Below are 53,795 nucleotides of genomic sequence, written 5' to 3' on the forward strand. Positions count from 1 at the left end.
CCACCAGATCGCGGTCGTCAACTGCGAGGTCGCCTGGGAGATGGTTCAGCGGTACGGGACGGGGATACCTACCCACTGAACGGCCCCACGGGCACCCCCACCACACCTCGCCAAACCGTGCCTGGCACGTTTTCCGGGGAGGGGTCGGGGGTTGGTAAGGGGTACCGGCGAAGCCCGTGTTTTAACCGCGGATCACTGGGAGGCGCCGGTCCAGGAACGTCCGCGTTTCGGCGTCGAGGTCCCAGAGCGGCGCGAACAACACCGGATACGTGGCGAGGTCGAGCGTCGGCGCTTGGCGCTCCATGACGCTCTGCAACGGCTCGCCCCGATCCGTCAGGCCCAGGATGGCGCCCTCGAATCGGCCTTGGTTGAAACTCCAGACGATGTGCCGAAGACGTCCCGCCCTGCGGCCCTGCGACTGCGGCGTGCTCTGCGTGCAGAGCGGCAGGTTCGGGATGACCTGCTGCTCCGGTATCCACAGGGGCAGGTGCTCTGTGGCGAAGGTCTGGCTCGGAGCCAGAGCCAGATCGAGCGGAACGAAGATGGCGTACGGCCCCTTGATGATGCGATCGCCGAGGGGAGACGTGCAGTCTCGCGACGACGCGACCACCCACTCGGCGAACGTCGCGAGCCGTTCCTGCGCCAGCGTCACGTCAGACCTCCACGCGCTTGTTGGCCTGGTTCGCCATCTCCGGGTTGTAGAAGAAGAGCGTGACCTTGCTGATCGCCTTGTCGTACTTCGGCGCCAGCTCGTCGAGATCGTGAGCGGCGCTGATCATCCCGTAGATCGCTGGACGACGCGCCTCCAGAGCATCGAGGCGGAGCGTCTCGTGCGTGGACTTCGGCAGGCCCGTAAGGAACGTCGGCGAGTGATAAACCACCGATGCGAGATCATCGTTCTCCGCCATCGCCTTGCGGATCGTCTCCAGCCCGTCCGGCTGCCTCGCTTGCTCTCGCAGCCAGGTGCGGACCTCAGTGTGGAGACCGGCACGGTCCGGCTTCGGCCCGAACTCGCATTCGGCGGCGCGGAGTGCATCGGCCCTGAGCTGATTCGCGCGGGCTTCGATGGCGGACTTGGCCTTGCGCAGCTTGTCGGTCACCTCACCGGCAACCTTCTTCGCGGCCTCGTGCTTCGCCACATCGGTACGCGTCGGGTCGGCCACGAGCGCGGCCACCTTCCGCGCACCTTCGCGCAGCGCCATGTGGGCGTGAACGATCTCCGGTCCCACCGCCGAACCGATCTTCGTCGGATCGCCGAGCATCGCCTTGGTACCCGACTCGAGAACTGCGAGGTCGATGAAGTGCTCCGCATCCGGGCTGCCAACGAGGTACTTCGCCATGACCGTCACTCCTTTGCTTGTGCCTTCAGTAGGTGCTGCGCAGGTGACGCCGCCTCTTCCCACTCGTTCATCGTTCCGATCGGAACCACCATGACCCCGCCGCCGAGCGCGCCGGACGCGCCGGCCCGCTTCAAGGCCTCGATCTGCTCCTGTCGCTGCTCGGCGAGCACCTTCGTGGCGGCGATACGGGCGGCGCTCTCGATCATGCCGACCACGTCCTTGCCCTCCTCGGGCGTGAGCTCGCCCTCGAGCACCGCGCGGAGCAGGGCGTCCATCGACGATTCGTTGGACCGGCGGGCCAGCCCATGCAGCGGACGGCCCTTCCGCACGGGCGCGATACGGTCCATGACCAGCTTCAGCGCAGTGGGATCGCCGGCCTTCGCGAGCGCGATGCAACGGCGGCCAATCTGCTCGGCCTCCCCCTCGAACATGGCTTCGATGGCCACAGTGGCCTTGTTCTTCGAGCCTTTCGGACGGCCGCCCCCGCCCTTCACGAACCGACCCGTCGCCGGATCATGCGTGGGCTTCGCGCGTTCCTCGCCAGAAGGACCAGCAGCAGGAGACACCGGCACCGGAGGAGATTCGGCACCTCCTGCTGCTGGTGACGCCCCAGACGACCCGAGCCAGGGCGGCGTGATTGGTAGCGGAGCCATAAACACGGTGAGTGTCACACCGTGAAAACGTAGACGCCTAACGGTCACCCGATCCTTGTTGATCCCCAGGGATCGGTCCGGGATCACGCTCGGTGAGCTAGGCTAGAGGACCCAAGAATTGGCACGCGGACATGCCGCGCCCCCCGGGGGTCGAATGGAGGGGTGCACCCCCCGGTCCGGGTCGCCGAGTGACTGATAGTTAATCAGTGTGCCCGACGGCGAAGGGCGTGTGCCGTCAACGACTTGGGCAGCCGCGGCAGCGCTGGGGTGGCTTGTCGGGGTGACGTACAGGCACGACACTACGGTCGTGGACCGACCCGTCGAACCGCTCGACCGGCTCGCGAGAGCATCTCGTGCCACCCCAGCTACGGCGACGCCGATTGGTGTCCACAGATTGGGCTGACGTCGGGCACCGCGAACTTGAGCTAGGGGCCAACAGTACGCGTTCGGTGCGCTTGCTGGCACGAGGTCTGGGCGTCCGGCACCTGTCTCCTGGACCACTTCAGTCCGCGCTGAACCCGATCTAACGGGCTCTTCATCACGCCGAGTAGGTAGGAACCTCAACCGCTCTTCCTACCTAGCTTCCCTACCCACTCGAAGATGACTCACCCCTAATGAATACAGTAGTTTATGTATAGAGTAGGTAGGAAGGTAGGAAGGGTAGGTAGTACCAGTATGGCTTTTGTTTGATCTACTTGCGTCTAGACCGCGCTATCTGTTTACCCTACCCACCCTTCCTACCTGCCTACCCAGAGCGCAGATAACCCACCACGGCTACACGGGAATCTACCATTCCCCGAGGTCCCTACCCGCCACCCACCCGGTCCCTACCTAATCCTCCCTGCGAAACTCACAGCGCAATCATCGGACCCGAGATCGCCTTACGACAACAGGAGCCAAAGAACACGAGTGGCGTGACACTACGGTCAACGGTTGAGGAGGAATGGCCCTCCCAGCCGGACCGGAGTAGCGCGCAATGTCCCGTGTGGACTTCAAGTCGGGTGACACGCAGGTCGGGACGTTCGACGAGTTCTCCGGCGACTTCGATTTCGACTCGATGGATGAGGTGGAGGCCATCGGGGCGCTCGAGGTCGGGCAGTCCTTCACGGCGTGGGACCAGTACGCGCAACCTGGACCCGCATCTCGTAGCGGAGGCTCACATGACGACGAAGACCTACGAACTCAGGGCATCGGCGGTTCGCGCGGCGAAGAAGGCTGGACACAAGGAGGGCGATTACGAAGTAGTCCAGGTCTGGGAGAGCGCGGGCAAGAGCCACTGGGAGTGGACGCCGAAGGAGCCGCCTGCGACGTCACCTTTGGACAACGCTCCCGCAAGCGCGGCGACCCCGCCGGCCGAGGCGCCCAAGCTCGTTGTCCAGGACTACGCCGACCAGCCGAAGTCGCCACCTGTGGCCACCACGCCCGCGGCGACCCCGCCCGCCTCCCCTGCCCCAGCAAAGCCCGAGGTTGCCAAGCCCAGCAAGTCCACGGTCGAGAAGCCGACCAAGGCGGTATGGGCCATGGCAGACGAGATGCGGAAGGCTAACCCGCAGGCCACGCGCAAGGAGATCGTGGACGAGTGCATCCGGCGCGGGATCGCCTTCTACACGGCGCGGACGCAGTACCAGCGATGGGCGAAGAGCAAGAAGCCTACGAACGCTTAGACAAGCCCTGCTGTCCGGGCCCTGCCGATGAGGTAGCTCACGAACGAAGCGCAGGTACCGAACATGAACTGCGCATCGGCAAGGTCCGCGTTTGCCTCATTCCCGAGCTGGGCATGGCGAATCCCCTTCTCGTCGTTCGTATAGCTGTAGAGCTTTTCCAAGGCGGTCGCGAAGGCCGGATGCATCGGGATCTTGGTCTTCAAGCGACCGAGCGCAGAGGTCAACGTCGCATTGGGCGACTCCGCAAGAACCTTACAGACGGACTCTACCGCGTGAATACTCTCGCGGATGCTGCCCGCTTCCTTCCCGGGTTGGCCAAGGTAGACGCCGGCGTCGTGGAGGTGTTTCCTCGCCCCTGCGAACCTATCGCTGCCAAGATCCAAGAAAGCCTGCCTGACGACTTGCCCCTCTTCCTCCGTCGCCATCGGGATCACGCTGGGCCCGGGATCAACCAACCGATACGGAACCGAATACGCTTCGAATACGCTGTTGAACTCATCCGCCAGCGAAGGATCGATCAGGAAGTCCTCACGGGAAAAGAACTCTATGAGCGAGAGCACCCTGTCGAACTGCGCGTTGAAGCATGTGCTCTTAATGTCGGCTATGACGTCTGACCAAGAAGGCTCAAATTCATCCGCGGGCCTCTGGTAGAAGTGCACATGCTGCTTCCGCAGGATCGATAGCCATGGGTCCCGAAGCCTTCGTCGGACGGCCCCGGACGTCAGGTACGTCACTGTCGTTGACGAAGTCAGATGCTCAACCAGGACCGCAAAGAGCGCATTTCGAACCGCCTGTGGCAGCTCGCCAAGGCGCAGTGGCGCTGGCAGCGGCTCATGCCCATATGCCTGAGAGAACGTCAATCTTTCGCGGGGAGGACTCGCCATTAGCTAGTTGGACCGGTCATCTTCAGGGCGGGAACGCCTACGTTGATCATCGACATACCCCCGGAGTCAACTCCGTCTCCCTTGGCGAACCCCGTGGACTGGGAATCGAAGATGCACTCAGCCGCCTTCGTCAGGATGATGTCACTATTCGCACCTGCACTCGCGGCCTTGACTAGCGCACCATAAGTGACAAGCCCGTTCTGACGATGCTTGTTGACCACAGCGTTGTGACGATGCGCCGTGTAGTTGCGCGCGGCCAGAACCAGCAGGAAGGCAATGGTCACGAACACCAAGGCCTTGCTGACCGCGAGTTGGGCCGTTTCGTAGACCCCCTGGGGCGCGAGCCACGGAATCTTGTGGATGAAGAACGTGGACACGGCGTACCCGAGCAACACGATCGTGAGTCCGACAGTGCGGTTCAACCACGTTGTCGCCAACTTGTCGTGAGCCTCCGCCTCATCTTTGAAGTAAATCGCCTGCTGCGACACACCGTGTTCGCCAGCGACCTTCCGAATCTCTTTGAGGGTTTCGTCCGCGTCAGCCTTCCGCTTCGCCATCTCGGCCTCGAGTTCCGCGACGCGATCCTTCATGCTTTGGATCGTCGCACGCGCCTCGCGCTCGAGTCGATCGAAGTCTGATGAGCGACGAAGCGAGTACGCGATCACGGGGTTCAGCGCCGTCCAGGCGTGGTCGTAGGCCGTCCGGACCTGCGCTACGAACTGGTCCCGGGCCTGCTTCGGACTCCCTACCTCAAGGGTGAACTTCAGGATTTGATCGAAGTAGCTAAAGATCGAATCAGCTTGGCTCCTGACCGCATTCGCATGTGCGATGGGCAGGTCGTCGATCGCGTCGAGCGAGATCAGCGACACCAAGTTGATCAGGCGCTGCGCCGGGGCAACCACATCCTGGAAATTGAGGCTTCCCAGTTCGCCCGCTCGCGTCAGTGTCGATGCGTCGAACGACTGAAGGCGCTCAACGGACTTTCGTGCTTCGACGATCTCGGCCAGTCGCGGGAGGTCAGCCATGCCGGGCATCGTCCCACACAGGTCTGACACGCTGGGTCTGGGGTCCGGGAACTCGGCTTCTGGTCGCCCACATCGCGGAGTGACTCTTCTCCTTAAGAACTTCGAGTGCTTGCATCGCTCGCCCGTAAGTCCGCGTGAACTGAGGGTGATCCCGCGAGTTCGCTCCAGCCTGAACGTGCGGCACGTACGGCAATGTCAGACCCCTGGCGCACAACCAAGCGCGAAAGGAGGCCACTCATGGCCAGGAGCGGCAAGGGCGGTACGAGCGGCGCGGTCCACACCGTGCCGAGCGGTTCGGGTTGGGCGAACAAGCAGAACGGGAAGGTCCTCAGCGAGCACCACAAGAAGGCGAACGCTGAAGAGGCTGGGCGGAAGCAGGCGATCCAGCGCGAGACCGAGCACGTCATCCACAAGAAGGACGGTGAGATCGGCGAGCGGAACAGCTACGGGAACGACCCGCCGGAGCGGAAGGGCTAGCGCGATGGCCGCTGTCGTCACGTACGACGTCGACGCGAGGCACGTCGAGGTCAAGAACGCGATGAAGGAGAAGGGCTACTCCGACTTCTGGACGCACAACGGGCAATCCTACAACCTGCCCAACACCACGCTCTACAAGCCGACAGCGACCGCCGCTACCGCACTCGCCGACATCAAGGCGGTCGCGGCAGCGTACCGGGTTCGCTTGGAACGGGCACTCGCCCTCGACGTGGGCAACTGGGACGCGATCCCTGGCGACCCGCACGCGCGGTAGCGGCGGTATGGCGGGGGCCCCCCGGCCGCGCCTGACTGCGAATTCCGCGCTTTGGTGGGTTTTCGGGAGGGGGTACGTGTCCCAGGTACCCCCACCGTGAAGCCGTGGCTGTCCGTGCCGCCGTTACACTGAGGCATCCGCGGTCTGGACGACCTCGAGCCCGGTCGTCAGCCGCGCGACGTGCGCCGCCCACTTCTGAACCGCCTCCATCGCCTCCGCGTCGTACATGAAGCGGTTGTAGACGGAGCTCGTCACGTCCGACTTCTGCGGCACGTGCGCGAGGATGCGATCGATGACCTCGCGGCGGTAGCCCAGCATCGCGACGCCTGTGGCCATCGTCCGACGCAGGTCGTGGAACCGCCATTCGGCCACGCGTTCGCGGAGTTCCTCGGACATGAGCTTGTCTAGGCGCTCCTTGGCCTTCCCCCACCCCGAGATCGGCGTCTTCCCATTCGTGGTGAACACGTAGACGCCGAGCTTCGGCATGGAGTCGACGATCGCCTTGGCGGCGGCGGAAAGCGGCGCCCGGAAGTCGCGCCCGTTCTTCATCCGCGAGCCGGGCATGGCGGCCCAGTTGCCGTCCAACTCGTCCCACCGCAGGAACCCCGCCTCGTTCCGGCGTACACCCGTCAGCAGCAGGAACCGCGTGGCGGGGCCGAACGGGAACCCGAGCCGCAGGGTCGCTTTCCACAGGGCTACCAGTTCGGCGTCGGACAGGATGCGCTCGCGCGGGTGGAGGTCCACAGGCGGCGGGATGCCCGTGACTGGGTTGGCATCCACGACCTCGCGGACGAGGAGCCAGCTGAACATCTTGGAGAGATGGAGCCGCAACTGGTTCGCCTGGAAAGGCGTATCGCTTGCCACGTCCTCGATGAGTTCCACCACGTCTCGCCGCCGGATCTCCTTCACCGGCCGATCGCCCCAGACCGGAACCGCGAGCCGGTCGAGCACGCGCTCCGTCTCCTTCCACGTCTTGTTCTTCGGCTTCGCATACTTCTCGATGAAGTCCTTTTTGCAGGCGGTGAACCCGTTGAGCGCCTGCTCCCTCTCCGCTTCCTTCCGGTCGGAGACCGGGTCCTCGCCACGCTGGACCGCCGCCCTCGCGTCGCGGGCGCGCTCTCTCGCGAGCTTGAGCGTGACGCCCGGGAAGGCGCCGAGCGTCAGCCGACGAGGATCGCCCTTGACGCGGTACGTGAACGACCAACTCTTCACGCCGGAAGCGGACACCCGGAGGACGAGGCCGGGCACCTCGGCGTCGTAGACCTCGAGGCGGCCGGTTGCGGGGGTGGCGAGTTTCTCAACGGCGACGGCCGTCAGGCGGATGGATGGCATCGGCGCTCCCTTGCTGGCGCCGGACGGTAGCAACATTGTGCACGCTCGCACAATGAAGCCGAATCCGGTCACCACTATACAGCGCACCCACAAAGTAGCCGTACGACCGCCGGCTGCGCTTAGGCGCCGACGGCATCGTGACGACTCCTGGGGGTGTGTATAGGGGTGAAATCATGGCTGTTCTTGTGTGTTGTCTTGTTACACACAATGTACGCCGCCGGTTAGTGGTTCACCAAAGATTTCAATGGGTCGGCCGTTGCGTATGTGATGCCGTGTTATTTGGCGATAACCATTGGCGTACAATTCGTAATCAGCAGGTCCCCAGTTCAAGTCTGGGTGTCGGCTCTCAGCATTTGCTGAGCAGATCCAGCCAGTTAAGGGCCCGTTCGACCGAACGTCGAGCGGGCCTTCTTCTAATTACGGTACGCACCGAAGGGCACCCAGCCGGCTCTGGCGCCCGGCGGCCGCGACGGTCGTCCGACTCTGCAGAGAGCGACGAGTCACGACTTCAAGACGTCGCGGCCTGCCGAAGGTGGGCCGGCGCGGAGTCACCGCCCCGAAATCGTGCGATCACGCTCTGCGGCAGCGGAACCGGACCGCAACGCACTCGTCGCGAACCTCCAGGTGCTCGGACTGCTCGGCATGCAGACCTGCCCCGCGGATGCCGCAGAGCAACGAGAGGCGGTCGAGCGCGCGTTCCGTGAGATCCAAGCGATCACTGAGCGTGCGGATGCGGCGAACGCCCGCGTCGGCGCAATGATGTGCGCCGACCTCGACGCTCTCGGAGTGGTGAACGTGGTCGTGCCGAAGAACGACGGCCACGCCAACCGGCTCCTTCTGCCTCCGGCTCCCCCGCCGAACGGCTCCGTGTGACCGGCGACCTAGAACAACGCGCCGACGACGACCGGAATCACGATCCCGAGCACGACCGCCACCACGAACATCCTCCGGCGGTACGCAGCGACGTTCTTGGGCTTTGCGAGCCCCTCGACCCGAGCGATCAGCTCGTAGCAGACGTTCGCGATGAGCCCGTAGAACGCGATGACGAGCAAGTAGACGCCGGCCCCGCCCCCGCGAAGGCCGATCCGATCGCCACACCCGAGCCCGGCCTCGAAGACGACGACCAGGAGCGCGTAGATGGCGATGACCAGCAATGTGAACCGAGGTTGCCGATCGTTCCACCACGTGCTTCCGGAGTCCGCTCCCCGCTCTTCCATCGCCGAAGTGTACCGGAGTGCTTTCCGCGAAGTCAGAGCTCGAACCGTGCAGCAGTCGTCCCGACGGGACCGCGGTACACCCTTACGCGGACCCGCGGCTGCTCGCGCCTCGCCTCAGTCTGGCGCCAGGCACGAAGCGCTGCTGCCCCGCCGCCCGGGCGGCGACCGCTTCACGAACCGTTGAACGGCGCCTGCAACTCCGCCCCTATCCCCTGCCCAACCCCTCCCTCGCCTCCGCCACGACCGCCCGCGTGAGCCGCTCCAGAGCCGGCGGCGCGAGCCGCGCGTGCTGCCAGTGCAGCGGAACGTCGATCGACGTTCCCGGGACCAGCTCCACCAGCCGCCCCGCCGCGAGGTGCGGCAGCGCGAGGTGCTCCGGGTTCATTCCCCAGGCCAGGCCGGTGAGCGTGGCGTCGAGGAAGGCCTGCGTCGCGGGGAGCACGTGCGCGGGCGGGTCGAGCTCGCGGCGGCAGACCTTCCGGATCCAGCGGCGCTGCAGCGCGTCCTTGGGGCCGAAGCGGAGCGTGGGGGCGCGCGCCAACGTGGACGCATCGACGCCCGCGCGCAGGTGCCGGGCGACGAAGGCGGGGCTCGCGGTCGCGACGTAGCGCAGCCGCCCGAGCGCCACGCTCCGGCACCCGGGCACGGGCTCGGCCCGCGCGGCGACGGCCGCCAGCACCTGGCCGGTGCGGAGCCACTCGGCGGTGTGCGCCTCGTCGTCGAGAGCGACGTCGAGGAGCGTCCCGTCCTCCGCCGCGAAGCGGGCCATGACCGCGGGGAACCACGTCGCCAGGCTGTCGGCGTTGACGGCGACCCGCAGCACCGCCGCGGCCCCGGGCTCGTCCCCGGCGGCGACGCCGGGCAACACGCCGCGCAGCTCGCGCTCGAGGAGCCCCACCTGCTCCACGTGGCGGCAGAGGCGGCGGCCGGTCGGCGTGGCCGCGCAGGGACGGCCGCGCACGACGAGCGTCGAGCCGACCCGCTCCTCCAGCAGCTTCACACGCTGCGACACGGCGGACGGCGTGAGGTGCAGCGCCCTCGCGGCGCCCTCGAAGCTGCCCTCGCGGTCCACCGCGGCGATCGCCTCGAGCAACGGGTAGTCCAGCACGGGAGCCTCCTCGCTGCGCACGGCGTGGCCGGCCCGGCCTTAGCGACGCTTAACCATCTGCAGCACTCTTCACTGTACCTGAATCCACTCGCGCCGCATGTTGCCGCGCATGAACGCCTCTCTGCTGGCGGGCTTCGGCCTCCAGGCCTCCCTCATCGTCGCGGTCGGCCCGCAGAACGCGTTCGTGCTGCGACAGGGGCTCCGCCGCGAGCACGTCTGGCCAGTGGTGCTGCTCTGCACGGCCGCCGACGCGCTGCTCATGATCTCCGGCGTGGCCGGCGTGAGCGCCGCGGTGCAGGCTCACCCCGCGGCCGTCGCGCTCGTCACCTGGGGCGGCGTGGCCGCGCTGGCGCTCTATGGCCTCCGCGCGCTTCGCCGGGCCACGCGCCGGGACGCGCTCGCGCCCGCCGGCGGCGCGCCGCTCTCCCGGCGCGCGGCGCTCGCCCAGGGCGCCTCCTTCACCTTCCTCAACCCGCACGTCTACCTCGACACGGTCCTGCTCGTGGGCACACAGGCGGTGGCCCAGCCGGCGGGCGGGACGCCGTGGTTCCTCGGCGGCGCCGCGGCGGCGAGCGCGGCGTGGTTCGGCGGGCTGGGGCTCGCGGCCCACGCGCTCGCGCCACTCCTGGCCCGCCCCGTCGCATGGCGGGCCCTCGACCTCGCCACAGGCCTCACCCTGTGCGCGTTCGCGGCGCGGCTGGCGCTCTGGGCGGGCTGACGGCAGTGATCGATTGGCCCGCGGACGTTTGCCCCTCGACCGGCTCCGCCGCCCTCACCGCGCGAACGCCTCCCGGTGCGCACGGCAGTGTCGTTCCATGAGCTCGGCGAGCGGCTCGGGGTACGCGTAGAACTCGGTATCGAGCGCGTCCAGCGTCGCTTCGACCTCGGGCTCCCACCTGTCCATCTGCTCCCAGCGCGCCGCTCGCGACGGCGCGGGGCCCTGACGACCGAAGACCGCCAGCGCCCGCCGCACGATGGCGGCCGTCTTGCCGGCGCCGATCAGCTCCAGGCCCGCCAGCGCACCGCGGGCCCGGTCGCCCGACGAGTTGAAGAAGTACTGATCGAAGCCACCGTTGTTCACCTCGGCCTCGAGCGCCCAGACGTCGAGGAGCGCTGCCTCGCTCGGGCTCAGCTCGTCGAATCCGACGCGGTCTGCGCTCAGGGACGTTCGCTCCGCCAGGGCGCCGAGGAAGTCTTCACCTCGAAGTCGGAAGATGTCGTCCAGCGACCTGGGCGGCGGCCGCGCCGCTTTCGAGCCCTTCGCGGTCGCGGCGCGAGCCCGGTCGCCGCCGAGCGGTGCTCGACCATGCCCAGCAACCCGACCCCGAACGCAATCGCGAGCACGACCCCAGCTGTCCGGCGCATGCGGCCTCCCGCACCGAGCGTGTTGGGTCGGGACGCCCGCGTCAAGCTCGCCCGCGGTGGGAGCGGGGCCGCGTCCGGCTCAGCGTCCCTTCCGCTCCAGCTCCTCGACGAGCGCCTTCATCTCGCCGATCTCGCGCCGCTGCGACTCGATGATCTCATCCGCGAGCTTCCGGACGCGCGGGTCGGTGATCCGCGCGCGCTCGCTCGTCAGGATCGCGATCGAGTGGTGCGGGATCATGGCCTTCACCCAGGAGACGTCCTCGACGGTCGCCTGGGAGCGGACGAGGTAGAGCGCGAGGCCGAACACGGCGACGGCGAACGCCACGATCGCCGCGTTCCACGCCGTCTTCCCGTACATGCCCCTCATGAACGCGAGCATCACGACCGCCATCGCCGCGCCCATGATCAGCGCCATGTAGGTGCGGGTCTCGCTGAAGTAGACGTGGTCCGGCTCGTACGTGTTCAGGTACATGAGCGCCAGCATGACCACCGTCGAGGTGGCGATCATGGCGGCGAACCTGCCATAGCTCCCCTTCATCCACGCTCCCCCGCGAACCCCTGCCGCAGTCGCCCCGACGCGGCCGCTGCCCGCGCCTCGCTTCAGTCTGGACACGGGGTGAGTTGCGCTGCCTGCCCCGCCGCCGGGGCGGCGCCTGGTTCACGGCCTGTCGATCCGTCCTCCTCGCGGCACATGGCGGTCATCGGCGGATCGACGCGGCGTCATCCCGCCGCCGGCCTTCGGGCCACCCCGCACGACCGGGCCCCCTGCCCGCTCGCGACCCCACCGTGCCGGCCCCGCGGCGCGAGACTGGCGCGGGAGGGGACCACCATGGATCGCCCGAAGGTGCTCGTCGCCTACTACTCGCGCTCGGGGCACACCCGGCGGATCGCGCGCGCGATCGCGGCCGCGCTGGAGGCGGACCTCGAGCCGCTGCACGATCCGACCGACCGGGCCGGCGTGCTCGGGTTCCTCCGCAGCGGCGCGGAGGCGCTCTCGGGCGTGCTCGTGCCGCTCCAGCATCCGCGCCACGACCCGGCGACCTACGACGCGGTGGTGGTCGCGACGCCGGTCTGGGCCTACTCGGTGAGCTCGCCGGTGCGGACGTACCTCTGGCTCGAGCGGGAGCGGCTTCCCCCGGTGGCGTTCGCGGCCACGATGGGCGGCCACGGGGCGGACCGCGCCTTCGCGCAGATGGCTTCGGTCGCGGGCCGGGCGCCGATCGCCACGCTCGCGGTCACCGAGCGCGTCGCCGCCGGCGCCGCGCCGCGACAGGAGATCGCCCGCCTCGCGACCGCGGTCCTGGTGCGGGCGCGCAGGCCCTCCCGCCGCCGCAGGGCGCGTGCCGCCTGACGCGCCAGCGCCGGAGCGGTGCGCGCGGCGCCCCGAGGTCGAGGCGGCCGCGAGCGCGCCGCCCGGGCGCCCGGGCGCTGCGCCGGAGCCCGCCTGGCGCGGCGCCATCTGGCGCGATATATCTGCCACATGGCAGAGGGCGAGGCGAAGGCGATCGAGATCCTGGGCGGCCGGGCGCTCCTGCGAGGGCGTGCGCCGACGGCGCGGAAGGCGGGCGCGGCGCGCTCCACCGCGCCCGCGAAGGGCTCCCGCCCGGCCGCGAAGGGCGCGGCGAAGGCGCGGCTCGCGCCCGGCGACCTCCGCTGGACCGGCCTCATCCGCGCCGGCCTGCCGGCCCGCTCGACCCAGACGCTCGCGTCGTCGCTCGACATGTCGGTGAAGGACCTCGCCGTGAGCCTGCGCCTCCCGGTGCGGACGGTGCACCGGCGCCTCGAGAAGGGCGAGCCGCTCACGCCCGAGGAGAGCGAGCGCGCGGTCCGGGCGGCGCGGGTGCTCGCGAAGGCCGAGGACCTGCTCGGCGAGGTGCACGGCCGCGGCTGGGTGCGCGCGCCCTGCCGCGCCCTCGGCGGCGAGATCCCCATCACCCTGCTCGACACCGCCGACGGCTTCACCGCGGTGATGGACGAGCTGGGCCGCCTCGAGCACGGCGTCCTCTCCTGACGTGGACGCCTGGCGCATCACCTTCGCGCGCCACGCGCCGGACGGCCGGCGCGCCTTCTCCGGCGAGGGCGCGCGCCTGTACGGCGGCCGCTGGAACTCGAAGGGCGTGGCCGTGTCGTACGCGAGCGCGACGCTCTCCCTCGCCGCGCTCGAGCTGCTCACCCACGCCGACCAGCGCCTCCTCGCCGGCGCGCCGCTCGCCGCCTGCCGGGCGACCTGGCCGGACGACCTCGCGGTCGAGACCGCCCCGCCCTCGGTCTACGTCCGCGGCTGGCGCCACAGCCCGGCGCCGGCGGCGCTCGCGACGTTCGGCGACCGCTGGATCGCGGAGCGGCGCACGGCGATCCTGCTGGTGCGCTCGGCGGTGATCCCCTCCGAGCGGAACGTGCTGCTCAACCCCGCCCACCCCGACGCGGCGCGGGTCGCCTACGGCGCGCCCGAGCCGTTCTCGTTCGATCCCAGGCTCGTCCGGTAGGGGCCGGCAACCGCTCGACTCCCGCGCCGCACCCACACCGGCTCGATGCCGGCGCGGCGCGCGGTCGTCGCCGCGGTTAGGTCCTGCCTCCGCCCTGCGTCGCCGGGCAGGCACGGACCGCTGCGTCCGCGGCCGACGGCGAGCGCCTCACATCGATGGAGGAACGTTCATGCACGAACCCAACGGCCGGTCACGCGACACGGAGCCGCGACGCCCGGCCGTGGCGGAGCGCGCCTCGCCCGTCATCCACGAGCTCTCGACCCCCGGCGGCCGGCCGCTCTGCGGCGCGGACGCCGTCGTCGCGCCGCCCGACCGGCCGCTGCGCGTCACGTGCACCTCCTGCCTGCGGCTGCTCGCGGACGACACGCGACGTGCCGCGCACGCGGGCAGCCCGCGCGCGGACGAGTCCGAGGACTGACATCGCGCCCCGCGTCGTCGTGCTCCGCGACGGCTAGCGCGCCGGCCCGGCGTCGTGCGCCGGAGCGGCGGGCTGCAGGTACGGGAGCCCGTCCATCTGCTCGATCGCGAAGAGCCCGTGCCGGGCGCCCCACGTCGCCCACGCCAGCTCCGACCCCCGAACCCAGACGACCCTTCCGCCCGAGCCGACCAGGGCGCGCTGCTGGCGGATGCACCAGACGAGCCGCCCCCACCCGCGCCACTCCGGCACGAGCAGAGAAAGCCGCTCCCGGAGCACGTCCATCCAGCGTCCCTTGCCCATCGTCTCGACTCCTGTGCGTGCGAGGTCGTCACCCCGCGCAGAGGCGGAATGACCGCGAGCGCCCACCGACGGTGGACGCGCGTTCGTTCGTTGCGGACGGGGACCAAGCAGCCGCTGCGCCACTGCTGCGGGGCGGAGCGCCGGAGACTCGTACCGCCCTGACATCTATCACGCCCGCGACCCGAGCGCCGCCCGCCCTGGGACGAGACCCCGAGCGCCCGTGCAGGCGCCAGCGGCCGCCGCCAGCTTCCCCGCCTCACTCCTTCGTGATCGTCCCGTAGTATCGGCCGGAGCACCCGACCACGCGCTCGCCCATGGGGTCGCGCCGGAAGTCGATCGCGAAGGTGATGCGTGTGGCGGACTCCTGGTGGAACTCCTCGACCAGGTGGAGCGTGACGTCGCCGCCGCCGGTGAGGCACTGCCGGCTGATGTTCTTCTGGCAGCGGTCGGACGAGACCACGTTCGAGAGCGTCTGACATTCCGTGTAGGGCGAGGTGTCGATCGGCCCCGACGGCCAGAACGACGTCCCGGGGGCCATGTTGCTCGAGAAGTCCGTGCCCGGGCCGCAGTCCCCCTCGAACCGGGTGAAGTGGTAGAGCCACTCGCCGTGCCCGCCCTCCTCGAGGAAGCACGCGGTCGGCTGCGGCTGGGGCTGCGGCTCCGGCTGAGGTGGCGGCTCCGGCTGAGGCTGCGGCGTCGGCGTCGGTTGCGGTTGCGGTTGCGGTTGCGGCGCAGGCTGCGGCGCCGGGGGCTGCGGCTGCGGCGCCGGGGGCTGCGGATCGGGCTGCGGCTGAGGCTGGGGCTCGGGCGCCGGCGACGGATCGCCTCCCCCGCACCCGAGCATCACGACGAGCGCCAACGCGAGCGAACCCCTCATGGCTTCCTCCCAGGGCGAGGACCGGCTCGTGTATGCATGGGCCCGGTTTCACGGAACGCGTAGGCGGGAACATGGGGAAGCGAGCGCCCCGGATGGCGCTTGCCCGGGCGCCGGGCTGCCGTGACGAATCGGTCGAGGAGGCGACGCCATGCTCCCTTCGAACGAGGCGACGACCGGCGGCCCCGAGCTGCGCCGCGGCGCCTACGAGCTCAGCACGCGCCGGGACCGCCTCGACCTGGACCTCGTCCACCGGTTCCTCTCCACCGAGTTCTGGGACACGCTCGGCATGCGGCGCGAGGTGCTGGAGCGCGCCGTGGAGCGCTCGCTCTGCTTCGGCGTGTACGACGGCGACCGGCAGGTCGGGTTCGCGCGCGTGGTCACCGACGGCGCGACGTTCGCGTTCGTCACCGACGACTTCATCCTGCCGGCGCACCGTGGCCAGGGCCTGGGCTCCTGGATGATGCGCTGCATCCTCGCGCACCCGACGTTGCAGGGCCTGCACCGCGTGCTGCTCGTGACCCACGACCCGCGGCTCTATGTCAAGTCCGGGTTCACTCCCCTGAGCGACCCCGAGAGCTACATGGAGCTCTCCGACCCCGGCGCGTGAGCGCCCGCCGCGGCGCGGCCGCGGCGCCGCGGTCAAGTATGGCGGACGCGCGCGCAAGGTTCCGGGTTGCACGCGCCCGTAAACGACTCCTCGGCCGGCGAGGCCGGCAAAGGAGCATGGCCATGGCGACGTCCCTGTACGAGCGGCTCGGCGGCGAGGAGAAGATCGCGCAGATCGTGAACGAGGTGTTCGACCTCCACCTGAAGAACCCCATCATCGGCACGCGCTTCCGGCTCGCGCTCGCGCGCGGGGCCCAGGCGTCCGGCGGCGACGAGGCGGCGGCCGCGGCGCGCCTGAAGCGCGTGACGGTGGAGTTCTTCGCGTCCGGGAGCGGCGGTCCCCAGACGTACACCGGCCGGAACCTGCGCGAGGCGCACACCGGCATGAACGTGAACGAGCAGGAGCTCGTCGCCGCGATCGACGACATCGTGCTCGCCCTGGAGCGGAACGGGATCGGCGCTCCCGAGCGCAACGAGGTGGTGGCGATCCTGTACTCGCTGAAGGGCGAGGTGCTGCGGATCTGAGCGTCGAGACGAAAAGAGGGCGCCTGGACCATTCCAGGCGCCCTCCCCCGCTCCGAGGCCCCACCTCTCGGCGGAACAGGCGGTGCTGCCGGACCGGGGACGACCGCTCGCGCCGCTAGAACGCGTACCGCAGGCCGGCCGAGACGCCGTCCACCCCGCCCGCCTTCGCGATGGCGTCGGTGATGTCGAACGTCTTGGTGCCGTTCCGCTCGTTCTCGATGTGCGCGAACACGAGGTACACGTCGGTCTTCTTCGCCAGCGGACGGATGTAGCCGAGCGCGCACTTCGAGGCGCCGGCGTCGTCGGCGGCGTCCTCCCACATCTGCGAGTAGGACGCGCGGACGCTGCCGCCGAGCACCGGCACGGGCACCGTCAGGCCGGCGAGCGCGCTGGTCTGCTGCACGGTGTCGTCGCTCAGCCGGTAGAAGCCGCCGGAGGCGTGCAGCTTCACCACCCCGAGGTCCCAGGTCGCGCCGGCGTTGCCGATGCGGGTGATGACGTCGGTGACCTTGCTCTTGTCCTGGTAGTACGCGGCCGCGGCGAACACCGGGCCGTGGCGCCAGCGCAGTCCGGTGGAGAAGCCGGGGGTGTCGTCGCCGTTCCCCTCGCTCTCGGGGCCGGCGCGGTTCTGGGCCCACAGCGCGGTCAGCTCCAGGCCGGCGAAGGTGGGCGTGACGTACTGGACGGAGTTGTCGGTGCGCGACTGCCGCTTGAGCAGGTTCTCGATGTTGCCGACGGTGCCGATCTCGAACGGATCGACGTCGCACTGCACGTAGTAGCCGGGGGTCTGGTGGCGGCCCACGGTGACCTTGCCCCAGGCGCCGGACAGGCCGGCGTAGGCCTGGCGGCCCCAGAACTGCGCGCTGGTGGACGTGCCGGTGTCGAGGCTGACGCCGGTCTCCACCAGGAACAGGGCGGTGACGCCGTTGCCCAGGTCCTCGGTGGCCTTGAAACCGAGCCGGCTGCCCGAGAGCTGGCCGGACTCGACCAGGTCGGTGGGGGTCTGGTGCGGGACGGCGCCGTTCGCGCCCTGCACGTGGGCGTAGCCGACGTCCATCTTGCCGTAGATGGTGATGGCGGGCGGCTCCGCGACGGCGGGGCGGGCGGCGACGAGGCAGGCGAAGAGCGCTGCCGAGACGAGCGGTCTCATGGCTTCCTCTCTCTCTCTGATGTCGGTGCGGGGTGCGGGTCAGTACATGAAGCGGACGATGACGAGCCCGGTGGCGATCGCGACCACGGTCGAGATCAGGCCCGGGACCATGAAGCTGTGGTTCAGCACCCACCTGCCGATGCGCGTCGTCCCGGTGCGGTCGAAGTTGATCGCCGCGACGATGGTCGGGTAGTTGGGGATGAAGAAGTACCCGTTCACCGCGGGGAACATCGCCATGAGCGCCGGCGCGGGGATCCCCAGGCCGATGCCGAGCGGCATGAGCGCGCGCACGGTGGCGGCCTGGCTGTAGAGCAGCACGGAGAGCGCGAACAGCGCGGCCGCGAACAGCCAGGGCGCGGCGGTGACCATGCCCTTGATGCTGCCGCCGAGCACCTCCATGTTGCCGGCGAAGAAGGTGTCGCCCATCCACGCGATGCCGAAGATGGCGATCACCGCCTGCACGCCGGCCCCGAACACGCTGCCGGACGCGACCTTCGAGACGTCCACCCGGCAGATCATCAGCATCAGCGCCGCCGCCGAGAGCATCACCATCTCGATGGTGTGCGGCATGCCGAGCTTGGCGACGCCGCTCGCGGTGGTCCACTGCGGGCGCATCCCGGGGAACGAGCCGAACAGCACCACGGCGAGGGCCGCCGCGAGGAAGATCCCCACCGCGATCTTCGCGGTGACCGGCGCCTCGACGCGCACCGGCGCGCCGCCGTCGGCCCCCGCGAGCGCCTGGCGCCCGGTGGGCGCGGCGAGCCCGCGCGCCACGCGGTCCTGGTACTCGGGATCCCGGTCCAGGTCCTTGCCCATGCGGTTCGCGACGAAGGCCGCCGCCAGCACCCCGAGCAGCGTGGACGGGATGCACACCTTCAGGATGTCGATGAGCTCGATGTGGAAGGCGGCGCCGGCCGCGCCGGTGGAGAGCATGCCCAGCAGCGCCACGGTGGCGGCGGAGATGGGGCTGGCGGTGATGGCCTGCTGCGAGGCGATCACCGAGATGGACATGGGGCGCTCCGGCCGGACGCCGGTCTCGCGCGCCACCTCGGAGATCACCGGGAGCACCGAGTAGGCGACGTGGCCGGTGCCGGCGAACAGCGTGAAGACGTAGGTGACGAGCGGCCCGAGGAACGTGATCCGGTCCGGGTTGCTGCGGAGGATGCGCTCCGCCACCGAGACCAGGTAGTCGAGCCCACCCGCCGCCTGCAGCACGCCGGCGGCGGTGACCACCGCCGCGATCATGAGCAGCACGTCGATCGGCGGCGAGGTGGGCTGCAGGTGGAACACGAAGGTGAGGACGCCCAGGCCCAGGCCGCCCATCACGCCCAGGCCGATGCCGCCCAGCCGGGCGCCGACGAAGATCGCGGCGAGGACCACCACCAGCTGAAGCCAGATCATGGCGGCCTCCGCCTACGCGACCTGCTGCCGGCGCGACGCGGCTGCGGGCAGGTTCGGGTTGATGTAGCGCGGGCGGAGCAGGTTCTCGGTGGAGAGCACCTCGTCGAGCAGCTCCTTCGACACGAGCTGCTTCTCCAGCACCAGCTCGGCCACCGAGCGGCCGGTGACCAGCGCCTCGCGGGCGACCGCGGCCGAGGCCTCGTAGCCGATGATGGGGTTGAGCGCGGTGACGATCCCGATGCTGTTCACCACCAGCTCGCGGCAGCGCTCGCGGTTCGCGGTGATCCCGTCCACGCACTTCTCGCGCAGGACGCGGAAGCCGTTCACCATGTACGAGATCGCGGTGAACAGGCCGTAGCCGATGACCGGCTCCATCACGTTCAGCTCGAGCTGCCCGTTCTCGGCCGCGAGCGTGACGGTGAGGTCCGCGCCGATGGCGTAGTAGCAGATCTGGTTCACCACCTCCGGCATCACCGGGTTCACCTTGCCCGGCATGATCGAGGAGCCGGGCTGGAGCGGCGGCAGGTTGATCTCGCCCAGGCCGGTGCGGGGACCGGAGGAGAGCAGGCGGAGGTCGTTGCAGATCTTGGAGGTCTTCACCGCGACCCGCTTCAGCACGCCGGCGATCTGCACGTAGGCGCCGGTGTCCCAGGTGGCCTCGATGAGGTTCTCCGACGAGACGAGCGGGGTGCCCACGATCTCGCGGAGGCGGCGCGTGACGAGCTCGGTGTAGCCCGCGGGCGCGTTGATGCCGGTGCCGATGGCGGTGGCGCCCATGTTGACCTCGAGCACCAGGGCCCGCGCCTCCTCCAGCCGCTGCACGTCCTCGCCGAGCGTGGTCGCGTAGGCCTCGAACTCCTGGCCCAGCGACATGGGGACCGCGTCCTGGAGCTGCGTGCGGCCCATCTTCAGCACGTCGGCGAACTCGCGGCCCTTGGCGGCGAACGCCTGCTGCAGCCGCCGCAGCTCGGCGACGAGCTGGCCGAGCTTGGCGTGGAGCGCGATGCGGAACGCCGTCGGGTAGGCGTCGTTGGTGGACTGCGAGCAGTTGACGTGGTTGTTCGGGTGGACGAACTGGTACTCGCCCTTGCGCTTGCCGAGGAGCTCGAGCGCGCGGTTCGCGATCACCTCGTTCGCGTTCATGTTGGTGGAGGTGCCGGCGCCGCCCTGGATCACGTCCACCGGGAACTGGTCGTGCAGCTCGCCCGCGACGATCTCGTCGCAGGCCGCGCAGATCGCCCGCGCCACCTCGGCCGGGACGACGCCCAGCTCGCCGTTCGCCTGCGCGGCCGCCTTCTTCACCTGCGCCAGCGCGCGCACCAGCTCCGGCACGCTGGAGATGGCCACGCCGGTGATGGGGAAGTTCTCGAGCGCGCGCAGCGTCTGGACCCCGTAGTAGCGATCGTCCGGGATCTCGCGCTCGCCCAGGAAGTCGTGCTCCAGCCTCGTCCTCGTCGTCATGCCGTCTCCTCGCCGCCTCCGGGCGGCTCTCGGAGCGTCTGGATGGCAACCGCGGTGCCAGCGCCGGCGGCGCCGCGGATCGCGAGCCGCCGCGCCCGGTTGGACTCACGGTGCGGCAGGGGCGCGCACGGCGAAGGGGGTTGAGCAAAGGAAACGCGCCGGACGCCGGCGCGCGCGCAAGCCCAGGAATCCGGCGGGCTTGACCCGCCGTGACCAAACTCAACGAGTTGAGGAAGCTCCCTACCCTTCGCGCTGGCCCTCGGCCTCGCGCCGCGCCTTCAGGCGCTTCGAGAGCGCCGACGGCGTGATCCCGAGCAAGCGCGCGGCGAGCGACTGGTTGCCGTCGGCGCGCCGGAGCGCCTCCTGCACCAGGAGCTCGTCGGCCTCGTCCAGCGTGGGGATGCGCTCCAGCGCCGCGAACGGGCTGGCGGGCGCCTCGCCGCGCCGGTCGCCCTCGTGCGCCACCTCGGCCTCGCCGATGGCGCGGCGGAACGCCTCCATCGACAGCACCCGGCCCTGGTGCGCGCCCACCGCGTCGAACGCCATGGCGCGCAGCTCGCGCACGTTGCCGGGGAACGCGTAGCTCGCGAGCAGCGCCGCGAGCTGCTTCGGCGGGGTGGGCTTCTTCTTGCCGAGCTCGCGCGCCGCCTCGGCGAGGAAGTGCTCGAGCAGCAGCGGGATGTCGCCCCGCCGCTCCCGGAGCGGCGGCAGGTGCACGTGGTGGGCGCGGAGCCGGTAGTACAGGTCGGCGCGGAACGTGCCCGCGGCCTGCCGCGCCGCCAGGTCGTGGTGCGTCGCCACCACCACCCGGGCCCGCATCCAGCGCGGCCGGTCCGAGCCGAGCGGGTAGTACTCCCCCTCCTGCAGCAGCCGGAGCAGCTTCACCTGCGACGCCGGGCTCAGGTCGCCGATCTCGTCGAGGAACAGCGTGCCCTCCCCGGCGCGCTCCACCATGCCGGCCCGCGCCTCGGCGGCGCCGGTGAACGCGCCGCGCACGTGGCCGAACAGCGTGTCCGCGAACACGGTGTCGTCCAGCCCGGCCACGTTCACCGGCACGAGCTCGCCGGCGCGGCCGGACACCTGGTGCACCGCGCGCGCGATCAGCTCCTTGCCGGTGCCGCTCTCGCCGGTGACCAGCACCGGCTGGCGGCTCCGGCTCACCGCCTCCACGTAGCGGAAGACCGCGTGCATCCGCGCGTCGGCGGTGACGATCCGGTCGAACGCCTCGGGGTGCTCGAGCGCGTCGTCGAGGAAGCGCCGGCGGATCTCGCGGTTCTCGCGCTGCAGCTCCTGCATGCGGATGGCCCGCCCGACCCCCTTGACGATCCGGTCCTCCTCGCTGGTCTTCACGAAGTAGTCGAAGGCGCCCGCCTGCATGCAGCGCACGGCCGTCTCGAGCTGGTTCAGCCCGCTCACCACGATCACCGAGACGTCCGGGTGCGCCTCCACGATCCGGCGGAGGAGCTCCTCGCCGGGCAGGTGCGGCATGGTGAGGTCGAGCAGCACCAGCCCCACCTCGTGCCGCTCCAGCACGCCCATCACCTCGCGCGGGTCCTCGCAGGTGAGCAGGTTCGTGACGCCGAGCGAGCGCTCCAGGCTGAGCGACATGGTCCGGAGCCAGCCCGGCTCGTCGTCCACGAGCAGCACGGCGAACGGCGGATACGCGAGCCCGGTCACGCGGCCTCCCTCCGGGGGACGGGCAGCAGCATGCGCACGGTGGTGCCCTGCCCCGGCGCCGACTCGAACTCGAGCGTGCCGCCGTGCTCCTTCACGATGCCCGCGGAGACGGCCAGCCCGAGCCCGGTGCCGCCGGTGTCGCGCTTGGTGGTGAAGAACGGGTCGGTGAGCCGGGCCAGGTGCTCCGGTTCGATCCCGACGCCCTCGTCCCGCACCTCGACGCAGACCGCGCCCTTCGCGGCGTCCACGTACGTGCGCAGGCGGATGCCGCGCGACCGGTCCGGGAGCGCCTGGCAGGCGTTGACGAGGAGGTTCACCAGCACCTGCTCCAGGCGCTGCGGGCTCCCCCGGATCGCGGGCAGCCCGGGCGCGAGCTGCACCTCGAAGCGGTCGGTGCTCTTCTTGACGAGCGCCTCCACGAGCCGCGCCGTGGCCCCCACCACCTCGTCGATCGACACGCCGTCGCGGAGCTCCGGCGGCCCCTGCCGGGCGAAGTCCTTCAGGTCCTCCACGATCCGTTTCACCCTTCGTGACGCGCCGAGCGCATCCGAGACCATCCCGGGCAGGGCCTCGCGCAGCCGCGACCAGCGCAGGCTGCCCAGCGTGTAGTCCCCCTGCTCGCGGGCGTGCGCGTCGAGGATGGGCGTGGCGTCGCGCAGCACGTCGTCGAGCACCTGGAGGTCGAGCAGGATCAGGCCGTTCGGGTTGTTGATCTCGTGGGCCACGCCCGACACCAGCACGCCGAGCGCCGCCATCTTGTCGGCCTGGAGGAGCTGCTGCTGGTTCGCGCGCAGCTCCTCCTCCTTCTGCTTGCGCTCCGCGATCTCGCGGGTGAGGTCCGCGGTCCGGACGGCGACCTGGCGGTGCAGCGTGCGGGACCAGGCCGCCATGGTCGCGAGCAGGAGCACCAGCGGGATCACCACGAACGCGCCCCAGCGCAGCATCTGCTGCACGCTGGGCCCGCGCGGCTCGAGCACGCCCAGCCAGGCCTCGGACATGGCCTGGTACTCGCCGGTGTTGCGCACGATCGCCAGCCCCTCGGCGAGCCGGGCGGCGAGCGCCTCGTTCCCGCGGCGCACCGCGAAGCCGTAGCGCTCGACCGCCGCCGGCTGGTCCATCGCCGTCAGCTTGGAGAGGCCCATCTCGCGGATGAGGTACAGCCCCGGCAGCTTCGCCATCACGGCGTAGTCGTGCCTGCCCGCCGCGAGCTGGCGCAGGACGTCGGCGTGGGTGTCGGCGGGGACGACCTTCACCTCCGGGTGCTCGCGCCGGAGGGTGTCGTGCATGATGCCGCTGCGCAGGACCAGCACCTCCTTGCCGGCGAGGTCCGCGAGCGAGCGGACCGGCCGGTCGCCCTTCCGCGCGAAGATGGCGTGGTGGACGATCAGGCTGGGCGGGGTGAAGTCCACCTCCCTGGCGCGCTCCTCGGAGAACGACATGCCCTGCAGCGCGTCGATCTCGCCGGACTCGAGGGCGCGCCGCATGTCGGCCCAGCGGCCGAGCCGGAACTCGACCTCCAGCCCCACCGTGCGGGCCACGGCCCGGGTGAGATCCACGTTGAAGCCCGCCGGCCGGCCCTGCTGGTCGAGGAACTCGTAGGGCGGGTAGCTCTGGTCGCCGCCGACGATCACGCGCTCGCGGGCCGGCGCGCGGCCGGAGGGGGCGCCGTCGGCGGCCACCGCCGGCGCGGCGAGCGCGAGCGCGCAGCCGAGCGCCACCGAGGCGCGGAGCAGGTGCTGGCCGGTCGAGGCGCGGCGCCCAGGGGGGTCGGCGTCGGCGTGGAGCATGCAGTGGCGCCCCGCGGTCGGGACGGCGGCCGGGCGCGGCGTCCTTCTACATGATCCGGCCGCCGACGTGCCGCCAGCCGGAACGGCGCGGCGCAACGCCGCGGCCCCGCTCAGCCCTCGAGCGGCCCGTCCCGCTCCGCATCCGCGGCGTCGAGGGAGGCGTTCAGGTGGAGGATCGAGCCGACCACCCAGGTGAGTGTGCCGACGCCCACCACCGCCAGGCCGGCCCGCGCGGCGGGGATGGCGCCGTCGATCAGGATCGCGGCGAGGTCGGCGTCGGCGCCGGCGGCGAAGCTGCTCACGCAGTAGACGGCGACGCCGGCGAGCGCGACGATCCAGCCCGCCACCACCAGGACCTTCCCGAGCCGCTGGCGCGCCTCGACGCGCGCGCGGGCGGCCGCGGCGCCGGACGGATCGCGCCGCCGCGGCCGGAGCGGGATGCTGCCAGGGGACGTGAGGACGCCGGGTCGGTTCATGATCTCCTCGCCATTCGCTCGAGACTGCCGGGTTGCGGGCCGGCCGCGCCCCGCTCCGCGTGGAGCGATCGCACGGCCAGGACGACGAGCTGGAGGATGCGGCCGGTCAGGCCGAGCGCCGTGAGCAGCCACGCGGCCAGCGCCACCGTCGCGAAGGCGCGCGCCACCCAGGGCAGGACCGGCATCGCGAACAGCTCCCCCAGCCGGTAGGTGCACAGCGCGTACATGCCCAGCGGGAACACCAGGCCCCAGTACAGCGGGTCGTACGCGATCCGGATACGGGACGGGCCGCCGTGGCGCCAGATCCCGAGCAGGACCAGCATCGGGATCCACCAGGTGGCGGTCGCCCAGAACATGAGCGTCAGCCCCTTCACGAACGGGAGGAGCGCGCCCAGGAACGCGGACCCGGGCGCCGCCGCGGCGAGCGAGGTCCCCGCCACCACCGAGATCGCGACCGCGCCCATGTTGATCCAGTAGGGCGGCATCAGGTCGGACGGCGAGAAGCGGAAGAACATGTAGCGGTAGAAGATGAGCGAGATCATCCAGACGTAGAGCATCCCGCCGCACAGCCAGAGCGACGCGAGGAAGAACAGCACCGCCTCGCTGCCGGGGAAGCGCGGGACGAGCGTCCGGGTCCCGAGCACCACCACCGACTGCGTCGCCACCACCGCGACGAGCCAGCCGCCGTTGATGCCCTCGCCCAGCGTCGGCTTGGGATCCCGCACCGCGAGCACCACGAACACCGCGTAGGTGCAGGCGCACCAGAGCAGCATCCCCACCCACCACAGCGCGAGCGCCGCCGCCGCGTCGCCGCGCAGCAGCAGGAGCTGCAGCCCGAGCACGCAGGTGGCCGCGACCGCGGTGAAGAAGCCGGGGCCGCGCTGGTGGCTGGCGAGGTCCGCGGCCAGGGCGCGCGGGAACACGAGCGCGCGCGCCGCGAAGAGCGCCCAGAGCACCCCGTACGCCGGCACGTTCAGCCAGAACAGGAACGTCGCCGCCTCGCGCAGGCCGAGGAGGTCGGAGACGATCGACACGATGCCGGTGGCCATCACCAGCGCGAAGTACGCGGGGTGAAGCCCCTTCAGCCCGGCGGCGAGGTGCTCCCGCAGCGGGTGCAGCGCGGGCTCGGGGCGGACGGCCGTCTCCATGCCCCACAGCATGCCGACGGCGCGGCGCCGCGTGCATCGGCCGGCGTCCGACGCGCGCGTAGGACGTCGGTCGCCCCGGGTGTCGGCGTCCGTCCGACGCCCGGGCGGGCCGCGCCGCCCTACCCGACCAGCCCGTGGCGCACGGCGTACTGCATCAGCTCGGCGTTCGAGCGCAGGGCCATCTTCTCGAGGATGCGGCTGCGGTAGGTGCTGACGGTCTTCACGCTGAGCTCGAGCCGCTCGGCGATCTCCGACACCGACCGCGCCGCGGCGAGCTGCAGGAAGATCTCCAGCTCGCGCGGCGAGAGCCGCTCGTGCGGGCTCCCGGTGCCGCCGCCGGCCAGGTGGTCGGCGAGCTGCTCGGCCAGCTCGTCGCCGACGTAGCGCCGGCCGGCCAGCACGCTGCGGATGGCCCGGATCAGCTCCTCGGGCGCGCGCTCCTTGGTCAGGTATGCGGACGCGCCGGCGCGGAGCGCCTGGATCACGAACTGGCGGTCGCCGTACATGCTCAGCACCACCACCGGCAGGCGCGGGTGCCGCTCCTTCAGCGGCGGGAGCGCGTTCAGGCTGTTCTGCCCGGCCATGGAGATGTCGAGCAGCAGCACGTCCCACGCCTGCGCCCCGAGCCGCTCCTGCAGCTCGGCGATGGTGGCCGCCTCGCCCACCGACGCGCCCGGGAACTCGGCCTCGAGGATGCGCCGCAGCCCGGACCGGAACATCGCGTGATCGTCAGCCAGCAGGATGCGCAGCATCGGGCCCGCCCGTCCTCGTCCGAGGGATCGTTACCACGATGGTCGTGCCGCCGCCCGGCGTCCCGGCGATCTCGAAGGTGCCGTCCACCAGCAGCGCGCGCTCCTGCATGCCCTGGATGCCCAGCGAGCGCCGGTCGTCCGCCGCCCAGGGGCCGATGCCCTTGCCGTCGTCGCGCACGGTGAGGACCAGGGCGGCCGGGGTGCCGCGCAGGTCGATCGAGACCTCGGTCGCGCCGGCGTGGCGCACCACGTTGGTGAGCGCCTCGCGCACGATCCGGAACAGCGTGACCGCCGGGAGCCACTCGACCGGCTCGACCGACGGGTCCACGTCCAGCATCACCGCCAGCCGGGTCCGCTGCTCGAGGTCCCGCACCAGCCCCTCGAGCGCGGCGGGGAGGCCGAGCCGGTCGAGGACCGGCGGCCGGAGGTCGGAGGAAACCCGCCGCACGAACGCCACCGCCTCGTCGAGCCGCTGCGCGAGCTCGGCGAAGCGCGCGCGCCGCGCCTCCGGGTCCTCGCCCCCGGCGCCCGCCCGCTGCAGCGCGGCGAGGTCCACCTTCACGCTGGTGAGCACCTGCCCCAGCTCGTCGTGCAGGTCCCGCGCGATGGCCGCCGCCTCCGCCTCCCGCGCCGCCGCCAGCCGGTGCGACATGGCGCGGAGCCGGCCCTGGACCTCGGCCGCCTCGCGCTGGCGCGCCGCGAGCGCGTCCGCCATGGCGTTGAACGCCCGCGTCAGCTCCGCGAGCTCCCCGTGCGCCGACGGCGTCTCGGCGCGCGCCGCGAGGTCGCCCTCCCCGAAGCGCCGCGCGGTGCGCGCGAGGTGCCGGAGCACGCGCAGCACCGACACCTCGGCCGCGAGCAGCACGCAGCCGATGGTGAACAGCGTGAGCAGCGCCAGCCCCGCCACCGTCCGGTAGAACGCGCGGTTCGCCTGCGCCGCGACCCGCGTGTAGGGCAGGCTCGCCACCACCGAGACGCCCGGCACCGCCGCCACCGGGGCCGCCACCAGGAAGCGCCGGTCGGTGCCGGACGCCTCCGCCACGGTGCCCTGGCCCGGCGCGTCCACCGCCCGGGCCAGCGCGGGATCGCGCGCCGCCCGGGCCGGCCAGGCGTCGTCGCCGGAGCGGCCGAGCGCGGTGCCGTTCCGGTCGGCGAGCACGAGCGCGTAGCCGGCCGGCAGCTCGGCCTGGCGCGCGAGCTGGTCGAGCCACTGGAGATCGAGCCCGACGAACAGCACCTCGGCGGGCGCGCCGCCGGCGCCGCGCACCGCGTAGGCGAGGTGGAGCACCGGGCGCCCCACCACCGGGCCGACCGCGTACTCGCCCACCTCGACGTCGGAGGACCCGAGCGCGCGCTCGAGCGCCGCGTTCCCGGCGAAGCTCACCCCGGGCGGCGCGGGCCGGGCGCTGCAGCGGAGCCGGCCGTCCGGCGAGAGGATCCCGATGGTGGTGAACTGCGGGTACCCGGCGAGGAGCGCCGGGAGCAGCTCCGGGCAGCGGGCCGCGTCGCCGGCCTCCGGCGCGGCCCGGAGCAGCCCGGCCAGGCGGCGCAGCAGCGTGCGCGCGCCCTCGAGCTGGTGGCCGTGCTCGCGCGAGGCGAGCTGCGCGAGCAGCAGCGCCTCCTGCTCGATGCGCCGCACCACCGCGGTCCGCTCCGCGCTCGCCGCGTAGAACGTGAACAGCATCGCGGGCAGCGTCGCGAAGCAGACCAGCAGCACCAGCCTGCCGCGGAGCGTCCCGAGGACGGTGAGGAGCCTGCGCACGCAGCGATCACCCTAGCGCGCCGGAGGCGCCCGTGCGGGCGCCCCCGGCAGCCAGGACGGGGCGCGGTCGCGCCTACGGGGCAGCCTGCACCCGCGACGCCTTCTCCTGCAGGTACCAGGCGTGCTCGGGGCGGGCGAGGATCCCGTCGAGCACCGCGGTGGCGGCCCGCGCCTGCGTCTTGCGGCCGGCCGCCTCGGCGTGCGCGATGGCCTCGCGCGCCTCCGGCACCACGCCCTCGTAGAAGCGCTTCGCGACCTCGTACATGCCGTGCCAGTGCGCGTAGTCCGGGGACATCATCGCGGCGCCGTGGCGGGCGCGGCGGCCCTCGTGGTGGTGCAGCTCGAACCACTCCCACTCGATCTTCTCGTCGAACGGCGTGCGGGTCAGGATCCCCTGCGCGTACAGCGCGTCCATGAGCGCCTGGCCGGGCTTCGCGAACTTCTCGTTGTAGAGCGCGACGAGGTCGTCGTACTGCCGGTAGGCCGCGTCCACCGTGGAGGTCGCGTGGCACACGTTGCACGCGGTCTTCATGCGGTCGCGCTTCTGCGCGGCGGTGTCCACCACCGCCGCCTTCCGGCGGGCCGGGTCGGACGCGGTGACCACCCGGTGGTCCACGTCGGTGTCCATGGGGAGCGAGACCGGCGGGCGGTTCGTCCAGGAGATGCGCTCGCCGGGATCGTGCGTGACCTTGCCGCCGTTCACGTTCGCGGACATGTGGCAGGTGGCGCAGGTCGGCGCGGCCGCGTAGTCCTTGCCGAGCACCCAGCTCTTGCCGTCCAGGTTCATGCGCTCGCGCGCGTCGCGGTAGGCGACGCCGTGCTTGGACGACTCGTAGATCTCCTTCTGCGGGTGGTCGGGGCCGAGGTGGCAGGTGCCGCAGGCCTCCGGCTGGCGCGCGCGCCGCGCGGAGAAGTCGTGGCGGCTGTGGCAGGCGGCGCAGGAGCCGAGCGAGCCGTCGAGGTTGAGCCGGCCGATGCCGGTGTTGGGCCAGGTGCCCTCCACGAACACCGGCTTGCCCTCCGCGTCGCGCAGGACCCGCGCCAGCACCTCGGGCCGGGTGGGCTTGCCGTCGGGCCCGGGCTTCAGGTCGTCCACCGTGATGGGCGCGCCGGTCCTCGCCTTCAGCGCGGTCTTGTTGCCGTGGCACTGCTGGCAGCCCGCCTGCGCGCTGGCGAGCCCGTTCACCGGGCCGGCGGGCCCGCCGGCCTTCCCGCCGGCCTTCCCGGCGGCGGACGGCGCGAACGGCGCGAACGGCTCGCGCGCGCCCTCGATGGTCTCGGCGATCTGGTTGTCGAGCGAGGCGAGGATGTTGCCGGCCTTGGCGTGGTGGCTCTTGCCGAACTCGGCGCTCTCGGTGGCGTGGCAGCGGGCGCAGTCGCGCGGCGTGACGATGGTCGCGACCAGCTCGCCGTTGTGCTCGAACGCGTCGGCGTCGCCCTTCGAGGCCTGGTGGCACTCGAGGCACCCGACGCCCTTCTTCGCGTGGGCGCTCTCGTGCCACTGCTCGACGATGCCGGCGTTCGCGTCGGCGTGGCAGTCGAGGCAGGCCTGCGAGCGGGTGGAGAGCGCGGCGGCCGCGGCCGGGGGAGCGGCGCCGGGCTTCGCGGCGGGCTTGCCGCCGGGCTTGGCGGAGGCCGTCGCGGCCGCGAGGGCGGCCGGCGCGAGGCAGAGGGCGGCGAGGAGCGCGAGGCGACGTGGGTGCATGGATCCTCTCGGAGGCGCGTTCGAGGTTGGCGCGCTGCAGGGGCCGCGCGGCGTCCGCCACGAGAGCAAGGCGCCTGCCAGGGTGCACGCCACGTGGAATCGAGCACTTGCGCGATCCGCCCCATGAGCGGCACCGCTATTTGGGTACCCCGGACCGCTCCTTCGGTGGCGCGATGATTTCACCCGGGCGTTATTGACCGCCCCGCCCTCCCCGCGGTAAGCCTGCGCCGGATTTCACCCGGGTGGAATTCCCGGCAGGCGGAGCGAGGCGATGGCGGACGAGGATCGCTACACGGCGTTCGCGGGCGCGCGGCGGATCGCGTCGGGCGCGCTGCGCGAGGTGCTGCCCGCGCTGAAGGCGCACCACGACGCCGGCGGGGCGCCGGCGCTCGTGTTCCACGATGCGAGCGGCAAGCAGGTGGACTTCGACCTGCGCGGCACCGTGGCCGAGGTGCTGGCCCGCGCCGAGCCGCCGCGCCGCGCGGGCCCGGGCCGGCCCAGGCTGGGCGTGGTGAGCCGCGAGATCTCGCTCCTGCCGCGCCACTGGGAGTGGCTCGAGCGGCAGCCGGGCGGGATCTCGGCGGCGCTGCGGCGGCTCGTGGACGAGGCGCGCCGGCGCGAGCCGGACCGGGCCCGCGCGCGCCGGGTCCGCGAGGCCGCCGACCGGTTCATGTGGGCGATCGCGGGCGACCTGCCCGGCGCCGAGGAGGCCTCGCGCGCGCTGTACGCGCGCGACGGCCAGCGCCTCCGGACGCTGGTGCGGGCGTGGCCGCGGGACGTGCGGGCGCACCTGCTCGCGCTGGCGGAGGAGGCCGAGCGCCTGGAGCGACCGGCGCAGGGAGAGGACGGGGCATGGACCGCAAGGAGCTGAAGCGGCAGGCGCGCGAGGAGAGGCCGGTCGCGGCCGTCTACCAGATCCGCAACGTGCGCGACGGGCGCATCCTCGTCGAGAGCACGCTCAACCTGCGGACGCTGAACGGGCGGCGGCTGACGCTGGCGAGCGGCACGCACCCGAACGCGCGGCTGCGCGCCGACGTGGCGGCGCTCGGGCCCGACGCGTTCGCCCTCGAGGTGCTGCAGGTCCTCGAGGAGGACGAGGACGGGCTCGTCTGGCGCCGGGACGCCCTGCGGCGGCTCGAGGCGGCGTGGATCGAGCGGCTCCGCCCGTGGGGCGAGCGCGGCTATCACCTGCCGCCGCGGGCGCGTGACCCCGCCGCGTGAGGCCGCCCGCGGTGCCGGCGCCACTCCGCCGCGGTCGGCTCCCAGAGCTCGGCCGGCAGCCGGCCCGCCACGAACGCGCGCTCCTCCACGCCGTCCGGCGCCGGGCACGCGCGCCTCCGCACCGGGTGCCGAGGATTGCGCCGCGCTGCGGCATGGGCGCCCTTCACTTGGGGCGCAGGAACCGGCGCGGCCGGCTGCTAGATTCCGCCCGCCGAAATACCCTCCGCCGGGGGTGAGCAGAGCTGGCAGGGGGGCCGACGCTTGACGACATCCTACCGTAAGGACTGGCGTTTTCGGACAAGACGGAACATTGATTAACGAGGGATCGAAGGCTACCATTCGCCCGCCTTCGGAACTCCCTCATTACGCGAGGCAATCACCGACATGGCCGGTCGCAACGGGAAGACGAGCTTCTACGACGAGGCGATGGAGACGTTTCACCGGGCCGCGGACCTCATCAAGATGGACCCGCGCGTCCGCATGGAGCTGGAGGAGCCGGACTTCGAGCACATCTTCTACGTCACCGTCGAGACGAGGGACCGGCTGGTGCCGCTGTCCCCCGACGAGCAGGCGAAGTTCCGCGACCTGCCCGCCTCCGACGTGAAGGCCGCCGACGCGTTCGAGCCGCTCGCGAACGGCAACTACGTCCTGCACCGCCGCGCGCTGCTCAAGGCGGACATCACCATGCGCTCGGGCGTGATGAACATCCCGGGCAAGGGCTTCTTCCGGATCGAGAAGGGCGGGCCGAAGAAGTTCAAGGCGTACCGGATCCAGCACAACCAGGTGCGCGGGCCGTACAAGGGCGGCATCCGCTACCACAAGGACGTCTCGCTCGACCTGTTCAAGACGCTCGCCGCCGACATGACGTGGAAGACGGCCATCGCCGAGATCCCGTTCGGCGGCGCCAAGGGCGGCATCAAGATCGACCCCTTCAACTACTCGAAGGAGGAGATCGAGCACCTCACGCTGCGCTTCATCTACAAGATGAAGGGGCTCATCGGCCCGTACATCGACATCCCCGCGCCGGACGTGAACACCAACGGGGAGATCATGGCGATGATGATGCGCCAGTTCACCGACGGTGAGCGCGAGCACCACCGCCTGCGCGGCGTGGTCACCGGCAAGGACGTGCGCATCGGCGGCTCGGAGGGGCGCGTCCGCGCCACCGGCCAGGGCGTCGTCTACTGCATCGAGGAGTGGGCGCGCGAGCACAAGTTCGACCTGAAGGGCGCGCGCGTCATCGTGCAGGGCTTCGGCAACGTGGGCTCGAACGCGGCCGAGATCCTCGCCGCCATGGGCGCCAAGATCGTCGCGGTGAACGACGCGTTCGGCACCATCCACGCCGACGCCGGCCTCGACGTCCACGCGCTCGCGCAGCACGTCCACCAGAACCCGAAGAACCTGAAGAAGACGGTGGCCGGGTTCACCGGCGGCACCGCCATCTCCAAGGACGACTTCTGGGGCGTGGAGGCCGACATCTGCATCCCGGCCGCGCTCGGCGAGGAGATCGACGGCCCGGTGGCGGAGCGGCTCAAGGTGCGCCTGGTGGCCGAGGCCGCGAACGGCCCGACCACGCGCGAGGGCGACCGCGTGCTCGCCGCGCGCAAGATCGAGGTCATCCCGGACATCATCTGCAACGCCGGCGGCGTGACGGTCTCGTACTACGAGTGGCTGCAGAACCAGCGCCTCGAGCACTGGTCCGAGGCCGAGGTGAACGCTCGCCTCGAGCAGGCCATCAAGAAGAACTACGCCATCATCCGCGACATCTCGCTGAACCGCCCGCAGCGCACGCCGCTCTACGACTCGCGGCCGTACTGCGTCGGCCAGCAGGTGGACGTGCGCACCGCCGCCATGGTGCTCGCGCTGAAGCGCATCGAGGCGCACTACCTGCTGGAAGGGTTCTCGCAGTAGGCGACCCGCCCGTCCGCTCGTGGTTCGACGGGCTCACCACGAGCGGACCTCCGGCGCGTCCGGCGGCCCCTCCCTCACTCGTCGTCACCCGCCACCGCCGCGAGCAGCGCCTCGCGCCGCGCCGAGAGCAGGCGCGCGGTGCGCGGCAGCGCCAGGCGGTACAGCCAGAGGCCCAGCGCGCCCAGCGCGGCCCAGGACGCCGCCACCAGCCAGGGCCACTCCAGGCGCAGCGCCGCCAGCACCGGGAGCGCGAACACCGCGCTCACCGCCGAGACCAGCGCCATGCCGGCGAGCGCGGTGAGCGGCGACAGGCGGCCGCCGCGCTGGATCGAGGTCGAGGCCGCCCGCGGCACCAGCACCGAGACCACGTTGCCGGCGGCGAGGAACCAGGGCGCGGCCCCGGCGTGGAGCGCCACCGCCGCGGCGACCGCCCAGGCCGGGGGCGCCCCCGCGGCGGCGGTCAGGGCCGCCGCGCTCGCGGCGAAGAGCGCGAGCGCCAGCGCGTAGACGGCGGCGTTCTTGGCGGCGAGCGCGTCCTCGAGGCGCACCGGGGCGAGGAACCACGCCCGCGCGCCGCCGCGGTCGCCGCCGAAGGCGTTCAGCCAGAACACCTCGGTCGCGAGGTGCGTGTACATCGCGAGCCCCACCAGCGGCAGGAGCCTCACCACCTCCCCCGCCTCCGCCGGCAGGTGCGGCGCCACCTTCCAGCCGAAGAACGCCGACAGCGCCGGGACGATGAGCGCGAGGACGGTGACGAGCGGATGGCGCGCCAGGTACTTCAGCTCCTTCTCGAGGAGCGGCGCGAGCCGGCCCGGCAGCCGCCACCCGCCGCCGGCCGCGCGCGCCGCGCCGCCGGCGCCCTCCCCGCCCGACCGCGCGTCGGCGAGCGCGAGCCGGTAGGCCGCCCAGCCCGAGAGCGCGCCGGCGGCGAGCAGCGCCGCGATCCAGGGGAGCGCCGCCGCGCTGCGGCCGGTGAACAGCGCCGCCCCCGCCTCGCTCGCCAGCGCCGCCGGGTAGGCCAGCCAGCGGAACCGGGCCAGCGTCCGGATCGCCTGGAACACGCCCGGCCGCGGGCCGCCGCCCGAGGAGAGGAGCAGGAAGGCCAGGCCGAGGTAGATGGCCGCGATGCCGAGCTCGCGCACCCGCCGCCCGCGCAGCAGCCGCCCCAGGAGCTCCTGCACCAGCGCCGCCATGGCGGCGGTGGCCGCCACGAAGCCGAGGCTCACCAGCGCGAGCAGCGCCAGCCACGCGCCCGGCCGCGCCAGCGCGGCGCCCGCGAAGGCGCCCAGCAGCAGCAGGCACCAGAACCAGGTGAACGGGTCGCCCAGCACCGACGCGGCCAGGCCGTAGCCGTAGACCCGGGCCGGCGGCAGCGGGTAGACGAGGAACCGGCGCAGGTCGAGCTGGGAGCGGTCCGAGACCGAGAGCGACACCGCCATCCAGGTCTGCCACACGCCGAAGTAGAGCGCCGCCACCGGGATCGACGAGCGCAGGCCCGGGCCCGCGCGCGCCGCCTGGTACGCACCCGCGCCGGTGAGGCCGGCGAAGACCAGGCCGGCCGGGATCGCGAACGCGAAGGTGGCGATGCGCGCCACCAGCTCCGGCACGCCCGAGCCGCCGCGCAGCCGCCGCCAGAGCACCCGCAGCCGGAGCTCGGCCAGCGCGCGCAGCGGTCCGCCCGCGCTCACGCGGCGCCGCCCTCGCCCAGCCAGGAGAGCCCGGGGCGCGGCCGCTCCTCGCCGACGGTGCGGATGAAGACCTGCTCGAGCGTCTCCGCCGCGCCGCGCACCTCCTCCAGCGTCCCCTGCGCCGCGAGCCGCCCCTCGCGCACGATCCCGACGTGCGTGACCAGCCGCTCCACCACCTCGAGCACGTGGCTGGTGAGGAAGATCGTCATGGCGCCGCGCGCCACCAGGTCCTGCAGCAGCCCACGGATCCCCGAGACCGCCACCGCGTCGATGCCCTCGAACGGCTCGTCCAGGAACAGCAGGCGCGGGCCGTGGATGAGCGCGCAGCCCAGCGCGAGCTTCTTCTTCATGCCGTGGCTGTACTCGCCCACCAGCTTCCCGGCCTGATCCGCGAGCTCCAGCGCCCCGAGCAGCTCGTCGGCGCGCCGCGCCGCCTCGGCCCGCGGCAGGCCGTAGAGCTGCCCGTGGATGCGGAGCTGCTCGGCGCCGGTGAGCCGCTCGAACAGCCCGAGCCCGTCCGGCACCACCCCCACCTGCCGCTTCACCGCGAGCGGGTCCCGCGCGAGGTCCGTCCCCAGCACGGCGGCCCGCCCGGAGGTGGGCGCGAGCAGGCCGGTCAGCATCTTGATGGTGGTGCTCTTCCCCGCGCCGTTCGGCCCGAGGAAGCCGTAGAAGGCGCCGGCCGGGACGGCGAGCGAGAGATCCTGGACCGCAGGCTTCCCGTCGAACAGCCGGGTGAGCCCGTGCGTCTCGATGGCGAGCATCCCGGTCCGGGTAACACGGCGACCGGGGGGCGGCAAGGCGCCGCCGGCGACGGACGGTGAACCGGAGGGGCGCGCGGACGCGCACCCCGGGGACCTCACTGCAGGAGGGACGGCACGGCCTCGTCCAGCTCGAAGTACAGGAACCGCATGCCCATGCCGCGCATGGTGAGCGGGCCCCCCGCGGTCGCGCCGCGCCCGAGCAGGTGGCAGACGTACCGCACCTCGGCCACCGCGATCATGTCCCCGTTCTCGGACGGGAACGTGATCCGCACCTGCGAGCCGATGGGCTGGGGCGAGCGGGTCTCCACGAACATGCCGCCCTCGGAGATGTTCCGGGCGATCCCCAGGCCGCAGCCGGTGTCGCCCTCCAGGTACACGCGGAAGACCTTGTCGAGCCGAGGCGCCGCGCGCCGATCCGGTCCCGCCGCCGCCACCACCTTCCGCGCCTCTCGCCGGCTCCAGAGCATCCCGTCCTCCTCGGAACGGACCAGAGCCTATGATGGTGGGGCGATGTAGTCAAAAAGATCACCCTCGCTCACCTGCCCCGCCTCGGGTCCCACCTGCGCGGGATCACCGGGGATCCTTCGGGGTACCCGCGCCACGGTACACTCGCGGCCCCGCGGCGAGCCGCCGGGCCCGCCCCCTCTCCTCCACCGAGACCATCGACATGCGTGCACTCCTGAGCTCCGTCACCCTCGCCATCGCGGCCGCCGCGCTCGCGCCTGCCCCTGCCCGCGCCGCGGACTTCGACGCGGTCGCCCGCGGCGCCGAGCGGCTCGACGCGCTCGAGCCGTTCCTGGTCCGCTACGTGGGCCACTGCGTGGACGTCTACGAGCGGCGCACCTGCGAGGCGAACGTCGCCGCGACCCGCCGCAGCGCGGACGGGAAGACGTTCGCGGTGCGGGTGCAGGACGCCGCGCCGCTGGTGAAGCCCGAGGTGCGCGGCGACGGCCGGTTCCTCTTGCTGCTCACGCCGTTCGTGGACGGCGGCGGCGTCGCGCTCACGCACGGCGCGCCGCTGCGCCAGGACGCGCAGGGCCACCCGCTCGTCGGGCTCCTGCCGATCCAGGGCACGCTGCCGGACGGGACGATGGAGATGGAGTTCGAGAGCCCGTTCCGCACCGGCGCGATCGAGCTCGAGATCGTGTTCCGGCCCGAGAAGCCCTGGAAGCTGAAGCGGAAGGGCGAGGCCGGCAGCTACGAGGGCGTCGCCGCGCGCTTCCTCGCCGTGCGCGTGCTGGACGCCCGCACCGGCGCGCCCATCGCCTCCAAGGTGTTCTGAGCCGGAGACGGCCGCGCCGCCCCCCGGGTGCGGAGGGCGGCGCGGGAGCGGTCGCGGCGAGGCGGGCTACTTGCCGCCGCCCACCGGCACCGCGATGAACACGGCGGCGTCGCCGCGGCGGACGCGGAGGAGCGCCATGTCGCCCTCCTTCAGCTTCGCCACCGCGGACCTCATGTCCTCCGGCTTCGCCACCTTCTGGCGGTTGGCCTCGAGGATCACGTCGCCGCGGCGGATGCCGGCCCGGTCGGCCGGGCCGCCCTCGGTGACGTCCACCACCACCACGCCCTCGCCAGGCTCGACGCCGAACTGGCGCGCGAGGTCCGGGGTGATGGGGGCGATGGAGACGCCGAGCTTCGGCGACTGATCGCGGGCGCCCTGCCCGCCGCCCTCCTCGCCGCCGCCCTGCTCGCCGCGGCCGACCGCCTCGCCGTCCTCCGGGCGCTGCACCACCTTCACCGCGAACTGCTTCTTCTGGCCGCCGCGCAGCACGGTCAGGTTCGCGGTCTGGCCGGGGGAGACCAGGGCGACGCCGCGGGTGAGCGCGCCGGCCGTCTCGACCGTCTTGTCGTTCAGCGCCACCACCACGTCGCCGGGCTGCAGCCCCGCCTTGTCGGCCGGCGAGCGCGGGACCACGTTCTGGACCAGCGCGCCCTTGGTGCCGGGCTGCAGGCCGAAGCCCTGGATCAGATCCGGCGACAGGTCGGACACCGACACGCCCAGGAAGCCGCGCGTGACCTTGCCCTTCTCCTTGAGCTGCGGCAGCAGCGCCTTCGCCATGTTGATGGGCACCGCGAAGCCGATGCCCTGGCCGATCTGCGGCGACACGATGGCGGTGTTGATGCCGACCACCTCGCCGCGGAGGTTGAACAGCGGGCCGCCCGAGTTGCCGGGGTTGATGGCGGCGTCGGTCTGGATGAAGTCGTCGTAGGTGCCGCCGGGGTTGATGCCGGGGCGGTGCTTCGCCGACACGATGCCGAGCGTGGCGGTGTCGCGCAGGCCGAACGGGCTGCCCAGCGCGAGCACGAAGTCGCCCTGGCGGAGCGCGTCGGAGTCGCCCAGCACCACCGTCGGCAGGTTCTTCGGGGGGTTCACCAGCTGGATGAGCGCCACGTCGGTGAGCGGATCGCGGCCGACGATCTTCGCGCCGAACTCGCGGTCGTCCGAGAGCCGCACGCGGATGTCGGTGGCGTCCTTCACCACGTGGTTGTTGGTGAGGATGAAGCCCTCGGTGTTGAGCAGGAACCCGGAGCCGAGCGACGAGCCCTTGAACTCCTCGGGCATCTCCGGCGCGGGCCGGCCGAAGTAGCGCTCGAAGAAGTCCTCGAAGCCCTCGTCCGGCGTGCCGCCGTGCGGGTTCTGGGCGCGCGGGCCGCGCTGCACGCGCGGGTGCTTGGTGACGGTGGTGGTGGAGATGTTCACCACCGCCGGGCGGAGCTTGTCGATGAGCGGCGCGAGCGAGGTCTGCACCGGGACCGCGGCCTCGGGGCCGGGCGCGGCGGCCGCGGCGTCGCGGAACAGCTGCTGGGACGGCGCCGCCGCGGGCGCGGCGGACGCGGTCGCCGCGCTGCCGTCCCGCGTGCACGCGAAGATCGCGGCGGCTGCGAGAGAGACGGTGACGATTCGGGTGATGAGGCGCATGGCCCCTCTCCTGGGGTTGGTCATGTAGAGACGTTCAGTCACGTTCCAAGGACGCTCGGGCCCGGATTCTATTCCCCGCGCCGCGGGCCGGCCGGCGCGGCGTGGGGCGCGGCATCACGCGCGCGCCACCTTCCCCACGCGGACCCTGGCGGGGCGGAGCACGCGGTCGCCGACGCGGTATCCGGCGTGGATCTCCTGCACCACCACGCCGTCCTGCGACGGATCTCCGACCGCGACGGTGTCCACCGCCTCCGCCACGTGCGGGTCGAACGGCTGGCCGAGGGTGGCGATCCGCTCGGCCCCGAGCGCGCCGATGCGCTGGTGCAGCACGCTGAGTGAAAGACGCACGCCCTCGATCAGGTGGCCCAGCCGTTCGTCGGTGGGCTCCCCCGGCGCGGACGCGGCCGCGAGGGCGCGCTCCAGGTCGTCCGTCGCCTCGAGCAGCGTCTGCGCCACGCCGGCCCGCTCGGCGTCCACGACCCGGGTCCGCTCGCGCTCCAGGCGCTGCCGGAAGGCCTTGTTGTCCTCGACCAGCGCGGCGTACGCGCGGGTCAGCTCGTCGATGCGCGCGGCCTGCTCGGCCAGGCGCGCCTCGGCGGCCGCGCCCAGGGCCGGCCCGCCCTCCTCGTCCTGCGGTGCGCCGGCGCCGGGCGGGGCGATGGGCTCCCCGTCCTGCCGGAACCGGCGTCGATCCACCACCTTCACCTGACCCTCCGCGCCCGGCGCGGAGGCGTCGCGGCGTTCGTCTGCCATGTCACGACCTCCGGCAGGCAAGCTAACCAGCGGAAAGGTCGTGTCAAACGCCGATGGGGATCAGGGCGGCGGGGGCTCGCCGGGGAGCGCGTCCACCTGCTCGCCCTGCGCGTCGCGGATCTCCACCCCGGCCGCGCGCAGGCTGTAGAATAGCAGCCACCGCTCCGCCGGCGAGAGGCTCCCGGGCGGCAGCGCGCGGTCGATCTCGGCGACGGTCAGCGTGCCGCGCCGGATCCCGATCTGGAAGAGCGCCTTGCGCGCCTCGTGGCTCTCGCTGCCGTGCCTCACCGTCGCGCCGCCTCCTCACGGCTCGCGATCCCGGTCGCCGCCCGGGTGCCCGGCGACCGCCTGCGGCGCCTGCGGGGCGGACCGCCCGAAGCCCGCGCTCGCGTCCGCCGAGGCGGCCACGGGACGGTTCGGCGCCTCCGGCGGCGCCTCCTCGTGGCCGCGCCCCTCGATGGTCCCGGGCCGCACCACCTTCGGCCCCCACAGCCGCGTGATCTCGTCCTCCTCGACCACCTCGACGGTGAGCAGCCGCGCCGCGAGCGCGTCGAGCCGCTCCCGGTGCTCGCGCACCACCGTCCGCGCGCGCTCCTGCGCCTCCTCCACCAGCGCCTGCACCTCGCGGTCCACCGCCAGCGCGGTGTGGTCGGAGTACGACCGGGTCTCGAACCCCTTCACGCCGAGGAACGTCGGCCCGCCCTGGTCGCCGAGCGACACCGGCCCGAGCGCCCGGCTCATCCCGTAATCGCGCACCATCATCCGCGCCACGGCGGTGGCGTGCTGCAGGTCGTTGGAGGCGCCGGTGGACGGCTCGCCGAACACCTCCTCCTCGGCGACGCGCCCGCCCATCAGGCCGGCCATGCGGTCCCGCAGCTCGCTGCGGGTGAGCAGGTAGCGGTCCTCCAGCGGGAGCTGGAGCGTGTAGCCCAGCGCGCCCAGGCCGCGCGGGATGATCGAGACCTTCGAGACCCGATCGGCGAACGGCAGCATCCACGACACGAGCGCGTGCCCCGCCTCGTGGAAGGCGACGATCTCCTTCTCGCGCTCGTTGATGCGGCGGCTCTTCTTCTCGAGGCCGGCCACCACCCGCTCGATGGCCTCCTCGAACTCGGCGCGGGTCACGTGGTTCTTGTTGCGGCGGGCGGCCAGCAGCGCCGCCTCGTTCACCACGTTGGCGAGGTCGGCGCCGGCGAACCCGGGGGTGCGCGCGGCCACCGAGCGCAGGTCCACGTCCGGCCCGAGCTTCACGTTGCGCGCGTGGATCCGGAGGATCTGCTCGCGGCCCCGCTTGTCGGGCCGGTCCACCAGCACCTGGCGGTCGAAGCGGCCCGGCCGCAGCAGCGCCGGGTCCAGGATCTCGGGCCGGTTGGTGGCGCCCATGATGATCAGCCCGGCGCGGGCGTCGAAGCCGTCCATCTCGGCGAGGAGCTGGTTCAGCGTCTGCTCGCGCTCGTCGTGCCCGCCCACGATGCCGGCGTTGCGCGACTTGCCGAGCGCGTCCAGCTCGTCGATGAACACGATGCAGGGCGCCTTCTGCGTGGCCTGCGCGAACAGGTCGCGCACGCGGGCGGCGCCCACGCCCACGAACATCTCCACGAACTCCGAGCCGGAGAGCGAGAAGAACGGCACGCCCGCCTCGCCCGCGGTGGCGCGCGCCAGCAGCGTCTTGCCGGTGCCGGGCGGCCCGACCAGCAGCACGCCCTTCGGGATCCGGCCGCCCAGCCGCCGGTACTTCTCCGGCGTCTTCAGGAACTCGACGATCTCCTGCAGCTCCTCCACGGCCTCGTCGATGCCGGCCGCGTCCTGGAAGGTCACGCCGGTGTCCGGCTCCATGTGGATGCGGGCCCGCGACTTCCCGAACGCCATCACCCCCGGTGGGCCCTGCCCGAGCTGCCCGGACATGCGCCGCATCACCCAGGCCCAGAACAGCAGCCCGATCGCGATCGGCGCGATCCAGACCCAGAACAGGTCGCCCATGCCGCCTCCGGCCACCGCGTCGTAGGGCACGCCGGCCTTCTCCACGGCCTGCACCAGGTCGTCGCCGCCGCCCGGGATGCGCGTGGCGACGTACGGCAGCGCCTGCCCGTTGCGCTCGCCCTCGCCCTGCGCCGGCTGCGGCTGCGCGCCGCCGCCCTGGGCCGCGCCGGCCTCCACCGGCTTCGGCACCCCGCGGACCCAGTCCGGCCCGATCACGACGCGCTCGAACGCGCCCTGGCGGACCATCTCCTTGAACTGCGAGTACGGGATGCGCCGCACGCCCACGTCCTGGAACGCGCGGAACAGGAAGATGGCGAGCGCGATCAGGACCAGCCACGCCGCCGGCGACGCCAGCGGGATCCGGGACTGGGGGCCAGGCCCGCCGGGCCCGCGCCCCCGCTCGCTGCGCTGCCCGTGGCCCTTCTTCTCGTCTGCCGACACCGAGGCCTCCCGCCCCCTTCGCAGCCAATCTGCGCACGTCCGGGGATCGGGCAATCCGGGTAAGCGCGGAGGGCCCCGGCAGGCTGCTCGCCGTCGGGGGCCTGCGGACGGGTCACGCGTGGCGGGAGCCGGCGCCGGCCCATGCGGGCGGCGCGGCGCGGACGGCGGGGGCGAGCCGGGCTACAGGCCGAGCAGCTTCGCGATGCTCTTCTCGTCGGCCGGCGGGAACTCGTACTGATCGAGCTCGTCCGGCCGGACCCAGCGGTGGTCGTGCACGCGGATGTGCTGGATGGGCCCGCGGACCAGGCGGCAGCGGTACACGCAGAAGTCGATGTCGTAGGCCTCGTACGCGTGCTCGACGTGGATCACGCGACCGCCGACCTCGACGCCGATGCCCATCTCCTCGGCGAGCTCGCGCGCCAGCGCGGCCGGGTCGGTCTCGCCCGCCTCGACGCGCCCGCCGGGGAACTCCCAGAGCAGCGGCAGCGAGGCGGTGGGCGGGCGCTGGGTGATGAGGTAGCGCCCGTCCTGCTCGATCATCGCTCCCACCACGCGGATCTTCCGGCGCATGTCGTGAACGCTCCGTCTGCGGTCCCGTGGTGCCCACCGCGCGCAGGAGGGCCGCGCCGCGCGCGTAAAGGGATTGTAGAATTCGCCCACGATGACGTCCATCCGCTTCCTCGGCGCGGCCGGCACGGTGACGGGCTCACGGTTCCTGGTCGAGACCGGCTCGGTCCGGGTGCTGGTGGATGCGGGGCTGTTCCAGGGCCACAAGGAGCTGCGCCTCCGGAACCGCGCCCCCTTGCCGGTCTCCCCCCGGTCCCTGACGGCGGTGGTCCTGACGCACGCGCACGTGGACCACAGCGGGGCGCTGCCGCTGCTGGGGCGCCAGGGCTTCAGCGGGCCGGTCCACTGCACCCCGGCCACCCGCGACCTGGCGGGCCTGCTCCTCCCGGACTCCGGGAGGCTCCAGGAAGAGGAGGCGCGCTACGCGAACCGGAAGGGCTACTCGAAGCACGCGCCCGCCCTCCCCCTCTACACCGAGCAGGACGCGCTCGAGGTGCTGCCCCGGCTCGCGCCGCTGCAGTACGCCGAGCCCCGCCGGATCGCGCCCGGCGTGACCCTCCGCTTCCACCGCGCCGGCCACATCCTGGGGAGCGCGCTGGTGGAGCTGAGCGTGGGGGGCGCCCGCGGGACGCGGCTCCTGTTCAGCGGCGACCTGGGCCGCTACGGCGCCCCCATCCTCCCCGACCCCGAGCCCGGGCCCGCCGCCGACGCCCTGGTGCTCGAGAGCACCTACGCCGGCCGGCGCCACGAGGCCGGCTCGCCCGCCAGCGCGCTCGCCGCCGAGGTCCACGCCGTCGTCCGCTCCGGCGGCGCGCTGGTCGTGCCGGCGTTCGCGGTGGGGCGCACGCAGGAGGTCCTGTTCACGCTCCGTGAGCTGGAGGACCGGGGCGAGATCCCGTCCATCCCGGTGTTCGTGGACTCGCCCATGGCCGTGGACGCGACCCCGATCTACCTGGCGCACCGCGAGGACCACGACGACGAGACCATCCGGCGCATCGCCGCCGGCGAGGAGCCGCTCCGGCCCGCCAAGCTGACGTTCTGCCGCAGCCCGGACCAGTCGAAGGCCATCAACGACGTGCGCGGCCCCTGCGTCATCCTGTCGGCCTCGGGCATGGCCACCGGCGGCCGGGTGCTCCACCACCTGGCGCGCCGCCTCCCCGACGCGCGCAACACCGTCCTGCTGGTGGGCTTCCAGGCCGGCGGCACCCGCGGCTGGCGCCTGCAGAACGGCGCCGCGACGCTGCGCATCCACGGCGAGGACGTGCCGGTGAAGGCGCGGGTGGCGACGCTCGGCGGGTTCTCGGCCCACGCCGACGAGGCGGAGATCCGGCGCTGGCTGGCGACGCTCCCGGCGCAGCCGCGCCGCACGTTCCTGGTGCACGGCGAGCCCACCGCGCTGGCGGCGGCGAAGGCGCGCATGGACGAGCTGGGCTGGGCCGCGCTCGTGCCCTCGCACCTCGAGGAGGTCCGGCTGTGACCGGCGCGGACCGCGGGCGCACCGCGCTGGTCCTGTCCGGCGGCGGGGCGCGGGGCGCGTACGAGGCCGGCGTCGTCCGCTACCTGCGCGAGGAGCTCGCGCCCGAGCTCGGGCACCAGCCGCGCTTCGACGTCCTGTCCGGCACCAGCATCGGCGCGGTGAACGCCTGCGTGATGGCCTCGACCGCGGACGTTCCCGAGAAGCAGGGCGTCGCGCTCGCCGCCGCCTGGCGCAGCCTGCGGCTGGAGAAGGTCTTCCACTGGAGCGCGCTCAACCTGGCCGCGCTGCCCGGCTACGTGGTCCGCCAGCTCCGCGCCACGCGGATGCGCCACCTGAGCTGGCGCCTCTCCGACTTCGTGTTCCCGGAGGCGCTGGCCAAGCTCGTCCACGAGCGGATCGACTGGCCGCGCCTGCACCGCAACGTGCGCGACGGCCACGTGGGCGCGCTCACGGTCAGCGCCACCGACCTCGGCACCGGCCGCGCGGTGGTCTTCGTGGAGAGCCTGCGCGAGCTGCCCGCGTGGAGCCGCGACCCGCTCGTCGAGGCCCGCGCCTGCGCCATCGGGCCCGCCCACGCGCTCGCCTCGGGCGCGATCCCGCTGCTCTTCCGCCCGGTCCGCATCGAGGACTCCTGGTTCGTGGACGGCAGCGTCCGCCAGAACACGCCGCTCGCGCCCGCGCTCCGCCTCGGCGCCGACCGGGTGCTGGTGATCGCGCTCCGCGCGGAGGGACGCAAGGAGGAGCGGGCGCCCCGCCTCCACCCGGAGGAGGTCCCCACCACCGCCGCGCAGCTCGGCCGGCTGCTGAACGCCCTGCTGCTCGACCACGCCGACTACGACATCGACCGCCTCCGGCACGTGAACGCGATGATGGATCGCGCCGAGCAGGTGTTCGGCCCGGCGTTCGCCGAGCAGCTCGCCGCGCTCTCCGCCCGCGAGCTGGGCGCGCCGTTCCGCCGGGTGCGCGAGCTCGTGATCCGGCCGTCCCGCGACATCGGCGTCCTCGCGCACGAGCACGCCGCCCGCCGGGTCCGCCACCTCCGCCCCGGCACGCTGGCGGCGCGCCTGCTGCGCCGGGCCGCCGCCGACGTGGAGGCCGCGGCCGACGGCGCCGCCGACCTGGCCAGCTTCCTCCTGTTCGACGGCGAGTTCGCCGACGAGCTCATGGCGCTCGGCCACGCCGACGCGCGCCGGAGCCGCGAGGCCCTGCTCGCCTTCTTCGCCGAGCCCGCCGCCGCCGGGGCGCGCACCGCATGACCCCCACGGCCCCGCGCCCGCTCGAGCGCCCCACCCTGCTCGACGGGGCCATGGGCACGGCGCTCCTCGCCGCCGGCCTCCCCGCCGGCGCGCTGCCCGAGGCCTGGGTGCTGGAGCGGCCCGAGGCGATCGCGGCCGTCCACGCCGCCCACGCCGCGGCGGGCGCCGAGGTGGTGCTCACCTGCACGTTCAACGCGGCCGGCCCGCGCCTCGACGCGCTCGTCCCGCCGGAGCGGGTCGGCGCGCTCTGCGCGGCCGCGGTGCGCCTCGCGCGCCGGGCCGCCCCCGGCGCGCGCCCGGGCCGGCTAGACCGGCGCGCCGGTCCGCGGATACGAGCCCAGGAGGTGCAGCTCGTGCACCTGCGCGCGCACGCCCTCGAGCGCGCTCGCGCCGGCGGGGTCGGCGCGGTGCCCCTCGAAGTCCAGGTAGAACACGTAGTGGCCCATGGCCTGCTTGGTGGGCCGGCTCTCGATCTTGGAGAGGTTGATGCCGCGGCGGGCGAACTCGCCCATCACCTCGTACAGGCCGCCCGGCCGGTCGCGGTCGAGCGTGAAGGCGATGCTGGTCCGGTCGGCGCCAGTGGGCGGGGCGTCCTCGCGCGCCAGCAGCACGAACCGGGTCACGTTCTCGTCGGAGTCCTGGACGTTCTCCGCCAGCACCTCGAGGCCGTAGCGCTCGGCGGCGCGCCGCGGGCCGAGCGCCGCCGCGTCCGGCTCGCCGGCGGCCACCTTGCGCGCGGCCTCCGCGGTCGAGAGCGCGGGCTCGAGCGACGCCGCGGGCAGCCGCGTGCGCAGGAACCGGGCGCACTGCCCGAGCGGCTGCGGGTGCGAGAGCACGCGCCGCACCTGCTCCAGCCGCGTGCCGGGCCGGGCCAGCAGGTGCTGGCGGACCTGCAGGAGCAGCTCGGCCCGGATGCGCGCGCCGGGCCGGTGCACGAGCAGGTCGAGCACCGCGCTCACCGCGCCCTCGATGGAGTTCTCGATGGGCAGCAGGGCCGCGTCGAGCTCGCCGCGCAGCAGCGCCTCGTGGGCGTCGGCGAAGGTGGGGAACGGCACCGCCTCCGCGCCGCGGACCGCCTCGCAGCGCGCGACGGCCTCCTCGCTGAAGGTGCCCGGGGGACCGAGGTATCCGACGCGCATGCTCGCGACTCCTATCACGGGACGGCGCGGGCGCGCCGCGTCATGAACCCTGGGTGATGGCCTCGAGCAGCGCCGGGAGGGCCGCGATGTCCTCGAGGAGGTGATCCGGGGAGGCGGCGCGGAGCACCTCGGGGGTGCAGGCGCCCCACAGCGCGGCGACCGTCCGCACCCCCGCCGCGCGGCCGGCCGCGAGGTCGTGCGGCGAGTCGCCCACCATCACGGCGGCGTCCGCTTCCGCCCCGAGCCGCGACAGCGCCAGCCGCACCGGCTCCGGATCGGGCTTCGAGCGGGCGCAGCTGTCGGCCCCGATCACCGCCCCCATCCGCTCGAGCAGCCCCACGTGGCGGAGCGTGCGGTAGGCGCCCTCCTCGGTCTTCGCCGTCACCACGCCGAGGGGATGGCCGCGCGCGGCGAGCGTCAGCACCGTCTCGCGCGCCGAGGGGAAGCAACGGGTCCAGCGATCGTGCTCCGCGATCCAGAACGTCCGGTAGCGCGCGAGCAAGGGCTCGACGTCGGCGGGGCTGCGGGCGAACGAGGCGAGCTGGGCGCGGAGCGGCGTCCCGATCCCGGCGATCCACTCGGCGTCGGTCGGGCAGCACCCGTACCCGTCGAAGGCATGGCGCACGGAGGCGAGGATGAACGGAACGGTGTCGACCAGCGTCCCGTCCAGATCGAACAGGATCGCCATCCGGCGGTGTTGTGGCACGTCCGCCATCATAATGAAAAATCCCGCCCCTTCGCGACGATCGTGCCTAGCTTCGTGCGAGATGACGGGTGCGCGATGACGGGAGCGGCGATCGTACGGCGATCGGACGGGGCGGCGGAGGTGCTCACGGTGTACGGCGCGTTCGACGGCGCCTCCGCGTGGGCGCTCCGGGTCCAGATGGACGAGTCCGCCGCGGACGCGTTCGTGATCGACCTCGCCCACGCCGAGGAGGCGTGCGAGTTCGCGGCCTGCGTCCTCGCGGGCTGGGTGCGCGAGCACCGGCGCGAGAAGCAGGTGCGCTTCCGGGCGGCCACGCGCGAGCAGGCGCGGCTGCTCGCGGCGTTCGGCCTGGACCTCGACGCGGGCGAGCACGCGGCCGTGGAGCCGGTCGGCGACGGCGCGACCGGCGAGCTCGACGGCTTCCCGCTCGGGCTGCGCTCTCCGGAGGGGGCCGGGGTGCCCGCCTGAGGCGACGCTGCTGCCGCGCGTCCCCGGCTGCCGCATCCTCCAGCGGACCGTGCCGCCCACACCCTCGACGCTGGCCGACCTGATCGAAGCGCGCCGCGAGGAGCTCGCGCGCCGGTTCGTGGAGCGCGCGCGCAGGGAGCTGCGCGAGTCGCGCATGCCCGACCCGCAGCTGCTCGACTCCTTCCCCGCGCTGCTGGACGCCCTGGTGGACGCGCTGCGCAACGGACCGGCGCCGCGTGCGCCGGCCGAGCCGCCGCGGGTGGCGGCGGTGGCGACGGTGCACGGCGAGCAGCGCGCGGGCATGCCGGTGGACGTCGTCCAGCTCGTCTGGGAGTACGGCATCCTCGGCGATCTGATCCTGGAGCTGGCCGAGGAGCAGCGTCTCAGGCCGTCGACTCCCGACCTGCGCGTGCTCGAGACCGCGATCAACGCGGCCATCGCCGAGGGGGTGCGCCGGTTCGTCCAGGCGCGCGAGGTCGCCTCCCGGCGCGCCGACGCCCGGCTGCGGGCGGTCGCCGACCACGCGCCCGCCGCGCTGGTGCTCCGCGGCCGGGACGGCCGCTTCCTGTTCGTGAACCGCTTCGCGGCCGAGGTGCTCGGGGTGCCCCAGGGCGAGCTGCTGGGCCGGCGGTTCGAGGACGTCCTCCCGCCGGCCGTGGCCCGCCGCCTGACGGGCGCCGACGCGCGCGCGGAGCGCGGCACGACCGTCGAGCTGCGCGAGACGCTCGACACCCCGCGCGGCCTGCGGACGTTCCACACCGTGACGTTCGCGCTCGCCGGCGCGCTCGCGCCCGAGGACCCCGCCATCGTCTCCATCGGCCTCGACGTCACCGACGCGCAGAGCGCGCTGGAGCGCCTGCGCCACGCCGACGAGCTGCTCGAGCTGGGCGACGCCTTCCTGGAGCTGGACCGCGCCTGGCGGATCGTCCGGGTGAACCGGAACCAGGAGCGGCTCTCGCGGCGGAGCCGCGAGACCACGCTGGGACGGGTGCTCTGGGAGGTCTGGCCGGAGCTGGCGCGGCCCGACTCGCCCTACTGGATCGAGTACCACCGGGTCATGAACGAGCGCGAGCCGCGCGAGTTCGAGGCGTACTTCGAGCCGCTCGACATGTGGAACGCGGTCGCGGCCTACCCGGTGACCGACGGCGGCGTGGCCGTGTTCTTCCGCGACGCCACCCGCCGCATGCGCGACGAGCAGCGGCTCCGCCAGGCCCGGGACTTCGAGCAGCAGCTCATCGGGATCGTCTCGCACGACCTGCGCAACCCGCTGAACGCGATCCTGCTGGGCACGTCCTCCCTGCTCGCGCGCGAGGACCTCTCCGACCGGAACGTCGCCTCCATCGCGCGCATCCGCTCCGCGGCGGAGCGCGCCGCCCGGCTCATCCGCGACCTGCTCGACCTGACCCGCGCGCGGCTCGGCGCCGGGATCCCGATCCAGCCCCGCCCGACGCAGCTCCGCCAGGTCGCGCAGCAGGTGGTGGACGAGCTCGAGCCGTCGTACCCCGATCGCCCGATCTCGGTGGAGGCCTCGGGCGACACGCACGGTCACTGGGATCCCGACCGCATCGCGCAGGTGATCGGGAACCTGGTGACGAACGCGCTCAAGTACGGCGCGCGCGGCACGCCGGTCACGGTCCGCGTCGCGGCCGAGGACGGCGAGGTGTGGCTGTCGGTGCACAACCTCGGCGTCCCCATCCCCGCCGAGATCATCCCGACGCTCTTCGAGCCGGGCGGGCGGGCGGCGCCGGATCCGACCGGTCGGAGCGTCGGCCTCGGGCTGTTCATCGTGGACCGCATCGCCGACGCGCACGGCGGTCGCGTGGAGGTGCGCTCCGACGAGGAGGACGGCACCACGTTCACGGTGCGGCTGCCCCGGAGGCCGCCGGACGGCGGCACCCCGGCCTGAGGGACCTCCCTCAGGCGGCGAGGGAGGAGGCGCGCTCCGCGGCCCGGCGGGACACGTCGCGCAGCGCGACCCGCTGCGCGAAGCCGGCCGAGCCGACCACCACGCAGGCGACGCACAGCACCGCCTCCGCCACGAGCGTCCCGCCGTCCACGTGGCCGGTGACGCGCGCGCTGGTGGTGGTGAGGTCGTAGAAGAGCCACCCGAGGTTGTAGACCGCGAGCAGCGTCCAGGTGCGCTGCAGCGCCCCGCCGACGAGGCCGCGCGCCACCAGCGCCAGCGGCCCCACCGCGGAGAAGCAGATCATGTCGCCGGTCACCGACACCGCGGCCGCCAGGGCGTCCGAGGAGAGGCCGCCGCCCAGCGCGTCGCGCAGGTCGAGCGCGAGCACCGGGACCCCGATCACCAGGGCGCCGATCACCGTCGCGGCGGTGGTGCGGACGCTGCGGCGGTCGGTCAGGCCGAGCCCCGTCGCGGTTCGCCGGAAGGCGGCCAGGAACAGGATCGCGCCGGTCACCGAGAACGCGTTGATGGCGACCAGGGTTCCGAGGCGGACCCACGGATCCGACAGCGCCGGCAGGAGATCCCAGCTCCGCGCCGGGCCGTTCAGCAGCCGCACCAGCGTGGGGAGCGCCAGCGACCCGCCGGTGCACGCCCAGGCTTTCCAGAGCAGGTCGCCGGGGCGGAACGCGCGGGCCGCCGCCAGGCAACCCGCGGCGCCGAGCACCTGCCACGCCACCTGCAGGGACCACCAGACCTCGTCCGTCGGCCCGAGCGCCGCGACCACGGCCACGTGGACCGCGAGCGCCAGGAGCGGGAGCGCGCCGAGCCACCCCAGCTTCACCGGAGCGCCTCCTGCTGGCGCGCCGGGGCCGGTGTCGCCGGTGGAACGGTCGCGGGTGATCCGGTCATGAGGCGGCATCTTCGCACGAGTCCGGGGAGGCGCGCGAGAAGCCGTCGCGGGATGGGGCGGCCTGCCCCGCGCGAGACTCGGTCGCTGCGCTCAGAGCGCGTGAATCAATCCCCGGACCGAGCCAGGCGGTCGAGACGCGAGCAGCGCGAGGCGCGACGACCGAGCATGCCCCGAGGCATGTGAGGGAGGAGCAACGACGCGATGCGACGCGGATCGGCCGCCGCGGCGACGGGAGGGGATTGGTTCACGTGCTCTCAGTTCAGGAGCCCGCTCACGTTGACGTCCACCCGGATGGTCGCCGTGACCTTCACCGTGGTGTTCACGTCCGGCGCGCTGCCGGTCGCCTCGACCGTGACCGGCGAGGACGCCGCGGTCAGGTACGGCTTCAGGTCCACGCCCGCGTTCACGTCGAGGTCCACGTGGGTGGTGCCCGCGGGCAGCGCCGAGATCCCGGACTTCGAGGCGAGCAGGATCCGCGGCTGGCCGGCCGTCTCGACGTAGAGGGAGACCGAGTCCACCCAGGTCTCCAGGCTGTCGCCGGCCGTCACCTCGAGGCTGAGCCGGCGGAGCTTGGCCGAGTCCACGTCGCCCGGGTCGATGCCCTCGGCGCGGAGCTGATCGCCGCCGCCGATGTCGAGCGCCTGGATCGACGGGATCGAGCCGGCGGGCGCGCCGGGGACCCCCGGCACGTTCACCGACGCGGAGCGGGTGATGTCCACCTGGTCGAGACGACCGCAGGCAGCGAGGGCGAGCACGGCGGCGGCGGCGAGGGTCCGGTTCATCCCGACAGTGTAGCGTGCTTCCCCGCGGGGCCGAGCCCGCGCGCGGGGCGGCGCCGAGGTCGGCGAAGCTACGCCGGTGTGCGCCAACGTTCCCCTGGCCGTCACCGGCAGTCGCAGGGGACGGTCTCGCCGTCCATCCCGCTGGTGGGCAGGAAGCAGCCGGAGCCCACGACGCGCGCCTCGCGGTTGTCCGGGGTGCAGGTCAGCCACGCCCCGGTGCCGTGGTCCACCGTGCACTCGCCGGCACAGGCTCCGGCGGCGCACCCCCAGGCCGCGGCGACCTCGCACTGGCGCACGCAGTGGTCGAGGCTACGCCACGAGTAGCCGACGCCCCAGCCGCCGCAGACGTAGGTGGAGAAGTAGAGGTGATCGACGAAGCCGCAGGTGCCGCCGCGGCAGCCGCCGCCCACCGCCTCGTCGTCGTCGCACGCGGGCAGGAGCAGCGCGAGCAGCGCCGCCGCCCCGGCCGCACGCGCCCCGGAGCGCGTCATGGCCCACCCCCGGGGCGAAGCGTAGCGCGAACCGGGCGGCGCCGGGAAAGGCTAGCGCGCGGCGGGCGCCGTGGGCGTGCCCGACGGCCTCGAGTCGCAGCGCGTGGCCTGCATGGTCAGGTACCCGAGGGCGAAGAGCATGGCGGCGAGCAGGATCTTCCGGGCGGAGGGCACGCGGGGAGGTTAGCACGGCCGGGGTCCGCGGCCGGCGCCGCGGCCCGCGCGCGCCGGGGACGTGAGCGGGCGGCGCCGGACGGCTACAGCTTGATGCCCTCGCGCTGGAGCCGCTGCACGACGCGCTCGCCGACCTTCGGGGCGACGACGACCGGCCCGGCGCGCGGGCTTTCGCTCACAGTGATGCACAACACGCTCGGGAGGAACGGGAGACGCCGCGGCGCACCAAAGGGAAACGGGCCGGACCTCGGGGGATTTCTCCCGGAGTTCCGGCCCGTTTCGGAGTGGGCGCTGCAGGGTTCGAACCTGCGACCCCTGCCGTGTGAAGGCAGTGCTCTACCGCTGAGCCAAGCGCCCTGGTGCAACGAGGCGGCGAAGTATGCCGTCGGTCCCCGGGTGTGTCAACGGGTTCAGCGCGAGCCGCCGCCGGGGGGATCGGGGGGCTCGCCGCCGCCGCCGCGGCCGGTCTCCTGGAGCTTCTCGGAGAGCTCGCGGGCCTTGCGCTTGATGCGGGCGAGCTGCTTCGCCAGGTCCTGGTAGTCCTGGCGGCCGGGGATCCCCGCGGCGGCCATGACGCGCTCCTGGAGCGCCTCGACCTGCTTGCGGCCGCGCTGGGCGAGGCCCACCGCGCGCGCCACCGCCTCCTGGCCGCGCGGGTCCTTGATGACCGTCTCCGCCGCCCGCGCCACCAGCTTCGTCCCGGCGTCGAGGAGCGAGCCGGCGATGCCCTTCCCTTCGCGTCCCATGCGCCCTCCCCTACGGTAGCTCGGTCTCCACCGCCGCCAGCGCCGCGTCCACCACGCCGCGGTGCTGCGCGCGGCGGATGAGCGCCTCGAGGTCCCCCTCGACCTTCACCCGGCCGGACAGCGCCGCCTGCACCGCGTCCGCGCCGCGCAGGATCGCCTTCACGGTCCCGTACGTCGCCCGGATCACGTAATCCGGCTCGAGCTCGAGGATCTCGTCCTCGTCGGCGAGCAGCCGCCAGCGCGCGATGCGCCCGCCGCGCTGCTCGGCCCAGGCGGCCACCGTCCGCGGCCAGGCGGGCGGGTCGGCCTCCACCACCAGCGCGGCGGTCTCGCCCAGGCCGCGCAGGGCCGGGGCGAGCCCGGGCTGCGCGTTGAGCGCCGCCACCAGCGCGTCGATCCAGTCGCGCGAGCCGAACCGCATCCCCTAGCCTCGCTTGAGCCAGCCGAACAGCCCGCCGCGCCGCTCCTCGCCCGCCGCCGCCGCGGCCTGCTCGCCGGCCGCCTGGCGCCGCCGCGCCTCCTCGGCCAGCGCGCGCTTCATGGCCTCGGGGGTGTCGCGCGTCGCGAGGCCGATCTCGGTCATGCCCTTCACCGGATCGTCGAAGCTCACCTTGAGCAGGCACTCCTCGTCGAGCTTGAAGTCGATGCGCCGGCCGGTGGCCGCGGCCGGGAGGCGGATGGAGCCCAGGAACTCCTGGTCCACCAGGAAGTCGGAGTCGCCCTGGTAGATGTCGATCTCGATGGGCTGCCCGGGCTCGCGCGGCGGCGGGAGGCGGAAGCTCTTGCTCGCCGGGATGGGCGTGTTCTTCTCCAGCACCTTGCGGAAGTGGCCGGTGGGGGTGGCGATGCCGATCGGCATCGAGAGCACGTCCACCAGCGTCACCGAGTCGATCTGGTCGATCGAGTCGCCGAGCAGCGCCGCGCCGAGCGCCACGCACTCGTCGGGGTGGACGCCCTTGCGCGGCGGCTTGCCGAAGTGCTCCTGGATCTTCTGCTGCACGAGCGGCATGCGGCTCTGGCCGCCCACCAGGATGATCTCGTCGATGTCCTGCGGGCGCAGGCCCTTCTCCTCCATCACCTGGTCGCAGATCTCGAAGGTGCGCTCGACCAGGTCGAGCGTCAGCTCGTTGAGCTGCTGGCGCGAGAGCGGCATGCGCACGTCGAGCGGCCGCCCCTTGCGCTCCTCGATGAACGGCAGGTCGATGACGACGTTGGGGATGAGGGACAGGTCGATCTTGGCGGACTCCGCGCCCTTCTTCACCCGCTGCATGGCGATGGGCGACTGCGCCAGGTCGATCTTGTGCTGGCGCCAGAAGTCCTCGAGCACGTAGTCGATGATCCGGTTGTCGAAGTCCACGCCGCCCAGGAACGTGTCGCCGCCGGTGGCCAGCACCTCGAACACGTTGCCGGAGAGCTGGAGCACCGAGACGTCGAACGTGCCGCCGCCCAGGTCGTAGACCAGCACCTTCTGGTCGAGCCCGCGCGAGAAGCCGTACGCGAGCGCGGCCGCGGTGGGCTCGTTGACGATGCGCTTCACCTCGAACCCGGCGATGCGCCCCGCCTCGCGCACCGCCTGGCGCTGCGCGTCGGAGTAGTAGGCCGGCACCGAGATGATGGCCCCGGCC

At 72.7% G+C, this 53,795-nt stretch carries 58 protein-coding genes, 1 tRNA gene and 1 pseudogene (1 of these 60 running past the window's edge); 20 read left to right on the forward strand and 40 right to left on the reverse strand.

Translation table 11 applies throughout. From position 1 onward, the window contains the following. Positions 1 to 181: 181 nt before the first annotated feature. The 3 genes from PSR1_RS03485 to PSR1_RS03495 are packed head-to-tail and all read right to left on the reverse strand — an operon-like array spanning position 182 to position 1,786. A complete protein-coding gene (locus tag PSR1_RS03485; RefSeq protein ID WP_059436248.1) occupies positions 182 to 652 on the reverse strand; it encodes a hypothetical protein in 471 nt (156 codons plus the stop codon). 1 nt (position 653) lies between these two features. Continuing rightward, positions 654 to 1,340 (reverse strand): hypothetical protein, encoded by a 687-nt coding sequence (locus PSR1_RS03490; RefSeq protein WP_059436249.1) that lies wholly within the window; start codon positions 1,338 to 1,340, stop codon positions 654 to 656. 5 nt (positions 1,341 to 1,345) lie between these two features. Beyond that, positions 1,346 to 1,786, reverse strand: coding sequence for a hypothetical protein (locus PSR1_RS03495; RefSeq protein WP_059436250.1), 441 nt, complete (start codon positions 1,784 to 1,786; stop codon positions 1,346 to 1,348). 1,367 nt (positions 1,787 to 3,153) lie between these two features. Between PSR1_RS03495 and PSR1_RS03500 the strand changes: the two genes are divergently transcribed. Beyond that, entirely contained in the window at positions 3,154 to 3,657 is a 504-nt protein-coding gene (locus tag PSR1_RS03500) for a hypothetical protein (protein WP_059436251.1), read from the forward strand. Here the strand turns inward: PSR1_RS03500 and PSR1_RS03505 are convergent. Beyond that, positions 3,654 to 4,541, reverse strand: coding sequence for an AbiJ-NTD4 domain-containing protein (locus PSR1_RS03505; protein WP_160308999.1), 888 nt, complete (start codon positions 4,539 to 4,541; stop codon positions 3,654 to 3,656). The genes PSR1_RS03500 and PSR1_RS03505 overlap by 4 nt on opposite strands. Further along, complete coding sequence (locus PSR1_RS03510; protein WP_059436253.1) at positions 4,541 to 5,566, reverse strand: hypothetical protein; 1,026 nt, start codon at positions 5,564 to 5,566, stop codon at positions 4,541 to 4,543. The genes PSR1_RS03505 and PSR1_RS03510 overlap by 1 nt, the downstream gene beginning before the upstream one ends. Before the next feature lie 237 nt (positions 5,567 to 5,803). Here PSR1_RS03510 and PSR1_RS03515 point away from each other — a divergent pair, with 237 nt between their 5' ends. Both PSR1_RS03515 and PSR1_RS03520 read left to right on the forward strand, forming a co-directional pair. Continuing rightward, positions 5,804 to 6,043 (forward strand): DUF2188 domain-containing protein, encoded by a 240-nt coding sequence (locus tag PSR1_RS03515; RefSeq protein ID WP_059436254.1) that lies wholly within the window; start codon positions 5,804 to 5,806, stop codon positions 6,041 to 6,043. A gap of 4 nt (positions 6,044 to 6,047) precedes the next feature. After that, positions 6,048 to 6,317 carry a hypothetical protein gene (locus tag PSR1_RS03520; RefSeq protein WP_059436255.1) on the forward strand — a complete coding sequence of 90 codons (270 nt, stop codon included), beginning with the start codon at positions 6,048 to 6,050 and terminating at the stop codon, positions 6,315 to 6,317. A 123-nt stretch (positions 6,318 to 6,440) separates the two neighbouring features. On the opposite strand, the gene PSR1_RS03525 is transcribed toward PSR1_RS03520, so the two are convergent. Then, positions 6,441 to 7,649, reverse strand: coding sequence for a site-specific integrase (locus PSR1_RS03525; RefSeq protein ID WP_059436256.1), 1,209 nt, complete (start codon positions 7,647 to 7,649; stop codon positions 6,441 to 6,443). A 624-nt stretch (positions 7,650 to 8,273) separates the two neighbouring features. On the opposite strand from PSR1_RS03525, the gene PSR1_RS23725 reads away from it, so the two are divergent. Beyond that, positions 8,274 to 8,522 (forward strand): hypothetical protein, encoded by a 249-nt coding sequence (locus PSR1_RS23725; protein ID WP_152643290.1) that lies wholly within the window; start codon positions 8,274 to 8,276, stop codon positions 8,520 to 8,522. Between the two features lie 8 nt (positions 8,523 to 8,530). On the opposite strand, the gene PSR1_RS03535 is transcribed toward PSR1_RS23725, so the two are convergent. Further along, the gene (locus PSR1_RS03535) at positions 8,531 to 8,866 is read right to left on the reverse strand and encodes a hypothetical protein (RefSeq protein WP_059436258.1); all 336 of its coding nucleotides are present in this window, start codon (positions 8,864 to 8,866) and stop codon (positions 8,531 to 8,533) included. 205 nt (positions 8,867 to 9,071) lie between these two features. Further along, positions 9,072 to 9,974 carry a LysR family transcriptional regulator ArgP gene (locus tag PSR1_RS03540; protein ID WP_059436259.1) on the reverse strand — a complete coding sequence of 301 codons (903 nt, stop codon included), beginning with the start codon at positions 9,972 to 9,974 and terminating at the stop codon, positions 9,072 to 9,074. Between the two features lie 109 nt (positions 9,975 to 10,083). On the opposite strand from PSR1_RS03540, the gene PSR1_RS03545 reads away from it, so the two are divergent. Further along, positions 10,084 to 10,692, forward strand: coding sequence for a LysE/ArgO family amino acid transporter (locus PSR1_RS03545; RefSeq protein ID WP_059436260.1), 609 nt, complete (start codon positions 10,084 to 10,086; stop codon positions 10,690 to 10,692). Between the two features lie 54 nt (positions 10,693 to 10,746). Here the strand turns inward: PSR1_RS03545 and PSR1_RS03550 are convergent, their stop codons facing one another. Then, complete coding sequence (locus tag PSR1_RS03550; protein WP_082100123.1) at positions 10,747 to 11,199, reverse strand: DMP19 family protein; 453 nt, start codon at positions 11,197 to 11,199, stop codon at positions 10,747 to 10,749. Between the two features lie 219 nt (positions 11,200 to 11,418). Further along, complete coding sequence (locus PSR1_RS24375) at positions 11,419 to 11,877, reverse strand: DUF305 domain-containing protein (RefSeq protein ID WP_059436262.1); 459 nt, start codon at positions 11,875 to 11,877, stop codon at positions 11,419 to 11,421. Between the two features lie 291 nt (positions 11,878 to 12,168). Between PSR1_RS24375 and PSR1_RS03560 the strand changes: the two genes are divergently transcribed. The 4 genes from PSR1_RS03560 to PSR1_RS03575 all read left to right on the forward strand — a co-directional run bounded on the left by PSR1_RS03560 (position 12,169) and on the right by PSR1_RS03575 (position 14,243). Then, positions 12,169 to 12,690: an NAD(P)H-dependent oxidoreductase gene (locus PSR1_RS03560; protein ID WP_059436263.1), complete on the forward strand. Its 522-nt coding sequence runs from the start codon at positions 12,169 to 12,171 to the stop codon at positions 12,688 to 12,690. A 129-nt stretch (positions 12,691 to 12,819) separates the two neighbouring features. Continuing rightward, a complete protein-coding gene (locus PSR1_RS03565) occupies positions 12,820 to 13,350 on the forward strand; it encodes an antitoxin Xre/MbcA/ParS toxin-binding domain-containing protein (RefSeq protein WP_059436264.1) in 531 nt (176 codons plus the stop codon). Position 13,351: 1 nt separating this feature from the next. Next, positions 13,352 to 13,825, forward strand: a complete 474-nt coding sequence (locus tag PSR1_RS03570) for an RES family NAD+ phosphorylase (RefSeq protein WP_059436265.1) — start codon at positions 13,352 to 13,354, stop codon at positions 13,823 to 13,825. A 169-nt stretch (positions 13,826 to 13,994) separates the two neighbouring features. Then, positions 13,995 to 14,243 carry a hypothetical protein gene (locus PSR1_RS03575; protein ID WP_059436266.1) on the forward strand — a complete coding sequence of 83 codons (249 nt, stop codon included), beginning with the start codon at positions 13,995 to 13,997 and terminating at the stop codon, positions 14,241 to 14,243. Between the two features lie 33 nt (positions 14,244 to 14,276). On the opposite strand, the gene PSR1_RS03580 is transcribed toward PSR1_RS03575, so the two are convergent. Beyond that, the gene (locus PSR1_RS03580; RefSeq protein ID WP_059436267.1) at positions 14,277 to 14,543 is read right to left on the reverse strand and encodes a hypothetical protein; all 267 of its coding nucleotides are present in this window, start codon (positions 14,541 to 14,543) and stop codon (positions 14,277 to 14,279) included. Between the two features lie 256 nt (positions 14,544 to 14,799). Beyond that, complete coding sequence (locus PSR1_RS24380; protein WP_082100124.1) at positions 14,800 to 15,081, reverse strand: hypothetical protein; 282 nt, start codon at positions 15,079 to 15,081, stop codon at positions 14,800 to 14,802. 487 nt (positions 15,082 to 15,568) lie between these two features. On the opposite strand from PSR1_RS24380, the gene PSR1_RS03590 reads away from it, so the two are divergent. Together PSR1_RS03590 and PSR1_RS03595 are read left to right on the forward strand one after the other, a co-directional pair. Next, entirely contained in the window at positions 15,569 to 16,027 is a 459-nt protein-coding gene (locus PSR1_RS03590) for a GNAT family N-acetyltransferase (RefSeq protein ID WP_059436269.1), read from the forward strand. A gap of 122 nt (positions 16,028 to 16,149) precedes the next feature. After that, on the forward strand, positions 16,150 to 16,551 hold the full coding sequence (locus tag PSR1_RS03595; RefSeq protein WP_059436270.1) for a group 1 truncated hemoglobin: 402 nt from the start codon (positions 16,150 to 16,152) through the stop codon (positions 16,549 to 16,551). Between the two features lie 115 nt (positions 16,552 to 16,666). Here PSR1_RS03595 and PSR1_RS03600 read toward each other — a convergent pair whose 3' ends face one another. From PSR1_RS03600 to PSR1_RS03645, 10 genes are all read right to left on the reverse strand, one after another. Further along, a complete protein-coding gene (locus PSR1_RS03600) occupies positions 16,667 to 17,701 on the reverse strand; it encodes a porin (RefSeq protein ID WP_059436271.1) in 1,035 nt (344 codons plus the stop codon). A gap of 39 nt (positions 17,702 to 17,740) precedes the next feature. Then, positions 17,741 to 19,102 (reverse strand): anaerobic C4-dicarboxylate transporter family protein, encoded by a 1,362-nt coding sequence (locus PSR1_RS03605; protein ID WP_059436272.1) that lies wholly within the window; start codon positions 19,100 to 19,102, stop codon positions 17,741 to 17,743. A gap of 12 nt (positions 19,103 to 19,114) precedes the next feature. Beyond that, a complete protein-coding gene (aspA, locus tag PSR1_RS03610) occupies positions 19,115 to 20,563 on the reverse strand; it encodes an aspartate ammonia-lyase (RefSeq protein ID WP_059436273.1) in 1,449 nt (482 codons plus the stop codon). Positions 20,564 to 20,803: 240 nt separating this feature from the next. Beyond that, entirely contained in the window at positions 20,804 to 22,240 is a 1,437-nt protein-coding gene (locus PSR1_RS03615) for a sigma-54 dependent transcriptional regulator (RefSeq protein ID WP_059436274.1), read from the reverse strand. Further along, entirely contained in the window at positions 22,237 to 24,027 is a 1,791-nt protein-coding gene (locus tag PSR1_RS03620) for a transporter substrate-binding domain-containing protein (RefSeq protein ID WP_059436275.1), read from the reverse strand. Before PSR1_RS03620 ends, PSR1_RS03615 begins: the two co-directional genes overlap by 4 nt. Positions 24,028 to 24,137: 110 nt before the next feature. Beyond that, positions 24,138 to 24,503 carry a hypothetical protein gene (locus PSR1_RS03625; protein WP_059436276.1) on the reverse strand — a complete coding sequence of 122 codons (366 nt, stop codon included), beginning with the start codon at positions 24,501 to 24,503 and terminating at the stop codon, positions 24,138 to 24,140. Beyond that, positions 24,500 to 25,651: a tellurite resistance/C4-dicarboxylate transporter family protein gene (locus PSR1_RS03630; RefSeq protein ID WP_237757807.1), complete on the reverse strand. Its 1,152-nt coding sequence runs from the start codon at positions 25,649 to 25,651 to the stop codon at positions 24,500 to 24,502. Before PSR1_RS03630 ends, PSR1_RS03625 begins: the two co-directional genes overlap by 4 nt. Positions 25,652 to 25,770: 119 nt before the next feature. After that, on the reverse strand, positions 25,771 to 26,403 hold the full coding sequence (locus tag PSR1_RS03635; RefSeq protein WP_059436278.1) for a response regulator transcription factor: 633 nt from the start codon (positions 26,401 to 26,403) through the stop codon (positions 25,771 to 25,773). Beyond that, positions 26,381 to 28,165, reverse strand: coding sequence for a histidine kinase (locus PSR1_RS03640; protein WP_059436279.1), 1,785 nt, complete (start codon positions 28,163 to 28,165; stop codon positions 26,381 to 26,383). The genes PSR1_RS03635 and PSR1_RS03640 overlap by 23 nt, the downstream gene beginning before the upstream one ends. Before the next feature lie 73 nt (positions 28,166 to 28,238). Continuing rightward, positions 28,239 to 29,870, reverse strand: coding sequence for a multiheme c-type cytochrome (locus PSR1_RS03645; RefSeq protein WP_059436280.1), 1,632 nt, complete (start codon positions 29,868 to 29,870; stop codon positions 28,239 to 28,241). A 271-nt stretch (positions 29,871 to 30,141) separates the two neighbouring features. On the opposite strand from PSR1_RS03645, the gene PSR1_RS03650 reads away from it, so the two are divergent. The 3 genes from PSR1_RS03650 to PSR1_RS03660 all read left to right on the forward strand — a co-directional run bounded on the left by PSR1_RS03650 (position 30,142) and on the right by PSR1_RS03660 (position 33,002). After that, positions 30,142 to 30,741, forward strand: a complete 600-nt coding sequence (locus PSR1_RS03650) for a DUF2239 family protein (RefSeq protein ID WP_059436281.1) — start codon at positions 30,142 to 30,144, stop codon at positions 30,739 to 30,741. After that, a complete protein-coding gene (locus PSR1_RS03655) occupies positions 30,723 to 31,091 on the forward strand; it encodes a GIY-YIG nuclease family protein (protein WP_059436282.1) in 369 nt (122 codons plus the stop codon). Before PSR1_RS03650 ends, PSR1_RS03655 begins: the two co-directional genes overlap by 19 nt. 384 nt (positions 31,092 to 31,475) lie before the next feature. Next, a complete protein-coding gene (locus tag PSR1_RS03660) occupies positions 31,476 to 33,002 on the forward strand; it encodes a Glu/Leu/Phe/Val dehydrogenase (protein ID WP_059436283.1) in 1,527 nt (508 codons plus the stop codon). Positions 33,003 to 33,076: 74 nt separating this feature from the next. Here the strand turns inward: PSR1_RS03660 and PSR1_RS03665 are convergent, their stop codons facing one another. From PSR1_RS03665 to PSR1_RS03675, 3 genes are all read right to left on the reverse strand, one after another. Then, positions 33,077 to 34,690 carry a hypothetical protein gene (locus PSR1_RS03665; protein WP_059436284.1) on the reverse strand — a complete coding sequence of 538 codons (1,614 nt, stop codon included), beginning with the start codon at positions 34,688 to 34,690 and terminating at the stop codon, positions 33,077 to 33,079. Then, a complete protein-coding gene (locus PSR1_RS03670; protein ID WP_059436285.1) occupies positions 34,687 to 35,454 on the reverse strand; it encodes an ABC transporter ATP-binding protein in 768 nt (255 codons plus the stop codon). The genes PSR1_RS03665 and PSR1_RS03670 overlap by 4 nt, the downstream gene beginning before the upstream one ends. A gap of 95 nt (positions 35,455 to 35,549) precedes the next feature. Continuing rightward, positions 35,550 to 35,921 (reverse strand): PilZ domain-containing protein, encoded by a 372-nt coding sequence (locus tag PSR1_RS03675; RefSeq protein ID WP_059436286.1) that lies wholly within the window; start codon positions 35,919 to 35,921, stop codon positions 35,550 to 35,552. A 200-nt stretch (positions 35,922 to 36,121) separates the two neighbouring features. On the opposite strand from PSR1_RS03675, the gene PSR1_RS03680 reads away from it, so the two are divergent. Beyond that, positions 36,122 to 36,736: a DUF6066 family protein gene (locus PSR1_RS03680; RefSeq protein ID WP_059436287.1), complete on the forward strand. Its 615-nt coding sequence runs from the start codon at positions 36,122 to 36,124 to the stop codon at positions 36,734 to 36,736. Positions 36,737 to 36,802: 66 nt separating this feature from the next. Here the strand turns inward: PSR1_RS03680 and PSR1_RS03685 are convergent, their stop codons facing one another. From PSR1_RS03685 to PSR1_RS03705, 5 genes are all read right to left on the reverse strand, one after another. Then, positions 36,803 to 38,374 carry a trypsin-like peptidase domain-containing protein gene (locus tag PSR1_RS03685; protein WP_059436288.1) on the reverse strand — a complete coding sequence of 524 codons (1,572 nt, stop codon included), beginning with the start codon at positions 38,372 to 38,374 and terminating at the stop codon, positions 36,803 to 36,805. 114 nt (positions 38,375 to 38,488) lie between these two features. Further along, on the reverse strand, positions 38,489 to 39,127 hold the full coding sequence (locus tag PSR1_RS03690; protein WP_059436289.1) for a nucleotide exchange factor GrpE: 639 nt from the start codon (positions 39,125 to 39,127) through the stop codon (positions 38,489 to 38,491). A gap of 60 nt (positions 39,128 to 39,187) precedes the next feature. Further along, positions 39,188 to 39,415, reverse strand: a complete 228-nt coding sequence (locus tag PSR1_RS03695) for an RNA polymerase sigma factor region1.1 domain-containing protein (protein WP_059436290.1) — start codon at positions 39,413 to 39,415, stop codon at positions 39,188 to 39,190. Positions 39,416 to 39,430: 15 nt separating this feature from the next. Then, positions 39,431 to 41,548, reverse strand: coding sequence for an ATP-dependent zinc metalloprotease FtsH (gene ftsH / locus PSR1_RS03700; protein WP_059436291.1), 2,118 nt, complete (start codon positions 41,546 to 41,548; stop codon positions 39,431 to 39,433). 180 nt (positions 41,549 to 41,728) lie between these two features. Continuing rightward, entirely contained in the window at positions 41,729 to 42,118 is a 390-nt protein-coding gene (locus PSR1_RS03705) for a (deoxy)nucleoside triphosphate pyrophosphohydrolase (RefSeq protein ID WP_011420831.1), read from the reverse strand. A gap of 91 nt (positions 42,119 to 42,209) precedes the next feature. On the opposite strand from PSR1_RS03705, the gene PSR1_RS03710 reads away from it, so the two are divergent. The 3 genes and pseudogenes from PSR1_RS03710 to PSR1_RS24955 all read left to right on the forward strand — a co-directional run. Next, positions 42,210 to 43,592 (forward strand): MBL fold metallo-hydrolase RNA specificity domain-containing protein, encoded by a 1,383-nt coding sequence (locus PSR1_RS03710; protein WP_059436292.1) that lies wholly within the window; start codon positions 42,210 to 42,212, stop codon positions 43,590 to 43,592. Next, positions 43,589 to 44,848, forward strand: a complete 1,260-nt coding sequence (locus tag PSR1_RS03715; protein WP_059436293.1) for a patatin-like phospholipase family protein — start codon at positions 43,589 to 43,591, stop codon at positions 44,846 to 44,848. Before PSR1_RS03710 ends, PSR1_RS03715 begins: the two co-directional genes overlap by 4 nt. A gap of 50 nt (positions 44,849 to 44,898) precedes the next feature. Further along, a pseudogene (locus PSR1_RS24955) lies at positions 44,899 to 45,078 on the forward strand (homocysteine S-methyltransferase family protein); the annotation flags it as partial. Between the two features lie 75 nt (positions 45,079 to 45,153). Here PSR1_RS24955 and pheA read toward each other — a convergent pair. Both pheA and PSR1_RS03725 read right to left on the reverse strand, forming a co-directional pair. After that, positions 45,154 to 45,987: a prephenate dehydratase gene (pheA, locus tag PSR1_RS03720; RefSeq protein WP_059436294.1), complete on the reverse strand. Its 834-nt coding sequence runs from the start codon at positions 45,985 to 45,987 to the stop codon at positions 45,154 to 45,156. Positions 45,988 to 46,027: 40 nt separating this feature from the next. Then, positions 46,028 to 46,702 (reverse strand): HAD family hydrolase, encoded by a 675-nt coding sequence (locus PSR1_RS03725; RefSeq protein ID WP_237757808.1) that lies wholly within the window; start codon positions 46,700 to 46,702, stop codon positions 46,028 to 46,030. 66 nt (positions 46,703 to 46,768) lie between these two features. Between PSR1_RS03725 and PSR1_RS03730 the strand changes: the two genes are divergently transcribed. Then, on the forward strand, positions 46,769 to 47,161 hold the full coding sequence (locus PSR1_RS03730; RefSeq protein ID WP_059436296.1) for a hypothetical protein: 393 nt from the start codon (positions 46,769 to 46,771) through the stop codon (positions 47,159 to 47,161). 49 nt (positions 47,162 to 47,210) lie between these two features. After that, complete coding sequence (locus PSR1_RS03735) at positions 47,211 to 49,067, forward strand: ATP-binding protein (RefSeq protein WP_059436297.1); 1,857 nt, start codon at positions 47,211 to 47,213, stop codon at positions 49,065 to 49,067. 10 nt (positions 49,068 to 49,077) lie between these two features. Here the strand turns inward: PSR1_RS03735 and PSR1_RS03740 are convergent, their stop codons facing one another. From PSR1_RS03740 to PSR1_RS03770, 8 genes are all read right to left on the reverse strand, one after another. Further along, positions 49,078 to 49,908 carry a hypothetical protein gene (locus PSR1_RS03740; RefSeq protein WP_059436298.1) on the reverse strand — a complete coding sequence of 277 codons (831 nt, stop codon included), beginning with the start codon at positions 49,906 to 49,908 and terminating at the stop codon, positions 49,078 to 49,080. Positions 49,909 to 50,231: 323 nt separating this feature from the next. After that, positions 50,232 to 50,759, reverse strand: coding sequence for a hypothetical protein (locus tag PSR1_RS03745; protein ID WP_059436299.1), 528 nt, complete (start codon positions 50,757 to 50,759; stop codon positions 50,232 to 50,234). Between the two features lie 101 nt (positions 50,760 to 50,860). Continuing rightward, positions 50,861 to 51,250 (reverse strand): hypothetical protein, encoded by a 390-nt coding sequence (locus PSR1_RS03750; RefSeq protein WP_059436300.1) that lies wholly within the window; start codon positions 51,248 to 51,250, stop codon positions 50,861 to 50,863. A gap of 51 nt (positions 51,251 to 51,301) precedes the next feature. Then, positions 51,302 to 51,424, reverse strand: a complete 123-nt coding sequence (locus tag PSR1_RS24785) for a hypothetical protein (RefSeq protein ID WP_272946322.1) — start codon at positions 51,422 to 51,424, stop codon at positions 51,302 to 51,304. Between the two features lie 285 nt (positions 51,425 to 51,709). Next, positions 51,710 to 51,781: transfer RNA gene (locus PSR1_RS03755), tRNA-Val, on the reverse strand. A gap of 53 nt (positions 51,782 to 51,834) precedes the next feature. Continuing rightward, complete coding sequence (locus PSR1_RS03760; protein ID WP_059436301.1) at positions 51,835 to 52,170, reverse strand: hypothetical protein; 336 nt, start codon at positions 52,168 to 52,170, stop codon at positions 51,835 to 51,837. Between the two features lie 10 nt (positions 52,171 to 52,180). After that, on the reverse strand, positions 52,181 to 52,591 hold the full coding sequence (locus PSR1_RS03765; RefSeq protein WP_059436302.1) for an SCP2 sterol-binding domain-containing protein: 411 nt from the start codon (positions 52,589 to 52,591) through the stop codon (positions 52,181 to 52,183). A gap of 3 nt (positions 52,592 to 52,594) precedes the next feature. Further along, positions 52,595 to 53,795, reverse strand: the 3' portion of a protein-coding gene (locus PSR1_RS03770; RefSeq protein WP_059436303.1) for an Hsp70 family protein. 419 nt of this gene lie beyond the right edge of the window; the window shows 1,201 of its 1,620 coding nt (coding positions 420-1,620); its start codon lies off the right edge, out of view; its stop codon occupies positions 52,595 to 52,597.

It is taken from the genome of Anaeromyxobacter sp. PSR-1 (assembly GCF_000964525.1).
Classification (GTDB): Bacteria; Myxococcota; Myxococcia; order Myxococcales; family Anaeromyxobacteraceae; genus Anaeromyxobacter.

What these genes read in the sequence shown, in the direction of transcription:
- PSR1_RS03490 (WP_059436249.1), bottom strand. Translation starts at nt 1,340, where the DNA reads ATGGCGAAGTACCTCGTTGGCAGCCCGGATGCGGAGCACTTCATCGAC.
- PSR1_RS03500 (WP_059436251.1), top strand. Translation starts at nt 3,154, where the DNA reads ATGACGACGAAGACCTACGAACTCAGGGCATCGGCGGTTCGCGCGGCG.
- PSR1_RS03505 (WP_160308999.1), bottom strand. Translation starts at nt 4,541, where the DNA reads ATGGCGAGTCCTCCCCGCGAAAGATTGACGTTCTCTCAGGCATATGGG.
- PSR1_RS03510 (WP_059436253.1), bottom strand. Translation starts at nt 5,566, where the DNA reads ATGGCTGACCTCCCGCGACTGGCCGAGATCGTCGAAGCACGAAAGTCC.
- PSR1_RS03515 (WP_059436254.1), top strand. Translation starts at nt 5,804, where the DNA reads ATGGCCAGGAGCGGCAAGGGCGGTACGAGCGGCGCGGTCCACACCGTG.
- PSR1_RS03520 (WP_059436255.1), top strand. Translation starts at nt 6,048, where the DNA reads ATGGCCGCTGTCGTCACGTACGACGTCGACGCGAGGCACGTCGAGGTC.
- PSR1_RS03525 (WP_059436256.1), bottom strand. Translation starts at nt 7,649, where the DNA reads ATGCCATCCATCCGCCTGACGGCCGTCGCCGTTGAGAAACTCGCCACC.
- PSR1_RS03535 (WP_059436258.1), bottom strand. Translation starts at nt 8,866, where the DNA reads ATGGAAGAGCGGGGAGCGGACTCCGGAAGCACGTGGTGGAACGATCGG.
- PSR1_RS03545 (WP_059436260.1), top strand. Translation starts at nt 10,084, where the DNA reads ATGAACGCCTCTCTGCTGGCGGGCTTCGGCCTCCAGGCCTCCCTCATC.
- PSR1_RS24375 (WP_059436262.1), bottom strand. Translation starts at nt 11,877, where the DNA reads ATGAAGGGGAGCTATGGCAGGTTCGCCGCCATGATCGCCACCTCGACG.
- PSR1_RS03560 (WP_059436263.1), top strand. Translation starts at nt 12,169, where the DNA reads ATGGATCGCCCGAAGGTGCTCGTCGCCTACTACTCGCGCTCGGGGCAC.
- PSR1_RS03565 (WP_059436264.1), top strand. Translation starts at nt 12,820, where the DNA reads ATGGCAGAGGGCGAGGCGAAGGCGATCGAGATCCTGGGCGGCCGGGCG.
- PSR1_RS03575 (WP_059436266.1), top strand. Translation starts at nt 13,995, where the DNA reads ATGCACGAACCCAACGGCCGGTCACGCGACACGGAGCCGCGACGCCCG.
- PSR1_RS03580 (WP_059436267.1), bottom strand. Translation starts at nt 14,543, where the DNA reads ATGGGCAAGGGACGCTGGATGGACGTGCTCCGGGAGCGGCTTTCTCTG.
- PSR1_RS24380 (WP_082100124.1), bottom strand. Translation starts at nt 15,081, where the DNA reads ATGGCCCCCGGGACGTCGTTCTGGCCGTCGGGGCCGATCGACACCTCG.
- PSR1_RS03590 (WP_059436269.1), top strand. Translation starts at nt 15,569, where the DNA reads ATGCTCCCTTCGAACGAGGCGACGACCGGCGGCCCCGAGCTGCGCCGC.
- PSR1_RS03595 (WP_059436270.1), top strand. Translation starts at nt 16,150, where the DNA reads ATGGCGACGTCCCTGTACGAGCGGCTCGGCGGCGAGGAGAAGATCGCG.
- PSR1_RS03600 (WP_059436271.1), bottom strand. Translation starts at nt 17,701, where the DNA reads ATGAGACCGCTCGTCTCGGCAGCGCTCTTCGCCTGCCTCGTCGCCGCC.
- PSR1_RS03605 (WP_059436272.1), bottom strand. Translation starts at nt 19,102, where the DNA reads ATGATCTGGCTTCAGCTGGTGGTGGTCCTCGCCGCGATCTTCGTCGGC.
- aspA (WP_059436273.1), bottom strand. Translation starts at nt 20,563, where the DNA reads ATGACGACGAGGACGAGGCTGGAGCACGACTTCCTGGGCGAGCGCGAG.
- PSR1_RS03620 (WP_059436275.1), bottom strand. Translation starts at nt 24,027, where the DNA reads ATGCTCCACGCCGACGCCGACCCCCCTGGGCGCCGCGCCTCGACCGGC.
- PSR1_RS03625 (WP_059436276.1), bottom strand. Translation starts at nt 24,503, where the DNA reads ATGAACCGACCCGGCGTCCTCACGTCCCCTGGCAGCATCCCGCTCCGG.
- PSR1_RS03630 (WP_237757807.1), bottom strand. Translation starts at nt 25,651, where the DNA reads ATGGAGACGGCCGTCCGCCCCGAGCCCGCGCTGCACCCGCTGCGGGAG.
- PSR1_RS03635 (WP_059436278.1), bottom strand. Translation starts at nt 26,403, where the DNA reads ATGCTGCGCATCCTGCTGGCTGACGATCACGCGATGTTCCGGTCCGGG.
- PSR1_RS03645 (WP_059436280.1), bottom strand. Translation starts at nt 29,870, where the DNA reads ATGCACCCACGTCGCCTCGCGCTCCTCGCCGCCCTCTGCCTCGCGCCG.
- PSR1_RS03650 (WP_059436281.1), top strand. Translation starts at nt 30,142, where the DNA reads ATGGCGGACGAGGATCGCTACACGGCGTTCGCGGGCGCGCGGCGGATC.
- PSR1_RS03655 (WP_059436282.1), top strand. Translation starts at nt 30,723, where the DNA reads ATGGACCGCAAGGAGCTGAAGCGGCAGGCGCGCGAGGAGAGGCCGGTC.
- PSR1_RS03660 (WP_059436283.1), top strand. Translation starts at nt 31,476, where the DNA reads ATGGCCGGTCGCAACGGGAAGACGAGCTTCTACGACGAGGCGATGGAG.
- PSR1_RS03670 (WP_059436285.1), bottom strand. Translation starts at nt 35,454, where the DNA reads ATGCTCGCCATCGAGACGCACGGGCTCACCCGGCTGTTCGACGGGAAG.
- PSR1_RS03675 (WP_059436286.1), bottom strand. Translation starts at nt 35,921, where the DNA reads ATGCTCTGGAGCCGGCGAGAGGCGCGGAAGGTGGTGGCGGCGGCGGGA.
- PSR1_RS03680 (WP_059436287.1), top strand. Translation starts at nt 36,122, where the DNA reads ATGCGTGCACTCCTGAGCTCCGTCACCCTCGCCATCGCGGCCGCCGCG.
- PSR1_RS03685 (WP_059436288.1), bottom strand. Translation starts at nt 38,374, where the DNA reads ATGCGCCTCATCACCCGAATCGTCACCGTCTCTCTCGCAGCCGCCGCG.
- PSR1_RS03690 (WP_059436289.1), bottom strand. Translation starts at nt 39,127, where the DNA reads ATGGCAGACGAACGCCGCGACGCCTCCGCGCCGGGCGCGGAGGGTCAG.
- PSR1_RS03705 (WP_011420831.1), bottom strand. Translation starts at nt 42,118, where the DNA reads ATGCGCCGGAAGATCCGCGTGGTGGGAGCGATGATCGAGCAGGACGGG.
- PSR1_RS03710 (WP_059436292.1), top strand. Translation starts at nt 42,210, where the DNA reads ATGACGTCCATCCGCTTCCTCGGCGCGGCCGGCACGGTGACGGGCTCA.
- pheA (WP_059436294.1), bottom strand. Translation starts at nt 45,987, where the DNA reads ATGCGCGTCGGATACCTCGGTCCCCCGGGCACCTTCAGCGAGGAGGCC.
- PSR1_RS03725 (WP_237757808.1), bottom strand. Translation starts at nt 46,702, where the DNA reads ATGGCGGACGTGCCACAACACCGCCGGATGGCGATCCTGTTCGATCTG.
- PSR1_RS03730 (WP_059436296.1), top strand. Translation starts at nt 46,769, where the DNA reads ATGACGGGAGCGGCGATCGTACGGCGATCGGACGGGGCGGCGGAGGTG.
- PSR1_RS03745 (WP_059436299.1), bottom strand. Translation starts at nt 50,759, where the DNA reads ATGAACCGGACCCTCGCCGCCGCCGCCGTGCTCGCCCTCGCTGCCTGC.
- PSR1_RS03750 (WP_059436300.1), bottom strand. Translation starts at nt 51,250, where the DNA reads ATGACGCGCTCCGGGGCGCGTGCGGCCGGGGCGGCGGCGCTGCTCGCG.
- PSR1_RS03760 (WP_059436301.1), bottom strand. Translation starts at nt 52,170, where the DNA reads ATGGGACGCGAAGGGAAGGGCATCGCCGGCTCGCTCCTCGACGCCGGG.
- PSR1_RS03765 (WP_059436302.1), bottom strand. Translation starts at nt 52,591, where the DNA reads ATGCGGTTCGGCTCGCGCGACTGGATCGACGCGCTGGTGGCGGCGCTC.